Below are 57,671 nucleotides of genomic sequence, written 5' to 3'. Positions count from 1 at the left end.
GCGTCCGTCCCGACAGTTTCATAAACTCTCGTTCTTGGCGTTGCGGCGTGGCTCCTGGCAACATTCGATATTCTGCGGTAAGCCATCCCTGCCCCGTTCCTGCTAGGAATTTGGGCACTCCAGGTTGAACCGTGACCGTACACAGCACTTGAGTATCACCACAGTGCGTTAAAACCGAACCAGCCGCAAAGCGAGTAAACTGTCGCTCAAACCGAACCGGACGCAGTTGGTCAGGTTGCCGACCATCAGGACGCTGCCACATTGTGATTGCCTCATCTGTGCCTCTTCTCCTCAGAAGGATACAGCGTTTTGGGGATTGGGGTTGAGAGTTAGGCGAAGAGATAGGGTCGTGTAGGGGCATAGCATTCGGGCAATAATGCTTGCTCTATTCCAAAGATTGTCTGCCGAATGCTACGCCCTTAGGGAGTTTTGCTTCTCAAACACATTCTAATCACATTCAGCAAGTAGCTCTTGATCAGTTGACGACTGTACATCTGTAGTGTTTGATAGAGGGAAAAATCAGGGAGATGACGCTACATTTTGTTTTTTCTATCTGGATTTATTCAGGCAAAAGCCGTATGCTTCTGAGTAACGTATCCTTGTACTAATCCAGTACCAACCAACGCTTTACGACCCGTCAAAACCCGATTCGCTAGAGTGATTTCCTATGGTTTCCCAACTCGAAACCCAAGCTACTGGTTCTAATCGCCATTCCTACACCATTGGGGGATTGATTCAAGTTTTTACATCTCCCTACCGCAGTTTCTTCACAAACGTGATGGCGCAAGCATTAGGCATTGCCGGTCAGGGAAGAACTGTCTTGGTAGTGCAGTTTCTCAAAGGCGGCATTGGACAGGGGCATGAGCATCCGGTAAAGCTGGGGCAAAACCTAGACTGGCTGCGCTGTGATTTGCCTCGCTGCATTGACACCGCTGAGATTGAAGACACTGAAATGCTAGCTTTGCTTGACCTTTGGCGCCACACCCAGAGTGTTGTTGCAGAGGGCAAATACTCGCTGGTGGTGCTGGATGAATTAAGTTTGGCGATCAATTTTGGGCTGATCCCAGAAACGGAAGTTTTAGCGTTTTTGGAAAATCGTCCGTGTCATGTAGACGTAATTTTGACCGGACCAGAAGTGTCTGAATCCATCCGAAATGTAGCTGACCAGATTACCGAGTTAAGGCGAAGCGATCGCCCCTAAGCACAATTCAAAGTTGCCCTTATTATTCTCTATTCCTAAAAAATCATGATTAAGAATGACACCTGGATTGCTCAGATGGCAGCTCAGGGCATGATTGCCCCATTTGAGCCAAGTCTAATTCGAGGCATCAGTTCAGAATCAACGGCAATGCGTCCGGTGATTAGTTATGGGCTTTCTTCTTACGGTTATGACATCCGCTTGTCCCCGACAGAGTTTCGCATTTTCCGCCACATTCCCGGTACGGTTGTCGATCCCAAGCATTTCAATCCCGATAATTTAGAACCCGCTCGACTGCACACTGATTCCAGTGGCGAATTTTTTATTCTACCTGCCCATTCTTACGGGTTAGGAGTGGCGCTAGAACGGCTGCAAATTCCTGACAACATTACGGTCGTTTGCATTGGCAAGAGTACCTATGCGCGCTGTGGCATCATTGCGAACCTAACTCCCGCAGAGGCGGCATGGCGCGGACATTTGACGCTGGAGTTTTCTAATTCCTCTAGTGCGGACTGTCGGATTTATGCGAATGAGGGAATTGTGCAACTCCTGTTTTTGGAGGGAGAACCCTGTGAGGTCAGCTACGAGACGCGTCGGGGTAAGTATCAGGATCAGTCGGAAATGGTGACGCTGGCAAGAGTTTAACGGCGGAAGTTGAACCAGCTTTCTAATAGGTTCTGTTGGAAGGGGTGGTGATCGCCCCACTTCCTTTCCCATTCCATTGCAGTCTGCTGCACGATCTCTGACCAGGTTGGAGAAATTGTCGGCAGGGTTGCTAGCGCTTTAATGTGCAGGTTTTGGCGAATGGCGAGGGCGATCGCCCCGACAATTTCACTTACGTTTGCGCCAATCAGATGTGCGCCTAAAATTCTGCCATTGCGATGCACAATCAGTTTGCAGAAGCCTGTTGTTGCACCACAAATCTGAGCCTTTGCTAACGTTTTGAAAGTCTGTCGCAGCACGATCACATTCTTATCAAACTGGTCCCCAAACTGTTGAATCACTTGCACTTCGGTTAGTCCCACTCGTGCCAGTTCGGGGTCAGTGAAGATTGCCCAGGGAATGGTTCGGTAGTCTGTTTTGGTGGAAGGAAAGAAGAGTGCATTTTTGAGGGCGATCGCCGCTTCATACTGTCCTAAATGCGGAAACGGGTAACCACCCAACGCTTCACCACAGGCGTAAATGCGGGAATTCGATGTTTGCAGTCTGTTGTTAACTGGAATCCCCTTTGCCGTAAACTTCACCCCAGCAGCTTCTAAGTTAAGTGAATCAAGTTGAGGCTGTTGTCGCGTCGCAACTATGACTTCGTCAGCTTCCAGGACGCGATCGCCTGCCTGCACCCATTTCTTATGGTCCAGTTGCTTTACCTGAGTCACCTGAGTTTGACTGAGAATCTGCACGCCTTCTGACTCCAAGTGGGCTTGCATCAAGTGAGCAACCTCAGTGTCTTCGTGGGGCAATAAAGTTTTGACGATCAGCGTCACCTGATAGCCAAACCGCACCAGGGTTTGAGCCAACTCCAGTCCGCTTGGTGCGCCACCCAGAATCACAATATGTGCGGGCAATGGCGGAGGGGTGACCCAAAAAGTCTCTGGAGTGCAGGGTTGGGCGGTAGCTAGTCCATCAATTTTGGGGATTACAGGGCAAGAGGCTGTTGCAATCAGATAGGAGCGCGATCGCAGCGATCGCCCATTTACCCCAAACGCTAAGTGTGGACGACGGATAAACTCACCCGTACCTACAATCACGTCTACGCCAGAAGCCGCCAGAATGGGAAGCGATCGCTCTCCTTCGTCCTGCACCTCTGTCACCCACTGCGCCCACTGAAGTGAGGCTGACCACTGCACGGGTGCATCAAAATTTCCTCCAGACAGCCCCCACTGTTCAGCTTGTCGCATTTGCCGAGCAACTCGCCCAACATGGACTAGGGTTTGATGGCGCAGGGTTTGATTCCCTAAGAATTCAGGTTCTACTAGGGCGACACGAGCTTTGAGGCGACTTGCAGTTAGGGCAGCATAACGCGCAGCCGCAGTTCCGCCGATGATAACCAGGTTGTAATCAGGAGGCATAGACAAGAGGGAACTGGGGCTAGGGGCTAGGGTTTCACAGGTAAGTTGGGTTGAGGGTACGAAGCCCAAAGATATAAGTCAACAATAGAAGGTTGTGTTAGATTCCGCTTTGCTTCACCCAACCTACTTCAGCGCTTCTAACAGTCGTTGGTTTTCGGGTAGTGTGCGGACAGCCACACGGAAGTAGCGATCGCCCAATTCGGGGAAACTCATACAGTCTCGAATCAGGATGCGGCTTTGCTTTAACAGTTGTTGCTGAAGCTGCATGACGGAATGGTCGGATTGCACCAGTAAATAGTTTGCTGCACCTGCAAGCGGAGACAAACCAGGCAGGTCTGAAAGCCCTTGAAAGAGCTGCGATCGCGCTTCTGCCAACCAGTCCCAGGTTTGCTGCTGAAAGGTAGTATCTTGCAAAACGGCAACTGCGGCGGCCGCCGCTAGGGTGTTAACCGACCAGGGATCGCGCCACTGTTGCCAGCGCTGGAGGCGATCGGGGTGAGCGATCGCATAACCAATTCGCAGTCCTGGCAAGCTGTAAAACTTGGTGAGCGATCGCAAAATGACCAGATTAGGATAATCTGACACCCATTCGATCAGGCTTTGCTGCTGGTCAGGTGGCAGAAAATCCATGAATGCTTCGTCCACAACCACTAGCGCAAACTGTTCTAAATAAGGCAAAATCTCTTTGCTTGAAAATAGCCAACCTGTTGGATTGTGTGGATTGTTTAACAGCAGACCTATTTGGGCTGGCTGAGAGGGCAAATTTGACAAAATTTGAGGTAAAACTTGAGGCTGAAATGACGAAACGACCTTTGCAGAAGCTTCTACGGAAACTTCTACAAAGGTCGTTGCTGATGAGGTATCCAGGTTTAGTGGACAGCGAACAATTTTCGTATTAAAGGCTTTAAGCGATCGGAGGTAATCTCCAAACGCTGGAGTGAGGAGGTAGGTTGCATCCAGTTCTGCTAGCTCGCGGCTTGCCCAGGTGAGCAACTCCGCAGAGCCATTTCCCGGCAAAATCCAATCAGGCGACAGGCGATGAAACTGACTCAACGCCTGTCGCAACTCTTGATAATTGGGGTCGGGATAGTTTCGCAGATCGCCTAAATGATTATGTATGGCGGCGATCGCTGAGTGAGGAGGTCCCAGCGGATTAATACTTGCAGAAAAATCGAGAATCATAGAGGGGGAACAACCTGCCAGCGATGCTGCCCAAGTTAAATTTCCCCCATGTCGAGGTCGCACTGAAGATACCTGCACGGATATTTTTGCACGGACATGGTTGCGAGAAGCCCTCGCAGGAACGGTTCTATTTTGGGGGAGCGACCTTCTCTTTAAACAGCTTGCCAGCAGAAAAAGCAGGCACTTTCGTCGCTGGAATTTCCATCGCCTCGCCTGTTTTGGGATTGCGACCCTCACGGGCTTTGCGTTCACGTGGTTCAAATGAACCAAAACCAACCAGCGTTACCTTTTCACCCTTAGAAACCGCTTCCATGATGGAATCGATGGCAGCAGTCAAAACGGCATCGGCTTGTTTTTTGGTTACATTGGCTTTTTCAGCCACGGAATCAACTAATTCGCCCTTGTTCATGGGAATCTCCTTGGAGCTATGAGCTGAGTAGATAAGGTATTCCAGAACTCAAATTGAGATCTAGAGTAGAAAATCGAGTGGAAAGTTGAGGCAAAACCGCTGAAACTCCCGCAGACTCGAATTTTCAATGCTTTATTCTAAGGTCAAGTTGAGCGATATGGAACGGTAAAACCTTTAATTTATATAGATTTGAGCACTTTTTAAGCAATTTCATCCAAAAAATTAGAAACTTAAGGGTAATTAATGAGCTTAAATGAGTCAATTTACTCATTGCAGAGGTGATTAGTTATTCATTTCGGATTAGCAATTCTCCATAGATGACAAATAGTAAACCTGCACAATAAGCACCCTCAACTCGTAAATTTCACACCCTAGACGGTAGTTTAATTTGACGATCTGCACTAACAGTTAAAGGGTTACTTGATATTTAACCCAATGACAGATTTCGGCAAACTGCTCAGCCCAAAAATTGATGGCATTGTAGAGGACTGGATCAAAGCGGTCTATCAGGATGAGCAGATTGAAACAACCCGTGAGCTAACTCATAAGGCAGTGCGAGATAGTCTTCCTAGAGTGCTAGAAGCAATGGCAACGATGCTATCTCAGTCTGAGGTGAGTGATGTACAAACACTGGTTGACGCGAGTCTAGAACACGGGGTAGTGAGGGCAGAGCAAGGATTTGAGCCGTCAGAAATTGCGCGAGAATATCGGCTTTTGCGATCGATTCTATTCTCAGCGCTAGAAACAGATTTGTTGCAAGGTTCACCTAGAGAGATGCTGCGGGCTGTGCGGCTGATTGATATGGTGATTGATGAGGCGATCGCCCGCTGCTTTGATAGCTACACGCAAGGACGACTGCAAGAATTAGAGCAGTTGCAAAATGAGCTTCGGTTAACCAATCAGGAACTGACGCGACTGGTTCGAGCTAGCAAAACGAACTTGTCTCATCTTGCCCACGAGCTAAAAACTCCTCTGACTTCAATCATCGGCTACTCTGATTTGTTTCTGCGTCAACATCGCCAGAACCCTGGATTGCGAGATGCGGTTCCTAATCTAGAAAGTATTGAGCGTGTCCTTACGGGAGGACGGCAGCTTTTGCGTCTGATTAATGATGCGTTAGAAATTTCGCGCTACGAAGCTGGACAAATGCAGCTTCAGGTGACTGAGATTGAAGTTCGGCCTTTAATTCGGTCGGTGGTGGAAATGGTTGAAACCCTGGCTAACGCCAAAAACTTACAGCTACAAGTGGACTGCGATCGCGCTCCCACCCAAGTAGTAACCGATCCACTAAGGCTTCAGCAAATTACCACTAATTTATTGAGTAACGCCATTCGCTACACCGACGCGAAGGGATCGGTGCAGTTAACTTGTGAGATGGTTTCAGACCAGATGTGGGCGATCGCCATTACAGACAGCGGCATTGGGATTAGCCCCGAAGACCAAAAGCGAATTTTCGAGCCCTATTTTCAGGGCAGCTTGGGCGATCGGGAAAAGGTTCCAGATAGTACTGGGTTAGGACTGGCGATCGTTTCCCGATTGGTCAAACTGTTGTCCGGTCAACTTGAAGTTGTCTCTCAGCCAGATGTTGGCTCTACCTTTACCGTTAAATTTCCTTTAGAGTTGCCTCTTAAGAATTGAGGCGATCGCCTATATAAAAAGGGCGATCGCCTCAAAAACGGGATGGACGAAGGGCAATTATCTTTGCCCGTTACAGGAGTTTAGTGAGATTAGATGGGTAAAGCAAAGGGGTGCTTACCCTACTGCTAGCGCACCTTTCTCTTAGATTTGGGTGCTTTGGGGTGAACCACTACCCATTGGCAATACAACACTCTTCGCAAAGGTAATCTTGTCCTCCAGGCTGAGCGGCTTCAGTTGCTCTAGGAAGCCTTGCGCCTGTTCGGGTAGATTGTAGTCAGAAGGCACTTGAATAACAGAACCTTCATCCATGCTTTGTGCCAGCGCATACCAGAAAAACAGCTTGGTGCTGGAATCTAGAGCACCATATTGGTGGCTGTATTCAGTATCTTTGCGAGAAGCAATGTCTCGCTGAATTTGAAGCTGTTCTTCCTTAGGAGCTTGCTTAATCTGATTGACCCAGCTTCCGGCAATCGGAGAACCGGTCGAGTTGTCGTTTGGCTCTGGCGAAATCTGGTTGCCAATATCCTTGTAAAGATACCAGAGAAGGGCAAGCTGCTCGTCTATATTAAACTGCTGGAATGCTTGCACAGCTTCCTTTTGGTTGTTCTTGATGTTGGTAAATGTCATAAAAGGGTTACTCAAATTCGTCATAGGTGTCTTCACCTGAACAACAACGTAACGAGATTTTAAGGATGGTTAACTCTCCTATGGGCATAGATGGTGAAGTGACCAAAGTTTGAGATTAGTTTAGCTTTGTAGCAGTTTTGTAAGCCTTGACGCAAAGAAGATGGAATTTAAATCTGCTGCTATATAGTGATGTACACTACCGAACTTAAGAGCAAAACGAGTTTCGGCTCAGTTTCACTTCTCATTTAATTCTCATTCTTAAGAAAGACGCTTTGACTATAGTCTTGGCATTGAATAGGGAAACTATTTTGCTGGCATTGCTCTAACTAGATAGCCGTTTGCCCTGTAACTGCCAGTAATCAGCGATCGCCCCTGGACTAAAGTCAGATTCCAAATTCTTCAGCCTTGCCGCTATAATCCTGAGAATACAAGCTGAGAAGCGTTCACATAAATTAATAAACTTTGTTACATTTCTTTTATACAAAAGGACGATTAACAAGCGATGAACTCATCACATCAGACTCGGCTCATCAATTTTCTGCGTGAAGACCTGGCAGTTCCTGCTGATGCAATCGCTGTAGGCTTGCGTCACCACGACCAGGGCGTGAGTTTCTTGCCGATGGTGTTGTGGCAGTACGGGCTGATCACCCTGGAACAGCTGGATAAGATCTTTGACTGGATGGAGACGGCTTAATTCTTGAGCGGCGCACTCTAAGGAAATCGTCAATCAACTCACCTCACATATTGCTTCTGAGGGCAACCCTTTGGTCACAGTCCTGTAAGAATGCGTTGGAACTCGTCCTAGAAGTATCCTTCGTAGCAATCGCAGCAAAGCTTACATACGCAGAATTGAAGAGTGGAACTTGCGAAGGTGGGTTTCGTTCGGGTAGTGGTTTTTATCGCCACTCACCTAATCGTGCGTGCGGTGCATTCTGACAAAATGTATCTTCCGGCTTAGAACCTGGATAGCCGGAAATCCGCCCATACGCGTCTAGCCTGCTGCCTAGGCATTCATCTTAGAATGATTGAGTTATGTGAAGTTAGGTGTGATGCAAGTGTTAGAAAACTTGCGATCGCCTTCTTTCCATCCAAGCTCTTTAAGAAAAGAGCATAAAAAGGAGCAACTAGATTTATATGCCCATTAAAAAAGACCAATCTCAGCCTCCTCGTTCTCGCCAAATTGGCAACATTCTCCTGCTGCTGTCAGGGGTATTTTTGCTGGTCAACATCTTTTTCCCTAGCTTGTTTGGCCCGCGCGTTCCCCAAGTACCCTACAGCCTATTCATTCATCAGGTGCAGGATCAGGAAGTTGCTCGCGCTTCGGTGGGGCAAAATGAGATTCGCTATCAGCTGAAAACAGATGCTGATCAGCCCGGACAGGTGTTGTCTACCACACCCATTTTTGACCTAGAGTTGCCTAAGCTGTTAGAGGCAAAAGGCGTTGAATTTGCCGCTACGCCACCCCCTCGAAACAGTTGGTTTACCAACATTTTAGGTTGGGTAATTCCGCCGCTGATTTTTGTAGGAATCTGGCAATTCTTTCTCAACCGAGGCGGCGGTGGCCCGCAGGGTGCACTCTCGATTGGTAAGAGTAAAGCAAAAGTATATGTAGAAGGTGAGTCTGACAAGATCACGTTTGCGGATGTGGCAGGCGTTGAGGAAGCAAAAACCGAACTGGTTGAAATCGTTGACTTCCTTAAAACACCCAAGCGCTACACCCAAATCGGAGCCCGCATTCCCAAAGGCGTGCTACTCGTTGGACCTCCTGGTACAGGTAAGACGCTGTTAGCCAAAGCGGTTGCTGGAGAGGCAGGCGTTCCTTTCTTCAGTATCTCTGGTTCTGAGTTCGTGGAACTGTTTGTTGGGGTAGGTTCTTCACGGGTGCGTGACCTGTTTGAGCAGGCGAAAAAGCAAGCTCCTTGCATCGTGTTTATTGATGAGTTGGATGCGATTGGTAAGTCTCGTAACTCAGGTGGTTTTTATGGCGGCAATGATGAGCGAGAGCAAACGCTCAACCAGTTGTTGACCGAGATGGATGGCTTTGCGGCAGGCGATGCAACGGTGATCGTGCTAGCAGCTACCAACCGCCCCGAAACGCTTGACCCAGCGCTGCTCCGTCCCGGACGGTTTGACCGCCAAGTATTAGTTGATCGCCCCGACCTATCAGGACGGCAAGAAATTCTCAACATCCATTCTCAAAAAGTGAAATTGGGACCGGATATTGATTTGAAAGCGATCGCCACTCGTACTCCCGGTTTTGCTGGAGCCGACCTAGCCAACCTGGTAAACGAAGCGGCTCTATTAGCAGCCCGTCGCGGCAGTGAAACCGTTGCTCAAGAAGACTTTGCTGAAGCGATCGAGCGAGTTGTTGCGGGTCTAGAGAAGAAGAGCCGCGTGCTCAACGAAAAAGAGAAGAAGATCGTGGCTTATCACGAAGTGGGTCACGCCCTCGTCGGCGCACTCATGCCCGGAAGCGGTCGGGTTGAAAAGATCTCGATTGTGCCACGCGGCATGGCTGCTCTGGGTTATACCCTGCAACTGCCGACCGAAGACCGCTTCTTAATGGATGAGGCAGAGTTGCGTGGACAAATTGCCACCATGCTGGGCGGACGCTCGGCGGAAGAAACTATCTTTGGCAGCATCACCACAGGTGCATCGAATGACCTGCAACGCGCTACCGACCTGGCAGAGCGAATGGTGATGACCTACGGCATGAGTAAGGTGTTAGGGCCACTTGCCTATGAGCGTCAGCAGGGAATGTTTTTGGATAACGGTGCGCCGAATCCTCGTCGCGCAATGAGTGAGCAAACCGCCGAAGCGATTGACCGTGAGGTGAAGGAAATTGTAGAAAACGCTCACCAGCACGCACTCGATGTCCTAAACCAGAATCGGGAACTGTTGGAGGCGATCACCGCCAAGCTGCTCGACACGGAAGTGATTGAGGGTACGGAGCTACATGAATTGCTAGCTCAGGTTAAATCGCCGACTCCAATTCAAGAAGCGATTCACGTGTAGGGCTAAAGTACACAAAACATAAGGTAGAAGGGGGCACACGTGCCCCCTTTTTTTATTGATGTATGAGAGGGTGTGTTGCAAAAACAGGTCAATGGTAAGGTGAGAAAGCCTAAACCCCTGCCCTTACCTTTTCTATCAACGTGTAAGCCATGATCGACCGTGAGCAAATATGGCAAAAACTCGTTGATGCTGGACTTGCCCGTGTTGCTGTTGATATCGCCCGACTTGCTCGTCCCTGCATCAGGTTTCGTACTACGCCGAGTAACGATGATGAAATCCCTGTTGGCGCATCGAAGTTTGGTGGGCTTCCCGACGTGCCGAAAGACTTTTTGTGGCCCGAATGGGACAATCAACCGCTCTCATTTCTGGGACAAATCAACCTTGCTGCGATCGCAAAGAATTCCATTGTGTCCCCGCTTCCCTCAAGCGGTCTGCTATCTTTCTTTTACGATTGTGAGCAAAGGACGTGGGGTTTTAACTTGAAGGATAAAGGCAGTTGGCGCGTTTATCTCTTCCCGAATCAATTGCTACATCGAGCTTCTTACCCAGCATCGATTCCTGATTATGCTCGATACAAGCCGTGCAAGATCTCTACTGACAACGGACTAACATTCCCTGGATGGGAAACGTTATACATTAAACCTTTAAATCTCACTGATGAGGAGCACGAATTATATTGGGCTTTTGGCTCCACTGAGGGCGTGCAGGACTACGGGCATCAACTTCTCGGTCATCCACAGGAAGTTCAAGGCGAAATGCAACTCGAATGCCAGTTGGCTTCTAATGGAGTTGATCTGGGTAATCCAGAGTGGCATCAAAACCCCTGCGTTCCTGAACTAGAATCTAAAGCATCGCAATGGACACTGCTATTTCAATTTGATAGTGATGATGATCCTGGTTGGATGTGGGGATCTGTAGGGTGTTTGTACTTCTGGATTACAGAATCGGATTTAGCGTCCCAGTGGTTCGAGAACGTTTGGATGGTTCTTCAGTGTACCTGAGATTTAAGTAGATGAGCGATGCGTTAGCGGTAGCGTAACGCATCCTACGGAGCCTGTATAAGATAAGGCTTTTTTATTGCTCTATGAGATAAGGCAAAAACAAAGCTCGTTCTTCTGGCTGAAGCCTTCTGGGTCGCATGGTTTGGCGATCGACAAATAATCCTTTTTGCTGTCCTTCAGCCGCTAATGTTTGGTGTTGATTAAAGAAATGAATCTGCATCACCGCAGAAGCATTTCGCAGTTCAGAAAGCCACAGCTCAACGTGGACGCGATCGCCTAATAGCAATGGTGACTTATAGGTAATATTTGTCTGCACCAACACTGGTGCAAATCCTTGCTGAAAGATGGTGTGAAGGGGCATTCCGATCGCTTCTAGCAGCTTTGTTCGCCCAATTTCCATCCACTGGGTATAAACCGTGTTGTTCACATGACCTAAAAAATCAATGTGAAAGGAATACACGTCTAGCTCAAAGGTAATTTTCTGCATTGAACGAAGCGCTGTATTGGGTAGTACTGAATGAATTTGGGCAGACTGAAGTTCGTAAACCTAGCCAGGGGAATCTATCTATGGCAACAAACCAGATTAGCGCAACGTTGACTCAAGCCGACCGGGATGCCGCATTAGCAGCGATTACCACTTTAAAGGAGAAGCTGCCGTTTTTGGTTGATTTGACAGCGGAGGAGCGTAAAGCTCTCCCCAAGATGGGCGATAAGAGCCGAGCGTTTGTCAGCAAGGCATTGGAGGTCGCAACCCAGAATCCAGACTTTTTGCCCAGGTCATTTAACCTGGAGGAAATGCGAAAAGATGTGCAACTGTTTGAGGCGATGTATGCGATTGTGATGGCAGTAACACAGCTCCAGGAATTGCTGGATGATACGTATACAACGGTGGGCAGTGAAGCCTATTCAGCCGCATTGCAGGTGTATAACTACGCCAAAGCCAGTGGACAGGGGGCAGGGCTAGAGACAGTAGTGGATGAAATGGGACAACGCTTTGCCCGCAAAGCAAAGAAGACCAAGCCGCAATCTACAAGCGTGTGATCAAAAGTTTGAGTGTCGCGTAGGCGCGGGTTTACGGATATCTTTGTAAAGTTGGCGATCGCCCCTCTAAACCTGCCCCTACAGTCTGAAAGTTATCCAATTCAACTCTGACCAGGAACGTTCCTATTTGCGGTAGGAACGTTTTTGTTTTAAGAGCCATTCATCTCGTTTGAAGTGAGACGATTCTCGTTTGAAACAAGAACATTCTCATTTGAAACAGCAATCATCCTGTTTCAAATGAGAATGGTCTAGCTTAAAGTTGGAATGTTCCTGTTTGAAGTGAGAATGTCTCTGTTTGAAGTGAGGATGATTGCGGTTAAAACAGAACTGATGCGGTTTGAAGGGGGAGCGATCGCAATCCGTCTTGGTTGAGAGTGCTGTAAAACCAACTTCAACAGCACCGTAGGTTGGGTGAAGCAGAGCGCAACCCAACGCTTGATTAGGGCTTGTTGAGTTACGCGTTCGCTTCACCCAACATACTAACCCGCAAAGGTAAGTGCTGGAGTCTTTCGCACAAATACCAAAGATTAGCGGAAAAAGTCACTTTGCCAGAGTAGAAAAGAGATAGCAACCCGCCCATTTGCATATTTTTTGCCAAAAATCCAAGTTTTTGCAGAAGCAGCTTGATGCTAGAGGTCAACAAAATCCTGCCTCACCCCAGACCTTAATCCCTCTATGCCTGCCCCATGAAGGATTTCTTTGTTAGCTATAACCGTCACGATCGCGCCTGGGCAGAATGGATTGCCTGGACGTTAGAAGAAGCAGGATACACGACGGTGATTCAGGCATGGGATTTTCGTGCAGGCGGAAACTTTGTGCTGGATATGCAAAAGGCAGCATCAGAAGCGCAACGCACGATCGCCGTCCTATCAGAAACCTATCTAAAGTCTGCATTTACGGCACCGGAATGGGCAGCGGCGTTTGCCCAAGACCCGACCGGGAAGAATCGAACACTGATTCCAGTGCGGGTGAAGGAATGTCAGTTGTCGGGGTTGTTAGCTCCCATTGTTTATATCGATCTAGTAGGTGTCGCAGAGGCAGAGGCGCAGGAGGTGTTGCTGCGATCGCTCCTTCAAGACCGCGCCAAGCCTAACCAAAAGCCGCATTTTCCGGGGAGTGCAACAGCGCAGAACGATCGTCCGAAACCCGTGTTTCCGCCTAACATTCCGTCCAATTTGCCGATCGCAAGCACCATCTTTGTTGGTCGAGACGACGAGCTAGAGCGGCTACACACCCAAATGCAATCGCAAGCAACCGTCGCTATTTCAGCAGTCTCCGGCATGGGTGGAATTGGCAAGACCGAACTTGCCGCCCAATATGCTCTGCAACAGCGAGACATTGGCACCTATCCGGGTGGAATTTGCTGGCTGAGGGCACGGGAAGACCTGAGTACCCAGATTGTCCTGTTTGCGCAATCGCAGCTAGGGCTAACGATTTTAGAAGATCTGGAATTAGCGGAACAGGTGTCTCTGTGCTGGCGCAACTGGCAGCCCGGAGAGACGCTAGTTGTGTTTGATGATGTGCAGCAGTATCAGGATATTGCCTCCGTGTTGCCGCCTCAGCGATCGCAGTTTCGAGTTTTGCTGACGACGCGGTTAACGCTGGGAACGCCTGTGCAAAACTTTGAGATCAAGGTGCTGTCAGAGGAGAAGGCGATCGAATTGTTGCGGGCATTTGCTACCCAGGGCAGAGCGGGCAACGATCCTCGTTTCCCTGAAGCGATCGCAGACCTGGAGAAGCAGCTTTGTCAGTGGTTAGGCTATTTGCCGCTGGGACTGGAGCTAGTCGGGCGCTATCTGGCGCGAAAACCCGATACATCCCTGGAAACCTTGTGGCGACGCTTGCAGGATAAACGCCTAGAGGCGAAAGCCCTGAAAGATGCTGCCCCAGAAATGACCGCACCCCTAGGTGTAGCCGCTGCCTTTGAGTTGAGTTGGGAGGTTTTAGACGAGTCAGCCCGACAATTAGCCGCATTTCTCAGTCTGTTTGCCTTGGCAGAAATTCCCTGGACATTGGTGGAAGCGTGTTGCCTAGAGGAATATACAGAGGATGTGGAAGATTGGCGGGATGCGTCGCTGCTCAACCTGCATCTACTGGAGCGAACCGGAGAGGGCACCTACCAACTGCACCAACTGCTGCGCGAGTTTTTTGCGGCAAAGCGAGAGCAAGGGGCAGAGGCAGACGAAATGAAGCAAACCCTCTGTCAAGTTATGTCGGCAGCCGCAGAGCGAATGCCAATAGCCCCAACCCTGGCCCAAATTGAGCAATTTACACCCGTCATTCCCCATCTCAAAGAAGTAACCACGACCCTACAGCCCTGGCTCGCCGATGCCGACATATTCAAGCCCTCGACCCGCATCGCTCAATTTTATGAAGGACAGGTAGACTACCGTGAAGCACTGTTCTGGTACCAGCACTGCCGAGAAATATCCGAAAATCGGTTAGGAGCCAACCATCCCGATGTCGCCACCAGTCTCAACAATCTGGCAGGACTCTACTATTCGCAAGGACGCTATGGGGAGGCAGAATCGCTGCGTTTAAGATGCCTAGCAATTGAGAAACAAACCTTGGGAGAAAATCATCCTCAATTTGCTGATAGCCTTAACAATCTGGCAGAACTCTACCGCTCGCAAGGACGCTACCCAGAGGCAGAATCACTCTTGCTGAGGGCACTGAAAATTTCTGAAGCCCAGTTGGGAGCAAACCATCCTGATATCGCAACCAAGCTCAACAACCTGGCAAACCTCTACTATTCGCAAGGACGCTATGGGAAGGCAGAATCGCTGCGTTTAAGATGCCTAGCAATTGAGAAACAAACCTTGGGAGAAAATCATCCTCAATTTGCTGATAGCCTCAACAATCTGGCAGGCCTCTACGAATCGCAAGGACGCTACGCCGAGGCAGAACCGCTCTATCTGAGGGCACTGCCAATTTTGTTCAATGCTTTAGGAACCGACCATCCCAACAGTCAACAGGTCTGGCAAAACTTCCTGACCTTCCTGTTGCAGGTCATTCAGGCAGAGCAAACCGCCCAACTCTCTGACCATCCGCTGACACAAGACCTACTGCGGCAGATGCAGATGGGGAAGGCTAAAGCCTGAAATGAGCCGCTTCTTCGGCATCCTCATTGCCATGTACTACAATGACCATCTACCGCCCCATTTTCACGTGCGGTATGGTCAACAAAAAGCCAGAATTGAGATTCAATTACTCTCAATTCTGGAGGGGAAACTTTCCCCAAGGGTATTGAGATTCGTCATCGAGTGGGCCCAGATCTAACGTTGCCGCAACCTTCCTGAACGCAAGATATTGACCGCCAACCAAAGCCCCAGAAAACTCGCAGCGCCAAACAGAACATTACTGATCCAGGACAAGCTACTGCCCTCAGCAGAAATAGTTGCAGCCCCCATGATCAGTGAGCCAACCAGAATGCTGAACGATAAGCGGTTAGCAGAGTCATCCATTGTTAATCGCAGACCATCCAGATCTTTTAGCGTTAGATTCCACTTCAACGTTTCGGATGTCACTCGATCGAGCAACTGTTCTACCTGACGGGGCGATTGAAGTGAGAGACTTTTCAGGTCGAGTGCAGTTCTCAATAAGGTTTGCAGCGGTTCGTCGCCAATTAGCTGTCTGCGGAACAGGTCGGTCATCAGTGGCTTAATCTGGTCAAGCAGGTTGATTTCGGGGTCAAATGTTCGTGCCACGCCTTCCAGATTTGCCAGTGCTTTTGCATATAGCCCCAGGTTGCTAGGCAACTTGATTTTGTTGACGCGAGCAACCTGGAGGACTTCGTAAAAGACCTGGCTAAAGTTGAGTTCTGCAATGTTGCGGTTGTAGTACTTTCGCAGCAGGCGATCGTAGTCATTTTCTAGCCGAGCCAGGTTTACGCCCCGGCTTGATTCTGCCAGTTGTAGCGTCAGTTGAACGCATCGCTGAGAATCCAGGTCAACGATCGCCAACAGCATTTCAGTCAAAATTCGCTGCGTGTTGGGGTCGAGTCGTCCAATCATGCCGCAGTCGAGCAGGGCAACCCGACCATCATCGAGATAAAACAGATTGCCCGGATGCGGATCGGCGTGAAAGAAGCCGTCGATGTAAATTTGCTGGAAAAAGGCGCGAAATAAGATCGTTGTGGTGGTACGACGATTGGAGACGGTGTTTCCGTTTTGAGGCTCATCTGGCACTTTAGCAGTGAGCAGCGGAACGCCATCTAGCCATTTCATCACCAGCAGATTTTCGGTGGTCAAATCCCAGTAAATCTCAGGGATAACCAGTTGTGTGGGGTCAAACCAACTGCTGTTAGCCATGTTGCGGCGCAACTGATCGGTGTAGCTTGCTTCTTTGAAGAAATCTAGCTCGTCACGGAGGGCAGTCGTAAATTCTTCTGCCAGAGCTTTGATGTCATAATCTTGTCCCAGTGAAGAACGGGAAGCCAGATCTGCCAAACTTCTGATCAAAGCAATGTCTTGATCAATGATCAGGTCAATGCCAGGACGCTGAACTTTGATGGCAGCTTCACGTCCGTCTGCCAACGTCACCCGATGCACCTGAGCAATAGAGCCTGCGGCGACCGCCTGCTGGTCAATCTTCGTAAAGGTGACTTCTAAAGGCTCTCGTAGCTCTCGCCGCAGCACGACCTCAATTTCAGACCAGGGAACAGGTGGAACGTCACTTTGCAGCGTGGATAGAGCGTTGATGTAGTCGGCAGGTAAGACATCAGGACGAGTACTCAACAACTGCCCCAGCTTGACAAAAACTGGTCCTAAGTCAATCAAAATGTTGCGGAGAACAGCGGGGGTCGGTAAATTTGGCGCATCGGCTTTACTACCGGTGAGCAGCCGTCGCGCATAGTCCCAACCGTTGCGGAAGACAACTTCAAGAATTTCTCGTTGTCGAGAGCTTGTTTGAGTCAAGCCTGAAAACATTCTGCCTCCTGCCCTGCGATTGGCTGGCTGATAATGAGATGCCTACATTCGCATGATAGTAAATGCAACTGGCAATCAGGGGTTGTTAAAACTAACACCCCTTGATTTTGTAGCGGTTTGAGGCGATCGCTGCCAACACTCTAGAGGGAGAGATTAGAGGGTTATGGGTTGTCGGTCAATGGTTGATAGTTATCAGGTATGAGTTTTTAAGCGTGAAGGGTAGCACGGCTCAGCCACACTACCCTTCACGCATGAGGTCTAGTGACTAATCAAAATCAAAGCAAATCGCTCAGTTTTGGATTGTCCTTCAGCGCTTTGAGGACTTGTTTAATCTCCTGTGTGCGATGCTTGTCCACAATCAGGGTTGCTTTGCCATCGCGGACGATTACCACATCCTTAAGTCCAATGGTGACAACCACTTCATCGGCGTCAGCAGCGTAAACCAATGAGTCTTCTGTATCGAGTCCAATGTGTTGGGCTAGCTCGACATTGAGTTTGTCTCCCTTAAACAGGCGTTCGATCGCATTCCAGTCGCCCAGGTCATCCCAGCCAAAGGTTACGGGCAGGACACACGCCTTACGGGTTTTTTCCATCATGGCGTAGTCAATGCTTTTCTTGGGTAAGTCGGGGTAGATGGAGGGTCCGTGTTTTTCTAGCGGTTCAATGATTTCAGGGGCGTGGGTGTGCAGTTCTGCCAAGGCTACACCTGCCCGGAAGATAAACATGCCGCTGTTCCAGCTAAAGCGTCCGCTCGTGATAAACGACTCCGCCGTAGCGCGATCGGGTTTTTCGGTAAAGCGATCGACTTTATAAGCAGGAAAACCACCAAAAGAGCCAATGGTTTCTCCCTGTTCGATATAGCCATAGCCCGTAGAAGGGTAGGTAGGGGTGATGCCCAGGGTGGCGATCGCCTCCTGACTGCTAGCCAACTCGGTTGCAGCTCGGAGGGTTTGCTGAAACGCTGCTACATCTGCAATCCAGGGGTCAGCAGGGAAGAAGCCAACAACCGTTTCTTCACCATAGCGACGAGCGACTTCTAAGGTTGCCCAGGTTACTGCCGGAGCCGTATCGCGTCCCTCAACCTCGACTAGCAGATTTTCTGCTGGCAAATCAGGAAGCTGTTGTTGAACACCTTCAGCTAGATGACCCGAGGTAATCACCCAAAGGTGGTCCCAACCCTCTGCCAAATTGAGCAGGCGGGCTGCGGTTGCCTGAAGCAAACTCTGACCGCTGCCATCTAAACTCAAAAACTGCTTGGGACGGTGCCGCCGGCTCAGGGGCCAAAAGCGCTCTCCCTTACCACCAGCCAAAATCACAGGTATCATAGCCTTCTCGCTTTGTTTTAGTTTGCCTTGAGGTTTCTTAGATAGTCTGCACGGATCTACATTGTTAGTCCGTAAAATCTACCCAGAAAATCTACTGAAATAGTTTTTTACGCCGTAAATGCTATGTGCAAAACATTAATCAGTTGATGGCATCGCTTACACTGAAATGTCAAGATTCCTAGATTTTGCCCGACTTTTCTTAAGATTGTTTTGGTTTATGATTTCGCAAAACTAGGTTCGCAAATGCTCGTTGGGCTTGCCATTAGGCAAATTGACCGCGTAGAATTCGCCAAGTGCCTCATGGGTGCGGGTTAGGAATTACATCTGCAGGTAGGGGGGTGGCGATCGCGCTCCAACCTACCATAAAGACGGATACATTACGAATTCCTTAAGGTCGGTAGTATACGCATAGCTACAGTACAAATGAGGTCAAGGTGAGAGACGGAGTGGACGGTTTACAAAATCAGTCTGATCAGTATAAAACGCAACAATCCAGTCCTGTTCAAGTGTCTGAAGAGCCTAGCGACTCTAGCCACATACCTAGCGCTTCAACAGCCACAGCTACAGCTTCCGTTGCTGCTATCACACCTGCTCAGTTGTCCGATCAAGCTCGCCTGGTTAGAGTGCCGGAGCGATCGCCATCTAAGCCTAACCCATTGCGCTGGTTAGGTTGGGGTGCTGCTCTAGTAACGACTGGAGTAGTCTCTGGAGTACTAGGTGTCGCTCTGTCCTGGCTTACTCCCTTGCCTCCTACGCTCGCTTCTGATACAGACCCACAGCTTTCGCTCAGCGATCTGTGGAGCAAAGGGTTTCGCTACAACATTACTCGCCCGGTCAACATTCTGGTCATGGGCATCGACCGAGTACCTGATGTTCCTCCTGATTCACCTGAGGTGCTCAACGGTCGCAGCGATACGATGCTGCTGGTGCAAGTTGATCCCGAAGACAACTCGATTAACGTTCTTTCCATTCCCAGAGATACTCAGGTTGAAATTCCGGGCGTTGGGTTAACCAAAATCAACCACGCCAACATGTTGGGCGGCGATAGCCTGGCAGCCCGTGTCGTCAGCCGTAACCTGAATGGGGTGCCGATTGATCGCTATGTCCGGGTTAGCACCGAAGCCTTTCGAGAATTAGTAGACCTGCTGGGCGGCGTAGAGGTGTTTGTGCCTCAACGGATGTCCTACACAGACGAAACCCAGAAGCTTTACATTGACCTGGAGCAAGGCTGGCAAAACTTGAATGGCGATCAAGCAGAGCAATTTGCTCGCTTTCGGGCAGACGGCAACGGAGATATTGGTCGGGTACAGCGGCAACAGCAGTTAATTCGGGCACTGCGCGATCGCATTACTAGTCCAGCCGTGATTCCTAAGCTGCCAGAAGCGATTCAGCTTGTCCAAAAGTATGTCGACACCAACCTTTCGTTAGAAGAAATGCTGGCTTTGGCAAACTTTGGCGTCAGCCTGGAGCAAGACAGTTTCAGAATGGTCATGTTGCCGGGCCGTTTCAGCACCCCTGATGAATTTGTTGCTAGCTATTGGATTACCGATTCTGATGCGGTCGATCAGGTCATGCAGGAATATTTTCAGGTTCCTTCAGTCACCAGTTCTGAAGAGCGCCGCGCCCTCAACCACCTGTATATTGCCGTCCAAAATGCCTCAGGAGAGCCTCAATTAGGTAATCAGGTTGCAAGCTACCTGCAAGAGCAGGGTTTTGACAATGTCTACGTGATTCAAGATTGGCCCGATCGCCAGGTGCAAACAGACATTATTGTGCAGCGAGGCGATATGCAGGGTGCAGCCTTGCTAGAAAATGTACTAGGACTAGGTCGGGTCGTCTCTGCCTCAACAGGAGACTTACAATCAGATCTAACCATTCGTGTAGGAGAGGATTGGGCTGATCGAATTGATGGGTAAGGAGGTTAGAAAGATGAAGGCGATCTTGACTCGCTGTGTTGGTTTAATTCTAGTTCTGGGTCTGGCTTGTCTGTGGATTTTGCTTAGCGCAACACCAGCGCTAGCGGCGACCGACACAGTCAACTACAACAACGCTAACTTGCAGAATCAGGATTTCTCAGGCACAGACCTGGTTGGCAAAGCCTTCGTCGCCGCCGAAATGCGGGGCATCAACTTTGAGAATGCAGACTTAACCAACGCAATTCTCACCAAAGCCGTGATGCTGAATGCGAACCTGCGAGGCGCAAACCTAACTGGAGCTTTAGTTGATCGGGTGTTTTTAGTCGGTTCAGACCTGACGAATGCCATTTTGCAAGAAGCAACGCTCTCTCGCACCAGCTTTGAGAACGTAACCGTTACCGGAGTTGACTTCACCGACGCAATTCTCGATCGCTATGAAATCAGTCAACTGTGCGATCGCGCCTCCGGTACCAATCCCACAACCGGTGTTTCAACCAGAGATAGCTTAGGCTGTCGATAAAGATTGCTGATGTACCTGATAGATCAACAGATCAACCTAAACGTACCTCAATTCATCTACCGCATGCTCCCAGACTCCAAGGAGTTACCACCGATGCGAAGCGTGCCTTGCAGCCCATCTCCAATCCCTTCGGGGGGGTTTGGGGGAAGCGGGCGTCCCCCAATGGGGGTTTGGGGGAAACCCCCAAGGCTCGGCTCCCAACATCAAAAACCACAAAACCAATCCCTGACTTCAGAGATCCTTGATAGACTATAAAAGTTCTAACGTAACTCCGTCTTATGCAAAAGCGTTCTGCCTTTGACACCACTCACCTGATGCGCCGTGCCGAAGACCTAATTGGCGCTGCGTCAAACCGCTATCGGATCACCGTTCAGGTTGCCAGTCGGGCACAGCGCCGCCGCTTTGAAGAATTCGATAGCCTGGACGACCCCAAAATGAAGCCCGTGATTCGCGCCATCATCGAAATGTCGGACGAGTTAACTCAGCCCGAAATCATCGGCGAATAGGTCACTTTGAAGTCAGAGCTAGATTAGGCGATCGCCACTGTACTAGCCAAACTGCAAAAAACCGTATCTTCCGGTACTGCTATTCCTGAATCAGAGTGGAGATATCCAGTCATGGAATAGCAGATCAATGAAACACATTCAGGGAATTCGTTCTGTTGCGCTAAAAGACAGTTCGGATGTGGGATTAATTTATGGTTTTTTGGGAGTGCTGGGATTTAGCCTGACACTCCCTGCCACTCGCGTTGCAGTGCTGGATTTAGACCCCATTTGGGTTGGCTTAGGGCGAGGTTTTGTCGCTGCAATTTTAGCAGCGATCGCCCTCCACCTGACCCGTCAAAAATTTCCCACTCCTCACCAGTGGCGCAGCTTGGTTATCGTTGCTCTGGGAGTCGTTTTAGGGTTTCCGCTATTGTCTGCCTGGGCAATGCAACGCTTACCCGCAGCTCACGGTGCAGTCGTATTGGGGCTGTTGCCCCTGGTAACAGCGATCGCCGGAGTGATTCGAGCGGGCGATCGCCCCAGCCGCCAATTCTGGATCGCTAGCAGCCTTGGCAGCCTCACCGTGATTGGATTTGGCATCTTCTCAGGAGCAGGGCACCTCCAGCCCGCAGACTTAGCTTTGTTCCTTGCAGTTATCGCTGCTGCCTTTGGCTACGCAGAAGGAGGAAAATTAGCCAAAACACTGGGTGGTTGGCAGGTGATCAGTTGGGCACTCGTGCTAGCAGCTCCGGTGGAAATCTTACCGATGATCGTGAGTACTTCACAACATGGGCTGACCGCTTCCCCTGTGGCATGGTTAGGCTTTGCCTATGTCAGCATCGTGAGTCAATTTGTTGCCTTCTTTGCCTGGTATCACGGCTTAGCCAAAGGTGGAGTCGCCAGAGTCGGACAGATCCAACTGCTCCAGCCCTTTTTGACCCTGGTAGCATCCTTCTTCTTATTAGGTGAAACCATTACACCCTTTACGATTGGTGCTGCCTGTTTAGTAGTCGCTAGCGTTGCGATTGGGAGGCGTTCGCCCATCAAACGGGTCACTTGTGAACAAATTACGTCACAATAAGTGGAACCTTGCCCGAATGTAGCCTCAATCATGACTTCTCCTGACCTGCGACAGTATGCCCCTGCGACTCAACGCAACCGAGAGCCAATTCTAAATGTGTTGCAGCAAGTCTTACCCCCCCAGGGCACAGTCTTAGAAATCTCTAGCGGTACGGGAGAACACGCTATCTTCTTCGCCCCTCATCTGCATCCTCGTAAGTGGTTGCCCTCTGACCCTAATCCTTCAGCACGAGCCAGCATTGCTGCATGGCGGCAACATTGCCCCACCGATAATGTGTATCCACCGATCGCCCTTGATGCGCGTGATCCGGTTTGGAGTGTGGAGCAAAATGAGTTGCCAGAAACTTTACAGGGGTTTGAGAAGGGTGAGATTGGGGCGATCGCCAACATCAATATGATTCACATCGCTCCTTGGTCAGCCTGCTTGGGCTTAATGGCAGGAGCAGGGCGAATCCTGCCTCCAGATGGTGTTCTGTATCTCTACGGCCCTTACAAACAAAACGGTAAACATACAGCTTCCAGTAATGAAGCATTTGATCAGAGCCTTCGTGCCCAAAACCCAGAATGGGGCGTGCGAGATCTGGACGAAGTGATAACCGTTGCCCAAACCCAAAACCTCTCATTGCTCAAAGTCGTCCCCATGCCTGCCAACAACTTATCCGTTATTTTTAAACGGAATGAGTAGTGTTCAATCAACTTTAAACTTGGGCACTCACGATGAAAGCACAAGCCAATCCGATGAGTTTTGAAGCGTTTCTAGAGTGGTATCCAGAAGACGGTAAGTGGTATGAGCTAATTGAGGGAGTAGTCGTAGAAGTGTTACCAACAGGTAATCACGAACTTATTGCAGGATTTCTTGCTGAGGAACTCACGTTAGAAATCCGTCGACAAAACTTGCCTTACACCATTCCTAGAAGTTGCCTACTAAAGCCTGATCGCCCCGACTCTGGATATCAACCTGACGTTGTGATTTTGGATAAAACAGCCCTGGTTAATGAACCACTCTGGCAAAAATCATCTACTATCCAATTTGGAAAAACAGTTCCATTAGTTATTGAAGTTGTGAGGCCAAACTGGTGGGACGACTATGGACACAAACTGGTGGAATATGAAGCGATGGGCATTGCTGAATACTGGATTGTAGACTTTTGCGCTCTAGGAGCCATTCGCCACATTGGTAAGCCTAAACAACCGACTGTCACCGTATGTCAACTGATTGAAGACGAATACCAGATGCAACGGTTTATTGCAGGACAACGATTGAAGTCGGGTATTTTTCCTAACCTAGAGTTGTCAACTGATGCAATCTTTCAAGCAGCGGAATTGTAGCTGTGTAGCTTAAGATTAGCGATCGCTTGAGAAAGCGGTAGGTTGTTGTACGTCGGGCAAGAACCTATTGATGTTTAAATCATGCTGTACGAAAAGGTGTCCTTGGCTTGGGTATCTTAAAATCCATAACACCCGCAGGATTTCACCTTCTTCTAGATAAAAATGTCACAGCTTACCTCCATCAGACAACAGAACGGAATTTTTGAAGATCGGGCATTTACTCGACCGGCGGAGGGGGAGGTGCTGTCTTGCTCGATTTTAGTGGTGGGTGGCTCGACAGCAGCATATTCGGCAGCACTGGTTGCAGCTCGTGCTGATTTGCAGGTGTATTTGGTGCAACCGACGAAAATAGTCGGCGGACAATTTACCACTCAGGCATTGCCTGCGTCGGATGATGGTGACTTGTTGCGGCATCGGGCAACGGCGACCAGTGTAGACGGCGAACGGTTTGCAATTTCTAAGCTGCAGCGGCAGTTTCGGGTAAAACAGCGATCGCTTCAACCGGTCAAAGGCAAGAGCGTTGCTAATCCGGGAGGGGGTTGGGTGAGTCCGCTGTGTACGACTCCGGTGGTAGCGGCGACGGCAATGAATCAGGCGATCGCCCCCTACATTGCTCAGGGTAATCTGAAGCTAATTCCCCTCGCTGAACCGATAGAAGTTTTATTTGAGCAAACGCCAGGGCAGCGACGACGCGTGACGGGTGTAGTGTTTGAAGATCTGCGGGATGGCCGCACCTTCACCGTTAAAGGGCAAGTCGTGATTGAAGCGACCGACTTAGGCGACCTGCTAGAACTGGGTAACATCGAATCGCGGATTGGGCAGGAAGCCCGCAGCGAAACAGGCGAACAGCGTCTTCCAGAACATCCGCTGCCACGCTGTCAGCAGTCGTTTACCTTTGGCGTTGTGGTTGAGCGAACGGCTCCAGGCAAAGGTGTACCGATTGGTGCCCCTACAGGTTACGGAGCGCAACGCTGGCTCAATGCTCAGGAGTTTCGCCACAAGTTTTGGGCAAAAATCGGTGGCAATTGGGAACTTGAACCGCGTGATTTTTTTCATAGCTTCGGCATTTTTCGCTATCGTCGCCTGCTGCGAGTAGCAGAGGATGAAAAAATAGTCAGCCCTGGTGATGTCACCGTCCTTAACTGGGGACAACACAAGGATGGGCACAGTGGACCCATGTGCTGTGGCAATGATTATCGAGTTGGGTTGTTGGTTGGGGTGAATCGTGCCGAGCGCAGACTGCACCTCCAGCAAGCTCGCGATCGCGCCCGCGCCTACGTTCATTTCCTTCAGACCAATGGTGTAAAGGATTTGAAGCCGCGAGGTGATTTAACCTGGACGCCAGATGGCATTGCCCTAGAGCCTTACATTCGAGAGGCACGACGGGGTGTTGCACTTACCACCATTCGCCACGAAGATGTCGGTGAACCCTTCTTCCCAGGGGAAGCCCGCGCCAAATGTTTTAGTGATAGTGTTGGCATCGGTCAATATCATTACCTTGACCTGCACGGCAATGAGGAAATTGGTCATGTCAGCCTTCCGGGCAAAAATGTCTATGCGCTGCCCTTTTCCGTAGCCGCTGGGGCATTAGTGCCGATTAATGTAGATGGGCTAATTCTCTCTGCCAAAAGCATTGGCACAACTCACATCACGAATGCTGCTTATCGAATGCATCCTGTGGAGTGGGCGATCGGAGAAGCCAGTGGGCACCTGGCGGCATTGTCGATTTGGACGAATGCCCAGCCTCGCGATATTGTCACAAATGAAGCGCCCACGCGCAAGCTTCAGGGACTATTAACTCGTAATGGCATTCCAATTTTCTGGTTTGATGATGTGGCGCACGACGACCCCGATTTTGAGGCAATTCAACTGCTTGCAGTGGCAGGAATTGTGCGAAGTGAGAACAAAGATAACTTACATTTTTGCCCCGAAAGACCGGTGAGTCGAGCGGTCGTTGCAGCCGCACTGGTAAAGCTACTGGGGTTTGAGAAAGTATCTCCTGCTGCAGCCAGTTTTATCGACTTGCCAACTGACCATTGGTCCTATAGCAGTGTCGAAACCTTAGTGTCTAAGCAGATTGTCTCTGGTGTGGGCAACAGGCGGTTTGCTCCAGATCAGGCGATTACGCGACAGCAACTCTTTTTCTTGGTGAGTAAGGCAATGCCAGCAGTGGGCGATCGCGCCTTTTCCGAAACGCCAAAAGATCGTCAACTTTTGCGTCGACGCGAACTATCTAGAGTATTGTATGGAGTACTCCGCGCAAAGCTAGGAATCTAGCTGCGCCATACCTGAGACTGAATGGCTATGCAGCAACCGCGATCGCCCCGCTGGGTCGTCCCGACCACTGCCCAAAAAATTTGGCATCAGTTCTGGCGAGATTGCCACAAGTTACCGACTGTTGTGTGGCGACGCTGGTTTGGCACGCTTGCTTTGGGGTTTGGGTTAACCGCTCTGCTAACCGCGATAATTACCCTGGTCGCAAAATCGCAGCAGGCGAAGGGAATGCAAGCCTGGGATGAGCAAATGCTGCTGGCGATCGCCAAGCAAGCCCCGCTTTCCTTTGCTCAAGGAATTACCTGGGAATCACCTGGCAGTTTAATTGGAATGCTGCCCGTAGTGGTGACCTTTGTGGCGATCGCTGCCTCTCGATCTCGCCCTCTGACTGCCGCTACCATGACGGTTGCCTATGTCCTTCAGTTTGCCCTTGCTTGGTTGGGTTGGGGACTGTGGAATCGCGAACGCCCCGACCTGATTGCAGGTGGAATTGCTGCCCCTAGCTTACACTCCTTTCCCTCGGGACATGCTCTAGTCGTCTGCACAGTTTACGGGCTGATCGCTTTTCTTTGGATACGAGCCTCTCGCAGTTTGTTTGAACGAATTGTGGCGATCGCCATTTTCCTGCTTGGTGTTGGGCTAATCACGGTTTCCCGTTTAGTTTTAGGAGCGCATTGGCCCACCGATATTTTTGCTGGATTGGCGATTGGGTTAGTTTGGGCCATGTTCTTGGCGATCGCTCTCAGCCGTGCCGAAGCCGCATCTCGGTAAATATTAACTGCAGCTATACAGAGAAAAAGGGAGGAAGGACAAAGCCTTTCCTCCCTTTTTCTAACTGAAGCAACTCAGTATCAAACCAAAGTACCCGCGTGGGTACTGCCACTAGCTAATTAGTTGTCCAGAATGATGAAGACGGTGTGAGAGTCCTCAAGACGAGCTTTTTCGAGAGTGACAGCAACAAAGCCAGTCTTGATTGACCCACCGTTTGATGCTTGATCATTGAGGCAGCCATGCCATGCCAAGAGCTATCTGAAAACCAAGCCAAACATTCTAGCTTCAGCGTTTTCACTCAGGGGTAATCCCTCAATGATCGGTTTGTTTTAAGCGAAAGTTCGACAGACATTGCCTTTTAGGGAGAGAGGAAACCATGCGAAAGATTCCTTTTCAGTTTAGCCATGGCAGTTACATTCGAGAAAAGCTTGTAGAAAGAACCGTTGAGGGAACTGGTGCAACGGCGATCGACGTAGAAACAGATTTTAATTACCTTTTCCCAGATCTGGCTAAAGATCCCAATAGCCTGCTTCCGGCAGATAATCCGGCAGATACCATTGCTAAGCTGAAAGACCTGGGCAATGCCATGATTGATGCCCAAGAGCCCATCGATCCAGCAGAAGCAAACTCAGATATTCCCCCGGTTTACACTTACTGGGGGCAGTTCATCGACCACGATGTCACTGCCAATACCGATCGCGCTTCCCAAGATTTGCAAACCGACATTATCAAAGATGACTTTCAGCCCCTAGCGCCCGACTTTGTTGCTGAGAAGCTCAAGAATCTGCGCCGTCCTGTGTTTGACCTGGATAGCGTCTATGGGGATGGCCCAACTTTGAATCCCACAAACCCAACCGAAGCGAAAGACTTTTACCAGGAAGATGATCCGGTGAAGTTCAAGATCGGTCAAAACGCGCTCAAGAACTCTGCAGGTGATGACGTTCCCGGAGAAAGAATTCCGCCAACAGATGACCTGATGCGCGACCTGCCTCGCAAAGACAGAAACGCCATCATCGGTGATAGCCGCAACGACGAAAACCTGATTGTTGCTCAGCTTCACACTGCTTTCCTGCGATTCCATAACGCAGTGGTCGATTGGATTCGGACAAACGAACCCAAGAGCTTTAAGGATGAACAGGGTCTGTTTGAGCGGGCGCAAAATCTGGTTCGCTGGCACCACCAGTGGCTTGTAGTGAACGATTTCCTCAAAACTTTAACTGTAGATGGAACAGTAGACAACATTCTCAAGGGCGGGCTGAAATTCTACGACCTGCAATATCGCGACATCTTCATGCCCCTAGAATTTTCTGTTGCGGCATACCGTTTCGGGCACAGCATGGTGCGGGCTGGCTACGACTACAATCGCAACTTTGGACTTGAAGCTGTCCTGATTCCCAGCGCCAGCTTTGAGTTGCTGTTTTCCTTTACGGGCAGAGGTAACATTGGTGAGCGCAACGGTCCCGGTGCGAACGATACCTTGCCATTCAACTGGATCATTGAGTGGGATCGATTTGTGGACAAAACGGCTGCTGCTGAGCGGCAAAGACGTTCTGCCCGCAAAATTGACACTCACTTGACTCCACCTCTGTCCACCATGATCAACGAAGGGGAAGATGAACCCTCAACCATGATCAAAGAACTGTTGAAGCACCTAGCTAAGCGCAACTTGCTGCGCGGTTATCTGCTCAGCATTCCCACCGGACAAAGCCTTGCGGCAAAACTGGGTGTGCCCAAGCTAACCCCAGAGGAGCTAAAGCAAGACAACTCTGATGCCATGAATCAAGCGCTGGAACCCTTCCTGGAGAAGACGCCTGCTTGGTTCTACATTCTCAAAGAGGCTGAAGTTCGGGCAAAGGGAGATACGTTGGGTGAAGTGGGTAGCCGTCTGGCTGCTGAGACATTCATCGGTCTAATGATGAATGACCCTGCTTCTTACTTGAATCAGCGCGATTACAACAATCAACAGTGGGAGCCTGGTAAGGGTGTGAGATTGCCAGATGGCGGTGAGATCCACACAATTGGTGACTTCCTCAAGTTTGCAGGTGTGATGCTGTAAGGCTTAGTGCTAATTACTTCACAACTGTGGATTAATTAACCTATATCATCTCTCTGTTAAGGGGTTTAGCAATGCTAAGCCCCTATTTCAATGTCTGGTTTCTGGGAGAGACGGGAAATGGGCAAGAGGCAGAGCCTCGGGTATGGCATTACAAGGCTCCGCCTTGTAACGAAGAACCTCAACTTCCTCACACTAAAATCGACATTGCCCCATCAGAAAGCTTTGCTGCTTCTACCTTGAGGTAGTCCAAGAAAGTGCTGGCGACAACTGAAAGCTGTTTGCCTGAGAGGGAGACGGCGTACCAGTTGCGGTGAATCGGGAAGCCCTGCACATCTAAAACAGTGAGTTCACTATTGGGGATTTCGGGGGTGAGGGTGTGGCGAGAGAGGACGGATAAGCCTAAGCCCCCGGCGATCGCCTGTTTAATCGCCTCATTACTGCCCAACTCTAGCCGTACCCTGACGGATATTCCCTCCTGATCAAACAGCTTTTGCACCGAGCGGCGAGTGCCTGAACCTGGCTCTCGCATAATGAAAGGCTCTCCAACCAACTCCGATATAGGAATATTCTTCTTGCCTGCAAGTGGATGAGTGCTGGGAGCAACTACGACTAGTGGGTTATCCATAAATGGATAAGCTTCAATATCCATGTGTTCAGGCAATTGGCTCATGATGTAGAGGTCATCCTGGTTATCTGATAACCGCTCGATCACCTGCTCATGATTGGTCACAATTAGCGAAACGTCAATGCCAGGGTAGATTTGACAGAATGGGCCAAGCAATCGAGGGACAAAGTACTTGGCGGTGGTGATCACTGCTAACCGTAGCTGTCCCTGTTTCATGCCTTTCATATCTGCGACTCGCATTTCAAGTTGGTCGAGCCGACTAAAAATATCCTGGCAGGTAGAAAACAGTTCGCGTCCCGCATCTGTCAGGTAAAGCTTCTTGCCCACTTGCTCAAATAGGGGTAACCCTACGGCTTTGGTCAACTGTTTTACCTGCATAGAAACCGTTGGCTGAGTCAGAAATAACTCTTCCGCAGCTCGGGTAAAGCTGCCGTGACGAGCCGTTGCTTCAAACACTTTGAGTTGATGTAGGGTGGCGTGGATCACCTGAAAACTCCTGCGTCAATTTCTGCCTGGGCAGGTTTATGGATAAAAGTCTATCACAAGCGCTCGAACTAGTGATTTTTATCTATGGATTTTTCGCACAATATTTCTTTGCCCGCAATGTGGCTGGGTGGCTAGAAGCTATACAGCATAAGAGTTTCTCTCTTCCTGCAAGTTATTATCATAGATAAAAATCTATGCAAAAGATAAGGACTAGTGATTTTTATCTATGGATTTTAAGAGTACTATTGGGATTAACAGCAAATATACAAGTTCCCTTCCATAGCGCTGTACGGTTACGGTAAGTTACTAGCTCAGAAAGCACCTGGTTCCCACTCCCGCAGGCAGTTGGTTTTTCTGAAGTTTTGCTAGTACTTTCGCCGCAATTGTGCAGCGCTTTTCTTTTGTTTATTAAAAGTCCTACATTGAATGAAGTCCCCATTCACGCTTCAAAACCAGGGTTAATTTCTAGTGCCAAAACATCCTTACCGCTATCCCCCTTTCCCTCTCTAGGAAGTGGTTTCTCATCAATGAGATCGTTATGGTTTGAAGGTGAGATTCCAAAGCGGAATCCGCAGTTGAACGAGGAAAGAGGTATGCGGACTCAAACAGAGCGGCGATCGCTAGGTCCAAAGCTGCACGATATTGGAGTAACTTTTCGGTGGACAGGATGGGCTACGTTTTGGCTGCAAATTGGATTAGCCATTGTTTCATCGCTCATTCTAGTTTTTGCTGTTACTGGACAAAACTTTAGCGACGAAAATACTCCAGGCATTGGGGTTGGTATCTTCTGGGCGGTTTGTGGCGTTTTAGTGCTGCTATTCGCCATCTTTCTCTCATTTCGATACACCCGCACAGGTAAACTGTTGCTTGATTCCGATCAAGCAAATCCCCATAGAGCAGACGTAATTAAAGTGCTGCGGCTGTCTCTGCTAGTAAGCTTGATTGGAATGCTGCTGACGATTTTAGGAGGTGGTGCGACTCTGGGCGTGCTGTTGGGTAAGGTATTGGCTCAACCTCAAGGAATCGCGGTTTATGACCCACAAAAGATCATTCGTGCTTTGGATATTCTAGTGGCAATGGCGAATATGACAGGCATTACGGCCCATTTTGCGGGAGCGATCGCCTCCCTCTGGCTGCTAGAGCGGGTCAAACAATAACCTCCACCAGTTTGGGGTTACAAAAAAGGGTAGGACTAAGTCCTACCCTTTTTTGTAACTAATTTAAAACCAGATATTGGAACTTGTCCCGCGTACGCGGGACAAGTTCCAATATCTGGTTTTTTGTACAAGTGGTATGAGATAAACAGCACTATAGCTCAGGGTTTTGGGATAATTGAGCCAATGTTGACCAGCGAACAGAGAACGGATTTCGGAGATATTTTTGAGCCAATGCTTGTCGCTCAGTTTCCTCTAAGTCCTCTAGAGTTCGAGCATCTTCTGGAATTTGAATTGCAATGGTTTCTAACATTTGGAGTTCTCCTAAAACAAAATATATTGTGCGAAAACTTGATATAGAAACGATGGCTTAGAGTCTGAAGTATAGTTCTGCAAAGCCGTCACCTCTGACTGACCGCTCTAAGTTACGATTTAGTCTAACGAAGATAGGCGGTGAAGTTCCCTAAGCTAGCTCATAAGCAACACCGCTAAATCAGGTTTGTGAGGAGTAAACTTGAACTGTTTCTCACAACTATCAGTATCTTAAAAGGAATATAGGAGCTTATAGCTCGGCAGATAGGATGAAACAAATACCGAATGTAATAGACCTTAATGCTTATTTTCAACGCATTGGATATAGTGGCGATCGCTCTCCTACCCTGACAACGCTCCAGGCAATTCACCTCTGTCATGCAAAGGCGATCGCGTTTGAAAACCTCAATCCATTGCTCAAGCAACCTGTTCTTCTAGACTTAGAATCTTTGCAGCGCAAGCTAATTTATGAAAGACGGGGAGGCTACTGTTTTGAGCAAAACCTGTTGCTACGGTCGGTGTTGCTCACCCTTGGCTTTCAAGTGAAAAACTTGGCGGCTCGTGTACTTTGGGGTCTTCCCAAAGGAAGCATTATGCCTCGTACCCACATGTTGCTACGAATTGATCTGGATGGAGAAACCTATGTTGCAGATGTTGGATTTGGTGGCTTAACCCTTACAACGCCCCTGTCTCTAAAGCTAGATTTTCAACAAAGTACTCCCCATGAGCTATTCCGCTTGATTGGAGAGGACAGTACCTACATCATGCAGGCATTTACCGGGCAGGAGTGGAAATCTCTTTATCTTTTTGATCTGCACGAACAACAGCTACCCGATTATGAGGTAAGCAATTGGTATATTTCCACTCATCCTAATTCACCCTTTGTGAATTCACTTATTGCTGCCAGACCCAATTCAGATCGGCGTTATGCTCTACGCAATAACCAGCTTGCAATCCATCATTTGGGCAATCCTACCGAGCGAAAGACGTTGAGTACCGCAACCGAGCTGCGTTCTGCACTTGAGGACTTATTTCAATTAGAGTTGGGGGCGATCGCCAACCTAGACACGGTCTTGCAACGGCTAATTGATAATCCCCTGAATGCCTGATGTGATTTCACGTTTAAGGTAAGAATGATGAGTCGAATCCTTTACATGCTAATTGCTCCAAAAGGAGCAGGAAAGCCATACATTGGAACTCTCATCAGTCAACATACAGAAATTTGCTTCAACAATAATCTGGCAACTGATGCCGAAATCTCAATGGCAATTCAAGCACTTCTGTAGCCGCTAATTTCGCCTTGCTTTATTTGCTAGAGCGAGTCAACGCTTGCTCTTCGCAGGTGAGGTCTAACAATTAGGCTGACTCCAACCGCCCATCCAATCGAAACTAGCCACCCAGCCAAAATATCGCTGGGGTAGTGAACTCCTAAATAGATTCTTGTCCAACCGATCGCCACAACAAACAGTCCGCCAACCGTTAACACCCACCCCTGCCAGCGACTGCCCCAGGTTAAGACAACCAGCGCCGCAACGAGTGACATGCTCGACATGGCATGTCCACTAGGAAAGGCAAACCCTGACGCTGCTGGATAAAGTGATTCCCATAGATGAGGACGAATCCGCTGCATCATGCCTTTTGCGGCAAGATTGATGGCCGAACTACCTAAAAGCGTAGTGAGCAGATAAGCAAGCGATCGCCACTGTCTTTGCCTCAGCAAAATCACGCCAAGCACAACGGCAAACGGAAATACACCCCAATACACCCCAAGCTTGGTGAACGTTGACGCAAATAGATCGAGATGGGGGTTTGCTGTCTTGTGAAGGTACAAGAGGATGGCAACATCCCAGGGAAAGCCACTTTCATAGTTTCCAATCTTCAGCGCTAAGGTCTCAAATCCTAACAGTGGCAGGTAAACACCTAGCAGCAACATCAGTAGAGAAGGCCAACGAGAACCTAATAGCCCTTTAAAGAACCCCAGAAAAGCCTGGGCAGGCTTCCGAAAGCCAAATCTAAAAGAATCAGGTTCAAGCATAGACAAAAATCCTTGATAGTAATCTTCGCTTCCAAGAGTATTTACTTGAGTCTTGCACCATTCTCAATCACATTCCCTCCTACCAAGAAGGGAATTACCCTGACTTTTTTTCCCCATAGGAAAATTTGGAAGAATAAGCCGAAATACTGCCAAAATGCTAAAGAAATTACGGTAAGTCACAGAAGATACTGTACTTTTGGTACACGAAGCTCCATAATAACAAACATAAAATACGGCATTCCGACCGAATAACTGTATTTATCTCGATTACCGTTTGGAGGCTTCCGCGTGGGCATTACGGTTGAAAACGTATCTAAGCAGTTTGGCAATTTTTTTGCTTTAGACCAAGTAAGCGTTGAGATTAAGACGGGTGGACTCGTTGCGTTATTAGGTCCATCGGGTTCTGGAAAGTCTACCTTGCTGCGAGTGATTGCTGGGCTAGAAGAACCAGACAGTGGCAGAGTCTATCTGACAGGCAAGGATGCTACACATCAGAGCGTGCAAGACCGAAATATTGGGTTTGTGTTTCAGCACTATGCGCTGTTTAAGCATCTCACCGTTCGCAAAAACATTGCGTTTGGGCTGGAAATCGCTAAGTGGCCAAAGCCGCGCATCCAAAACCGTGTAGAAGAACTGTTGGATTTGATTCAGCTCCAGAGTTTGGGCGATCGCTATCCCTCCCAACTCTCTGGCGGACAACGCCAACGAGTTGCACTGGCGCGATCGCTTGCCGTAGAACCCAAAGTCTTGCTGTTAGACGAGCCCTTTGGCGCACTCGATGCCAGAGTGCGTAAAGATCTGCGAACCTGGCTTCGCAACCTGCACGACAAAGTTCATGTCACGACCGTATTCGTCACCCACGACCAGGAAGAAGCGATGGAAGTGTCTGACGAAATTGTCGTGATGAATCAGGGAAGAATCGAGCAAATTGGTAGCCCAGCCGAAATTTATGACAATCCTGCTAGTCCGTTTGTCATGAGTTTCATCGGCCCAGTGAATGTCCTTCCTGGGGATGCCCGGATTTTTCAGCAAAGCGGCATTTCGACCAGTCAGCCCCAGCTTTTCTTGCGTCCTCATGATGTCGTAGTGCAGCTTTCACCCGACGACTCTACTGCACCCGCCAGAGTGCAGCGCGTGGTTCACTTAGGTTGGGAGATTCAAAGTGAGTTGGCGCTTGAGGATGGTCAAGCGGTTACGGTTTATCTGACCCGTGAAAAGTTTGATCAGCTTAATCTGAAGCCCAAACAGCAAGTTTTTGTGAAGCCCAAAGATACAAGATCTTTTGCATTACAGCGCTAGGAAGGATGCTTCGTAAAAACGCAAGAATTGTGAAAGGGAATTCTTTAGGGGATTCCCTTTCTTAATGCTACATATTCGTGACAAACCGTCAGTGATAAATCGTCCAGTTTTCAGACGAAATCGGACTTGTATCCTTTGAAATAGTTCACGCTATTTTACTTTTGTTAGTTACAACTCTTGTATAAGTCATTACTTTTTGTTAAAGCTGATACTGAAATATGGAGCTCAAAATGCTGAAACTCCTCATTTCAGGATAAACCACAAAATATCCTAAGTGTCAACCCCCCTTTGAGATAATCTGTTAGATGGATGTAGTGGAAGAAGGTTAAGGATGAGGATGAAAAATAGAGAGTTAAATTGAATATGAATCTGCAATCTTTTGTTTCGTTTTCTTCAGGAGATGGGTTTGTTTGCCCGCACTTTAATTAGGTAAATTAGTTTGACTTAGCTAGCCGTTGCAATAACTTTAATCAGGCAAATCATGCTGGTGCGGGTGTTTCACCTGTTGCACAAAGCGATTTATTACCTGTTTTAGTTTGCTATTGTTAAAACAATGTCAGAAGCATTATTGCTAACGCATCTTTTGACTAGGCAAGGCTAAAAGAGTTGATAAAAATTTACCTCAAGTGAGACAGCAAATATTTCTGAAAGTTGAGAAGTTAGATATCTTTACTTTGGTTCGAACAAATTTCTGATATCCAGATTTGCCTCACTTTCTAACTTTGATTTAGAGACAAATGCGTTAGCAGATTTAGTTTTTCATCTAGCTCTCTTCTGGCGATTTCTGGGTGACGAATGTGAAGAGAGTAGCGATCGCAATCAGTTTAGCGGGATTAGTTGGCAGCGCTTTAGTTGCCTGCACCGACCAGCCTCCTGGTAGTCAAAGCAATCAAAGCAATGGCACTCAAGACGGGGAAAGTGCAGAACTCACGTCAGTTGGTGTTACGGTGGGTGACCTAGGCAATCCCTTCTTTGTTCAGGTTGGAGAAGGGGCAGAAGCTGGAGCCAAGCAGTTTGGCGGTGAGAACGTACAGACAACGGTTGTTTCAAGCGGCTATGACTTGAATCAACAACTCAACCAGATCGAAAACTTTGTTTCTTCTGGAGTTGATTTGATCCTGCTGAACGCAGCAGACAGTGAGGGAATTGCTCCCGCAGTAATTCAGGCAAAGCAGGCAGGTGCAACAGTAATAGCCGTTGACGTGGCGGCTGAAGGAGGCGTAGACGCAACCGTCACGTCTAACAACGTTCAGGCAGGCGAATTAGCTTGTCAGTACATTGCCGATCGCATTGAAGGTCAAGGCAATATCGTCATTATTAATGGTCCGCCTGTGTCTGCGGTAATCGACCGGGTAAATGGCTGCACCGATGTTCTGGCAAAATATCCTGACATCAACATCCTTTCCCAAGATCAGAACGCGGAGGGCAGTCGTGAAGGTGGACTGAGGGTGATGAGTGATTTGCTCACCTCCTTCTCTGATATTGATGCTGTATTTGCCATCAATGACCCCACCGGAATTGGGGCAGAGCTAGCCGCAAAACAAGCCCAGCGAGATGAGTTTTTCATCGTGGGGGTAGATGGTGCGCCCGAAGCCGTTGATGCCCTCAAGAATGAGGATAGTTTGTTTGTGGCAACGGCAGCTCAAGATCCTTTCCAAATGGCAGTTACAGCGGTTGAGGTAGGCAATGACATTGTGCAGGGCAACCCACCTCCAGAATCAACAGTTCTCGTTCCGGTAGAACTGATTACCAGAGACAACATAGACCAGTACAAAGGCTGGACAAGCGAATAGTTTCGCCATTTGTCCTAGCAACCGATGACCTTTAACCAAGAGTGCTTGGATCTCCGACTTCTTCAAGAAGTTGGAGATCTCAACCTCTACATCAGTGCCAATGACCAATGACCCAGAACACTTATGACTACTAGTAATGTCGTTTCTGCCCCCACTCAGCCTGTACTGCAAATGCGGGGCATTAGTAAAAGTTTTCATGGTGTGTATGCGTTGCGGGACGTAAGCCTAACCGTTTTCCCTGGAGAAATTCATGCACTCATGGGTGAAAACGGAGCAGGCAAAAGCACACTAATGAAAATATTGGCAGGGGCTTACACTGCCGATACGGGTGAGGTTCAAATTAACGGTGAGATGGTTCGTATTGCCGACCCCAATGATGCCCGAAAGGCAGGCATTACGCTGATTTATCAGGAGTTGAACGTTGCGCCAAATCTCACCGTTACGGAAAACATTTTCATGGGGCACGAGCGCACTAAGGCAGCAACGTTTTTGCAGCGTGATCAGATGCGGCAAGAGGCAGCAGCCCTGTTGAAAAGCTTGGGTGCCGGTTTTGGTGAAGATGCGCTGGTGTCTACACTATCCATTGCTGAACAGCAGCAGATAGAAATTGCCAGAGCGCTGAAGGACAAAAGCCGAATTTTGGTGATGGACGAGCCAACTGCCGCCCTGTCTGATCGGGAAACGGAACAGCTCTTTCGGCTAATTGGTCAGTTGCGAGATGACGGAATTGCAATCATCTACATCAGCCACCGGATGGCGGAGGTGTATCGGCTCGCCGATCGCGTTAGCGTTTTGCGGGATGGTGAGTACGTTGGCACGTTAGAAAAGTCTGAAATTTCTTCAGAGCGTTTGGTGCAAATGATGGTGGGTCGTGCTTTGGGTGATTTCTATGAACACAAGTCGCACTCATCATCCCGCACATCAGCAGATTCATTAGTGGATTCATCCGGAGAGGCGATCGCCCCTTCTCCTTCTGCACCCGTTTTGGAAGTTAAAGGGCTAGCCGATGGACGCAAGGTCCAGCCCGCCAGTTTTGAACTATACGCGGGAGAAATTGTTGGGCTGGCAGGATTGGTCGGAGCTGGACGAACGGAACTGGCTCGGCTGATCTTTGGGGCTGATCCGGCAACAGCAGGAGAGGTTTTCCTGAATGAGAAGAAGTTACACATTTCTAGCCCCAAAGATGCGATCGCCAATGGCATCGCCTACGTACCCGAAGACCGCAAAGATCAGGGACTCTTCCTGGAAATGACTTCTCGCCAAAACATCACCATGAATGTTTTAGGCAAACGATCCACGGCAGGGGTGATGAACTTTGGTGTCCTCAAGCAGATTGCCGCTGATGCAATCAATAACTTGGGAATTCGGGTTGCCAGTCCTGCGACCAGAGCGATAGACCTGTCAGGCGGCAACCAGCAAAAGCTGTTAGTGGCTCGCTGGCTAGCCATCAATCCCAAAGTGCTGCTGTTAGATGAGCCGACTCGGGGTGTGGATATCGGTGCCAAAAGTGAGATCTATCGCATCATCAGTGACCTAGCAGCGCAAGGGGTAGCGATTCTGATGATCTCCAGTGAGTTACCGGAAATTGTTGGAATGAGCGATCGCGTCTTAGTCATGCGCGAAGGGCACTTGGTCGGCGAAGTCGGCGGCACCACCGGAACCAAAATCACCCAGGAAAACATTATGGCCTACGCTACGGGAGCTAAGGAGGTTAGCCAGTCATGAGTCAAACCCAGCTAAGAGGTAGTGAAGAAGCAAGAAGGAGCGATCGCCGCACCCGCAAGCGTCAGTCCCTTCGCACCCTATTTCAGCTTGCAGGTATCTTGCCGATTTTGCTGATTATCTGCATCTTGTTCTCCGTCCTCACGCCCAACTTTCTCTCGACAGGCAACTTAATCAACGTGGTGCGTCAGGCTTCGATTAACATCGTCCTGGCGGCTGGGATGACGTTTGTAATTCTGACAGGGGGAATTGACCTCTCCGTTGGCTCAATTTTGGGCGTCACGGCGGTCGTCTCTGTACTGGTTTCCCTCATCCCAGGACTGGGCGCGCTGGCTGTTCCGGCAGCTCTGCTGGCAGGCTTGGGGCTGGGGTTAGTCAACGGGGCGCTGATAGCCTACCTAGATTTGCCGCCTTTTATCGTCACGTTGGGTTCCTACACGGGCTTACGCGGACTTGCCTACCTGATCGCCAACGGTACAACGGTAATCAACCGGGAAATAAATTTCGCCTGGATTGGTAACTACTATTTAGGTCCAATTCCCTGGCTGGTAATTATTGCTCTAGCAACGATAATCGCAAGCTGGTTTATCCTGCGGCGTACTGTGTTAGGCACTCACATTTATGCCGTGGGTGGCAACTCACGAGCAGCACGCCTGACCGGAATTAAAGTGAGTTGGGTCCTGCTATTTGTTTATGGCGTAAGTGGCTTGCTTTCTGGTTTAGGTGGCGTGATGAGTGCTAGCCGCCTCTACAGCGCTACTGGAATGCTCGGTCAGGGCTATGAGTTAGATGCGATCGCCGCTGTCATCTTGGGTGGCACCAGCTTCACAGGTGGCATAGGCACTATCTGGGGGACCCTCCTCGGTGCCCTGATCATCGCCTTGCTCAACAACGGTTTAACTTTACTCAACGTCTCCTTCTTCTGGCAGTTAGTCGTCAAAGGATTAGTGATTATCATTGCGGTGACAATTGATCGACTCAGGACACGGTATCAGACGTGAGGTGAAGGGGTTAGGGGCTGGAGGCTAGGGCTAGGGTGTGTTTCAGCCTTTTTCCTCTAATCCTCCTTAATTCCTCAATAAAGAGAGAACTGAATCGCTCAAAGTCTCCCTTCCTAAGGGGGTTAGGGGGATCTCCGAAAACATTAAACTCCCCTAAACTCCATAAAACACACCCTAGCCCCAAACCATAACCCCCAAACCCTAAATGCAACACATTGCTTATCTCGGTCTAGGAATTATGGGTAGCGGCATGGCCCAAAACTTGCTGAAGTCAGGCTATAAATTGACGGTTTGGAATCGTCATGGCGATCGCTGTAAACCACTGGTTGAGCAAGGTGCAACTCAAGCAGAAACCCCAGCCCAGGCTGTTGCAGAAGCAGATGTGGTGATGTACTGTTTGGGTGACGATGCAGCCGTTGAAAGTTTGGTGTTTGGGCAAGATGGCGTATTGTTAGGTGTTCGTGCAGGTCAAGTTGCGATCGACCTGAGTACCGTTCACCCCAAAACCAGTCACCGCGAAGCTGCTGCCTACGCCGAGAAGCAGGTTGAATTCCTGGATGCGCCTGTATTTGGCAGCAGAAATGAGTCCGCAGCAGGTGGACTTTGGATCGTGGTTGGCGGCAAACGTAAAGTTTTCGAGCAAGTTAAACCTATCCTGGAGCCACTGAGCGAATCCCTTCACTACATGGGTGAAACGGGCAAAGGTGCAGCAATGAAGCTGACGGGCAACTTGATTGTGGCAGCTCAAATTGAAGCATTAGCAGAATCTCTCATTTTGGCAACGAAGGCAGGTCTTAATCCACAAGATGTGCTAGACGTGTTGCGAGTGGTAGACTTCCGATCGCCCCTATTCGACGGCGTTGGAGCGGCACTGATGAAGCGCGACTTTAGCACCAGTTTTGCCCTCAAATGGATGCTCAAAGATGCCAATCTAATCGCCCAATTTGCTCAAGACCTGAACTCACCGATTCCGGCAGCAGCAGCCATTCGAGAAAACTTAAAAGCGGCAGTCAATCAAGGCTGGGGCGAAGAAAATGCGTCTGCCTTGGTCAAAGCACTAGAAGCTCAAGCAGGCGTAACAGTTGGCAAGACTTAAGCCATAGCGTAGGGCGGTTCGCGAACCGCCCCGCAAGAATTTTTGGTTTATAGAGGCATTGCTCACCATGAACTGGTATCCACTCAAACTCACCGCTCACATTCGGCACTATGTTTTTGGCGAAAGGTTAATTCCTGAACATCTCGGCAAGCGTGATTTGCCAGAGGGAATCATTGCCGAAACCTGGGAAATCAGCGACTACCGCGATACCACGGGAACGGTGACAAATGGTTCATTGAAGGGCAAAACTCTACATGAATTAACGCTTGCTCATCCTGACGAGTTAGTTGGAAAAGATTGGCGCGGTCCTCACTTTCCGCTACTGGAAAAATTCATTGATGCCTCTCACATGTTGCCTGTTCATCTCCACGCTGATGATGAAACAGCCGCTCGAATTCATGGTGAGCCAAATGGCAAAACCGAAGCGTGGCACATTCTCTGGGCTGCACCGGGGGCAACCATTCTGGCAGGACTCAAAGGTGAGTTTAGCCGCAGTCAGCTATTTGATGCATTCGTGGCGCAGGATTACGATTCGGTGATGTGTCGCTATCCGATTCAGGCAGGAGACACCATTTATGTGCCAGGAGGAATCATCCACTCCTTTGGACCGGATGCACTGGTGTTTGAGGTGCAGCAAACCTCTGACTTGGGGCAAATGGTGATGCCAACTGACCTCTATGGAAGGAAACATAGTGAGGAGGAATGGCACGCTAACATCAATGCGGCTCTAGATGAGTTGCGAACTCACTATAATTCTCATCCCAACTCTGGACTTCGCTTATCCGAAGGCAAAAATCAGCGGGTTGTTTGCTGTGCCGGACCCTATTTTGCGCTAGAGCGCTGGACGCTGACTGAACCACACGTAGAACCATCTCATCCCCATCGCTGTATCACGCTCTCTAATGTGGGAGAGGCAGTGCAGCTTGAATTTGAGGGAGGCACAGAGCGACTAGAAAAAGGAGAATCATGCATTTTGCCAGCGGCGATCGCCCCTACTCACATTATTCCCACCACCTCTGAAGCTAGCCTGATCGCCTGCTACGTCCCCAACCTCCAGCAAGGTATCATTGAACCCTTACGTGCTGCTGGATACTCTGATCAACAAATTCAAGCTTTAGGCGAAGTGAGTCTTTTGTAAAACTTTACTCTATTGGAATTTAATACACCTTAACTCGTGTATCAGCTACCGTGTTCAGAGGCTGAAGTGACACTCCAGATGTCTCTCTGGTTTGCTCCACTTCACCATGAGCCTTGAGCAAAGCCGCGATCTTCTTGCGAATTACAATTCCTGGTTTATCCGTAAACATGTGCTGCTCTTTGTTGAGCGTGAGCGGCACGTCGTAATCCGTAGATTCCAAAATGAGTTTATCTTCTAGCGTAACGGCGCGATCAAATGCAACCACGTCACTACTTTTTGTCTCGGACTCGGTGTCGTTTCGGACGCAAAATTGCACCATTTGAGAAGTGCCATCATCAATGGGAGTCATGGTATTCACGATCATATGAACTAACCCGTTTGGATAAGCAATTCGTAACGACACAGTAAACGGCATAAACCAATCCATATCCAGTGTGCGGTAGGTTATGCTGTCACTCATTTTTAGGTTTTGCTGTTGCAACTCAGGATTCACCACACCCAACACACTGTGAGCATGGAGTCCATATTCCGTTTCCGTCACATCAATAAAGTCTGGAGTTGGATGCTCTTCACTGCCAAAGGTTGTGGTGTGAACAAAGGTAGGATGAGCTAGATCCATCTCATTTTCCATTACCCTCAGCCCTGCACATTTCCAAGGTTCGTAAAACTCATGGATTAGACGATAAGTTGGATCATCCGCTTCAGCGATCGCAGGAATATCAGCCAGGGGTTCCCCTAAACACACCCAAGCATAGCCATAACGTTCTGTACAGCGATAGGCATCTACTCTATAGCTAGAAGAAATTGCGCCGTCTTTAGATTGGGGCATGTGGACGCAAGCTCCCGATCCGTCAAACTCCCAGCCGTGATAAGGACAGCAGATATTGCCTTCAACCACTTTACCCAGAGAGAGCTTAGCAGTGCGATGACAGCAGCGATCGCGCACTACCGCAGGCTTTCCTGATGCATCTAGCCACAGCACAATCGGTTGCCCCAACAGCACAAACGGTTTAGGGCCATCTGCCAACTGCTGCATTGGGATAACCGGATACCAAAATCGCTGAAATACAGGCTGCTTGGTAACTAGCATAATTGTACTCATTGGATGTGAATCAAGATTGACCCAGTATAAGCAGCGTTTCCGGGGAATTTCGTGATTCTACATACAAAAGGTTTGCACTCACTGCGTTCTATTCAATGTTCTATTCAATTTTGTACTCAGAACCAGCAGCGCCCATGAGAAACTAGAGTTAAGTTCAGAGAGAAGGGCGTGGATAGAGCCACGATGAACGTGCAAGATATACAGAAAGAGGCAATCTTGAGCAACCAGGCTGAGGATTTTCGCTGGCGGTTTTGGTTTACCTTGCCGCTTTACCCCTACGGTAAGAGACAAACCATTCGTCAGGAAGTAGTGCCTGAAACGGTCTGGACGTTTGATCAGATTCAAGGCATCTTCTACGTCACGGTGCCCATTCGGATGACGGTCGTAAAGCTTGAGCAAGGCGGGCTATTGGTCTATGCTCCGGTCGCGCCGACTCCAGAATGCATTCGTCTGGTTAAGGAATTGGTTACCGTGCACAGCGATGTAAAGTACATCATCCTGCCAACTATTTCAGGGCTAGAGCATAAAGTCTTTGTTGGTCCGTTTGCCAGACAATTTCCCACAGCGCAGGTTTTCATTGCCCCAAATCAGTGGAGTTTTCCGTTCAATCTACCGTTGAGTTGGCTGGGGTTTCCGGCAAAACGGACGCAGGAATTGCCCCAAGACAGCAGCAAAGCACCTTTCGCTGAGGAATTTGACTATGCCACTTTAGGTCCGATTGAGCTTGGCCCAGGCAAATTTGAAGAGGTGGCATTGTTTCATCGGCGATCGCACACCCTACTCGTCACCGATTCCGTCCTCTCTGTGCCCGAAGACCCGCCCGCCGTTGTCCAACTCGACCCCTATCCGCTGCTGTTTCACGCTAAAGACAGCCCGTTCGAGCCGATCCAGGACACTGAAGCCAACCGTCATAAGGGATGGCAGCGAATAGCCCTGTTTGCGTTCTACTTTCAGCCCAATGCCTTAGAAGTCACAGAGACGTGGCGATCGCTTCGAGAAGCCTTAAAAGCTCCCGATCGCTCCAGAAAAGCCCTCTTCGGCTGGTTCCCGTTTCAGTGGAAGCCAGACTGGAAGCGATCATTTGATGCCCTCCGGGGAAATGGACGACTCTTCGTCGCGCCGATTCTGCAAACGCTAATTCTCAACCGCGCCCCCCAGGAAACGCTGGACTGGGCTAACCAAATAGCTCGCTGGAATTTTCAGCGAATTATTCCCTGCCACCTCGACGCACCCATTCAAGCCACTCCCGAACAGTTTCGGCAAGCATTTGCTTTTCTGGAAAAACAGCCTGTCACTGAAGATTTACCCTTCAATCACAGCGCTGCATTGCCACAAGAAGACCTTGAATTTCTCAGGACAATCGACAAGACTTTAAGCAAAACCGGCATTACTCCACCCGCTAAAGAGAAAGTTTGAGAGACGGGAACACTCGTCTTATACCTACTTCACCCTGCTCAATAGCTCTCCTATGTGAATGGCGATTCCACTGCGCTACCATTCACACTTCAAAAAATGCTTTATGCAGAGAGCCTAATTTTGTTATAAAGGAAAATTTTGCGAATTTATGCCAAAAATCGTCATTAAGAGCGATTCTGCCGAAGCTTCAAGCTTTGACATCCATATTTAAGGAATTAGACTAGAGCAGGGCGCTTTGGAAAAACAATGTTTTATTAGCATTTAACGCTCCGACCCCTTCCCTACAGGGTTTGCACTGCCTTTAACTAGCTCAATTGCTTTAACGCAAGCAGAAATAGGTCTACACCGTTTACAGACAGCTAGCTGTCTAACTGTGTGGCGCAATTTGCACAGTCGTGCAGTATTTTGCTGCGAATAATTTCATGCGAATTGTTCATGTGAATTGTGTGATTCATGTGGATTGTGTGAACTGCGTTAATTGCCCGGTTTCTGGACTGCACTAAGCGAATTTTGACTTTGACCGCAAATCACGTTAGGAGAATTCTCGATCATGGGTTTACGTAAGCGAGTCGCGCTAGGTGGCGCAATGTTGACGGCGATCGCCGCTGGTCTAAGCCTTTCAGAGAAGGCGATCGCCCTTCCCCTCGCTGATCAGACCGATGGACAGCTCATCAGTCAAGTACAAGTCAATCCAGCCAATGGGTTAAACCAAGTACGGGCTGAGGTCGTCAGCGTCTCTAACGATGGAGACGTGCGAGTCCGACTAGCCAACGGGTCCTACCGCACGCTGCCTAATGTCAATCCGCAGGTTCTCAGCAGCCTCCGACCTGGGGATGAAGTCCTCGTGACAACGACACCGGGCAACGACATTGTGAATGTGGCGCTCGCTCCCGATACGGTGCAGCAAGCCCGTGTTGACGAACCAGACGAAACTACTCAGGCAGAAACGGTAGACGAAACTGAGCAAGAAACCGTCCGCGAGAGTAGTGAAACTGAAACAATCGTAGAACGAGAAACCGTCCGCCAAGAAACGACCCCACTACCCGTGTCAGAGCCAGAAAGAATTACTCCTGTGCCTGTCACCTCTACGCCAGCCACGCCACCCCCTGCCCCTCGCGCCCTCTGGTAACGGGAGCAGTCCACCTAAATTTATAACGTCACTAACGTCACTATTGAGCGCGAAATCACGGGTTTCGCGCTCAAGTTTTATTCCAGTACCCCGTAGGGGCACAGCGTTCGGCAAATAAATTCTGTCACAGACAAGGTTTCTGCTCGAATGCTATGCCCTTACAGCCGTTTCCACCTGGATAAATCACAAATCCCTGTAGGGGGCGTTCGCGAACGACCCCCACGCTATGGCTTACCCATCGGAAAATGGCTGTAAGTCAGGTGTGCTACCCAACCAGCAATCGACGATAAGCATTAACTTCAAACGTGAACTCGATGAGACGACAGGCTATCGAGAACTAGCAACTTACTCAAACGATGCGCCGTGCAAAAGCAGCAAAGTCGATTAGGCGAGCTGCAAAGTAGTTTGACTTTGTTCATGATTAAAAGAAGATAACAAAGGAATTGCTTCGTTAAACGGACTAAAAATTTTGAAACTGTTGAAGACTCTTAGCCCGAAGCTACAGCATGATCTGCTAGTGCTGTTTGCAGCGGGGCTTTTATTTTGGTCAGGTTTAGCGGCACTTTTGCCAACTTTACCGCTTTACATTCAGGATGCAGGAGGTACCAGCCAAGACATTGGCATTGTCATGGGTGCATTTGCAGTCGGGCTGTTAGCGTCTCGTCCTAGTCTGGCGACACTAGCCGATCGCCGGGGACGCAAAATAGTTCTGCTAATTGGCATTGCAGCGGTGGCGATCGCCCCCCTCGGCTATTTGCTTACCGACTCAATTCCGCTATTGATAGCAATTCGAGCCTTTCACGGCATCAGTATTTCTGCTTTTGCGCTAGCCTACACTGCCTTAGTCGTAGACCTATCGCCCGTCGAGCATCGGGGCGAACTGATTGGCTACATGAGCTTAGTCAATCCGCTAGGGCTGGCGTTAGGTCCAGCAATGGGGGGATTTCTACAGGAATGGGTTGGCTATGAGCCAATGTTTTTAGCAGCAGCGGCGTTAGGCGGATTGGGCTGGATCTGTACCGCCCGGATTCAGGAACCTGAGTCAGTTCACCCACTTGATCCATCGTCAGCTCAACCGTCTGGTCAGTTTTGGCAGATGCTCGGTAGTCCGCGCATTCGGATTCCAGCTACCGTGCTGCTGTTGATCGGGCTAGCATTCGGTACACTCAGTACTTTTGTGCCGCTATTTATCAAAGAAGTTGGAGTAAACCTGAACGTTGGATTGTTCTATACTGCAGCGGCGATCGCCAGTTTCGGCATTCGCATCGTTGCGGGTCGGGCTTCTGACCGCTACGGGCGAGGTCCATTCATCACACTCAGCTTGGTGTTTTACACCACAGCAATGATGTTGCTGTGGCAGGCAAACAGTGCCGCTTCGTTTTTGCTAGCTGGAGCCATACAGGGTGCAGGCTCAGGAACGCTAATCCCGATGATTTCAGCGCTGATGGCAGACCGATCGCACGCTAATGAGCGAGGCAAAGTCTTTGGTTTGTGTATGGTTGGCTTTGATGTGGGAATTGCGATCGCCGGACCCATTGCAGGAGCGATCGCCACTCAGACGGGCTACAAAAATGTCTTCGGTTTGACCGCAGGGCTAGCATTCCTCAGTCTGATCGTTTTCCTTACCCTATCGAGCAAAAGCTTAGGACATTCCTTCCGATTTGCTACCGGACGCGGCGAGGACGTTTATGCGATCAAGTAGCGGTTTAGCAATACCAAACCCTGCACAGCAAAAAAATAGGGGATTGGTGTTACCAATCCCCTAAATCAAACATATTGGACGGGCTAGGAGGGATTCGAACCCCCGACACCGTGGTCCGTAGCCACGTGCTCTAGTCCACTGAGCTACAAGCCCTTGCTTCGAGTTACTATCCTATCATAACTGAACGCCATGACAAGAAATTCTTTCCCCTCCGATTTTTCCCAGCCATCCCTGACCCATCTCGATCAGCAGGGGCAGGCTCAAATGGTAGACGTGTCAACAAAAACGGCAACTGTGCGACGGGCGATCGCCGCTGGCCGAGTGCGAATGCTGCCAACCACGTTTGCTGCTATCCAGTCGGGAAATGCCCCGAAAGGAGACGTTTTGGGCACGGCAAGGCTAGCAGGAATCATGGCAGCCAAGCAAACCGCTCAACTGATTCCACTCTGTCACCCACTTCCCCTACAAAAGGTGGAAGTGCAGATTTCACCAGACGCGGATTTGCCTGGATACCAGATTCAAGCAGAAGTGAAAACAAAATCAGAAACGGGCGTAGAAATGGAGGCTTTAACAGCCGTTTCAGTTGCCGCACTGACGCTCTATGACATGGCCAAAGCGTTGGAAAAATCAATTCAAATTGAGGCAATCCACCTGCTCAGTAAGACTGGCGGCAAATCGGGAGATTACATCAGCGAAACAGCAAGTGATACTCAGGCTTCGTCGTAGGCTTCCAAATCAAGCAGATAAAGGTAGGGTTCTACCATCTCCGGACGGTGGAAAGCGATCGCCCGCAGTAAGTGCCAGTCGTTCAGCCCTTCAAAAGCGTCTGTGTATTCGTCTTGCTCTAGCCGTTTGGCTAGTTCAGCCACTTCTGTTTCAGTGAACTTTGCAAGGTTAGGTGCAGAAAAGTGCAGTGTCTTCATGGCGGTCCCCCTTAGAAACATCCGTGCCCAGTAACCCCGGTAGGATCACAGATGCAATTCTCTCTAATATCCTATGTCGTTCTACGCTTTCTCGCCCAGCTTTATAACCTTCTCGCGGATGAAGTTTTGCATAAGCTCTAGGACTACTGGTCGAATTTCGTGCCCCATATCTAGTTCGTGATACTGCACAGTTGCCCCTAGTCCTAGTAGGCTATCTCGCGCTTGCTGTGCGGCCCGCAGCGGCACCACCTGATCTTGCCTGCCATGCACCATGAGGATAGGCGGGAATTGTGAAGTTTGTGTTGCAAGGGGAGCATGGAGATAGCCACTCAAAATCATCAGGGCTGCTAATGGTAACTGTGTACCCACGTCCAACGTCATCGCACCTCCCTGAGAAAACCCCGCCAAGATGGTATGGGAAAGAGGAATTCCAGTAATTTCAGGCAAGGATTTCAGCCATTCTGTGAGCTGCTGTCTACTTTTGGCTAAGTCAGGCTGATTGCCAAAGACGTTGCTCTGAAACGTGTAGCTTTGCGGAAAGCTGTACCACATCTTGCCCTGAGGCGCATAGGGGTGGGGAAATGGTGCATCGGGGAAAAGCATCTGGTAGCCAGGCAAACGCAGCATTGGAGCCAGCGACGCCACGTCTTGAGCACTTGCGCCCCAACCGTGCAGCGCAACAAACAAGCCTTGAGGCGGGTTAATGGCAGAGGGAAGAGCGATCGCTTGTAAAGACATCCGCGTTAAGTAATTTTGCTCTTGTAATCATATTTCACAGAAGCGGCAATTCCACCTATCCTGGGAAATGCACAAAAAACTGACTACCCAGAGGTAGGGCTATCATGGCGCGTCTGGCATTGCTGAGTACATCGGATAAGACCGGGTTAGTTGAACTAGCCCGCGTTCTAGTAGAAGAATTTGAGTTTGATCTGCTCAGCAGCGGCGGAACGGCTCAGGTGTTGAAACAGGCTGGCATTCCAGTTACCAAAGTTTCTGACTACACCGGATCGCCTGAAATTTTGGGCGGACGGGTAAAAACGCTGCATCCTCGCATTCATGGCGGCATCTTAGCAAGGCGAGATCTGCCCCAAGATCTGGCAGACCTGGAAGCAAACCAAATTCGCCCGATTGATCTAGTCGTGGTGAACCTCTACCCGTTTGAGCAGACGATCGCCAAACCAGAAGTAACGCTGCCGGAGGCGATCGAAGAAATCGACATCGGTGGACCAGCTATGCTGCGAGCTTCTGCCAAAAATTTTGCTCATCTGGCAGTCTTGTGCAATCCGTCGCAATATGACAGTTACCTGCAAGAATTGCGCCAACAGGGCGGGGAAACTTCTTTAGAATTTCGGCAAGCCTGCGCTCAACAAGCTTTTTGGCACACGGCGAATTATGACCAGGCGATCGCCCAATTCCTCAGCAGCCAGACAACCGAAAGCAAATCAGATGGGGAGCAAGAAACTTTGCCCCAACGTTTCACCCTGTCAGGACAGCAGGTGCAAACTTTGCGCTATGGCGAAAACCCACATCAACCCGCAGCCTGGTATCAAACCGGAACAGTTCCTTCTGGTTGGGCAGCGGCTCAAAAACTCCAGGGCAAGGAACTGAGTTACAACAACCTGGTTGATCTAGAAGCAGCTCGACGGATTATTTCGGAATTTTCTGAGACGGCAGCAGCGGCAATTCTAAAGCACACCAACCCTTGCGGTGTAGCAGTCGGGAATAGTCTGTCAGAAGCCTACGAGAAAGCATTAAATGCCGATCCAACCTCAGCATTTGGTGGAATTGTTGCGCTCAGTCGCTCCATTGATGCAGCTACCGCCACCGCCCTGACCCAAACTTTTCTAGAATGTATTGTCGCTCCAGGCTGCGACCCCGAAGCTGAAGAAATCTTGACGAAAAAGTCAAAGCTGCGAGTGCTGATTTTACCTGACCTAAATCGAGGCGCAGCTGAAACGGTAAAGGCGATCGCAGGTGGTTTCCTCGTTCAATCAAGCGACGATTACCTCACCGACCCAACAACCTGGCGCGTCGTCACAGAACGCCAACCCACCACAGAGCAGCTAGAAGAACTCATGTTTGCCTGGAAAGTGGCAAAACACGTTAAATCCAACGCTATCGTCGTCACGAGCGATCGCACCACACGCGGCGTCGGAGCCGGGCAGATGAATCGCATCGGTTCTGTCAAAATCGCTCTGGAGCAAGCAGGCGATCGCACCCAAGGAGCCACTCTAGCCAGCGATGGCTTTTTCCCGTTTGATGACTCTGTGCGGCTAGCAGCCTCAGCGGGGATAGAGGCGATCGCCCAACCTGGAGGCAGCTTGCGCGACCAAGATTCTATTCAGGCGGCAAACGAACTGGGACTGGTTATGATCTTCACCGGAGTACGCCATTTCTTACACTAAGCAAGCAGTTATAGCACTGAGTGTTTAAGTTAGAACAAGGAAAAGGCTGAGGGTTAACCCTCAGCCTTTTCCTTGTTCTAATCTTTATGAAAACAGGCATAAATCAATATGTTAATTATACAAATCGACACTTTAGATAGGCTATGCTACCGCTAGCATTTTACTTTGAAAAATCCTAAATTCCCTGGGAGATCTATGCTTCGGCAGAGTGCACCTCTCCCAATTTGTTCATCTCATAAAAAGTTTGAGACTGCCATACATTTCATTCAATCATCTTTTTACACTTCCCAACCTAACTATCCTTCCTAGGCTCCAAATCGGAGCTGCTAAGAACGAGCACAACTGCTCAAATGACCCTATTTGATCTATGTCTTTGCTCAACTAGGGAATGTGACACTAATTCTTCCTGAAACTAAACAGCACAGAGCCTTAAGCCCTATTTGCAAAGGGAAGACTCTGTGCAAGCTCCAAGTCAAGTTGGTATAAGCTTTCATCGAATAAAAGCAACAGCAGGATTCGTTTTCAATTTCTTTTAACTCTGTCAGACCCTACCTACGAGGGATCAAAGACAATGCAAATACAGCAAAACCTTCCAAAAATTCTCAATGAAAGAGTTTTATGGATTACGGCATTATTAACTGCGCTATGTCTTGCAGCGGGACTTGTATCTTACTTCTTTTTGCCAGTAGAATTTGGCTCCACTACGATTGCCAATAACTTTGGGCAGCAATTTAGACTGGCTTTCTCACGCACTGGTTTTGTGTTTTTGTTTATTTACCTGCTGCTGCTTGCCACTCATAACCGTGAGTGGAGTCAACAAATTTTCAGCAACTTCTTTAATGCTGTAACCTATCCTCTCAACCTGGCAGTATTTCGCATCTTTTTCTTTGCAGCACTGTGCCAATGGATTGATTTGGGCACGACCCTTAGACTAAGCCGTTTACCCGCTGAGTTGAGAGTTGCACCCTTTGGTCTAGAGTGGCTAACTCCCATTATTCCTATTAATGAACCATTAGCAAGATTTGCGTGTTACCTACTTTTCCTTGCTAGTTTTGCAGCCTTAATTGGTCTATTTACTAGCATTTCTGCATGGGTAACCGTAATCGTTGGAGTTTATGCCCTAGGAATTCCTCAGCTTTACGGCAATGTGGGCCATTATCACCATCTCATATGGATTGCGGCAATTTTGGCAGCTAGTCGCTGCGGTGATTATTTCTCTTGCGATGCAGTCTTTGCTGCCTGGAAGCGAGCTGACCGGGGAGTTGTAGCTCCACCTGCTGCTTCTCAAGCCTACGCTCTACCGCTGCGGTTTGTCTGGTTGGTTATTGGCAGCGTTTACTTCTTTCCGGGTGTGCGAAAGTTCTGGATCTCTGGGTTGGATTGGGTATTTACCGATAACTTTAGATATCATCTTTATCGCAAATGGCTAGAAAACCATTGGGTACCAGGTTTCAGAGTTGATAACTATCCTGCTTTGTTTATGCCAATGGCTCTCAGTGCCATCCTATTTGAGGCTGCATTCATTTTCCTGGTCTTTCTACCCCGCTTTCGTCCTTGGATTGCGCTCATCGGCTTCTCGTTTCACTCGGCTGTCGAGTTTATTATGCGGATTAGCTTCTGGACGCTGCAAGTGTGCTATGTCAGCTTTGTAAATTGGTATGGGCTTCTAAAGTGGGTTGGTCTACGTTTTTATCCAAGGGATATGTACGTGGTGTACAACGGCAACGACAAGCTCTTTCGTCGCGCGATCGCCACTATAAGAGTATTTGACTTGTTCGATCGCATTACTTACGTCAATGCTTTGGATAAGCCAGCACTAGCAGCTCACAATCTGACCTGGCTTGACCCTGGCGGTATTCTTGCAGATGTACATACTGTCGTTAGTCAAAGCACCTGGAAAGGGTTTGCAGCTTATCGGGCGCTGTCGTTCCGAGTGCCAATTTTCTGGCCAATTTTGCCACTGCTGTATATTCCTCCCGTTCTTGCAGTTTGTGATCGCATTTATTGCACCATGACTGGCTCTAGAACCTGTGATCTGCGCCAGACTACCTCTAATCTTGACGACTTTAGAGCTAATCAAGTGTGGCGATCGCGCACACTGGTTGTGCTCAGCACATTTCTAATTTTCGTCAATGTCCCCTTTGGCATCGCTGGAATCAAGTCAGCCTGGCCCTTCGCCTGCTATCCCACATTTGAAGTTATCCTCGGAGCTCAGCGACAAACGCTTGAAATTGTTCCTCTAGGAGCATCAGGCGAAATAATCAACCTCAACCAAACTTTGAAACAAGAAATTCCGTTCAACAGCTACCGGGGTATGGTCAGGCACATTCTGACAGGCAGCGAAGAATCACTAGTAATAGATAGAGACATGGGGCAAGAAGACCGCTTAAAAGCACTTTGGCAGGTGGCAACTCGTAACAGCGACCAATCAAATGAAATCGTGACCGTTCAATTTTACAGAGTAACGCTATGGAGTCCTCCCGAAAAGTGGGAAGAAAACCCTGCCTCCCGCGAATTGCTGTTTGAGCTTCAGGTTTGACGAAGCACACGCATCATCTTTAAAAGATCCAAAAGAAAATTGACGTTCTCAATCCAGGTATGAATTTTAGTAAGGGTGCCGCGCTTTACGCGGCACCCTTACTAAAATTCATACTTCAACTTTTTATGGTGACAACTACAAGAAGGCGATCGAATTAAATGTAGAGTGGAGCGGTACAGCAAAACCCTTGTGAGTCTTGGCTTTCACCTTTTATTCTACCCTGCACTCGTCTTGTTACACCTGCATAAAAGTCATCACAACGTATCTCTGAATACAGAGTTGTTATAACAAGCTCGGTTTACTACCAACAGACTCTCTAGCGTCTCTGGAGGCATAAACCGTGACTGGAACCTTAACCAAAACCGATACTCTGACCCAGCTAGAAGCTTACGTTGCCAAAAAAGGGCGGGCTGAACTGGTGAAGCAGGTACGTGCCAAGATTGACGAACTGGGGATCAAATACATCTACTACCAGTTCATTTCAGTTACGGGGCGAATTGTGGGTAAGGGCGTGCCCACTGACCACTGGGAGGCGATCGCCGATCGCGGCATTCAGCTTGTTTACGGTGCGACCGCCAACCTATACCTCGATCGCCATCGCAACTACATCGGTTACGGACCAGAAGCTTCAGAACTAGTCGCTATTCCTGATCCCGATACTTTCTGCCAATTGCCCTGGGATCATCGCGTTGCTAGAGTCTTCTGCACCTGCTTCCGCAACCGGGAAGAGCCAGTGGACGCGGGAGCTTATCTCACTTCTGATTGTCGCGGCAATCTCCGTCGAATTCACGAACAGTTTCAGCAAGACCACAACGGACTGCACCTACGGCACGGCTGCGAGCCCGAAATGATGTGGCTGAAAAAAGGCGCAGATGGTTTACCCGATGGCGGTGCAACCAAACCCAACTGCTATCACATCGACCAGTTTGAAGAATTGCGCCCCGTGTTTTTGCGCGTGATTGAATACAGTCAGGCAATGGGACTGGACATGATCCAGGGCGACCACGAAGACGCACCAGGACAGCTAGAGCTTAATTTCACTTTTGATGATGCGTTAAAAACGTGCGATCGCCTCGCCACCTATCGCCAAATCTGCGCTCAGGTTGGACGCGAATTTAACCTGATTGCCTGCTTCATGTCCAAACCCTTCATGGGCGTGTCCGCAAACGGCTGTCACCATAACCTGTCGCTCTGGTATGGCGGTGAGGCACAGGTAAAAGATTTTGGCTATGAATCGCTGCCAGGAATGGCAAGCACGTTCAGCTATCTCAAAGACGGTGAGAATACTTTCTTACCTGACCCTGAACGCTCTAAAACTAAACCAGGGCCAATTGGGCTGAATGCGATTGGTGGAGTGATAGAGCATTTGGGAGCGTTGACAGCAATCGGTTGTTCAACTGTCAATTCCTATCGTCGCCTTTGGGATACCGGACTGTGGGCACCCGTCTACGCCGATTGGGGTTTCCAGAATCGCACCTGTGGCTTGCGCGTTTCCGCTCCCGGTCGGTTTGAATATCGAGCCGTTGATTCAATGGTGAATCCTTACCTGATGGCAGCAGCAATTCTCAAAGCCTTTGACGATGGCATCAAACGCAACCTCGACCCCGGTGAACCAGAACATCGCAATCTCTACGAAGCAATGGAAGCTGGAAAACAAGTGAAAAAACTACCCATGTCACTGGGTGAAGCGCTCGATCGCTTAGCTGCCGATGAGGTGATCAAATCTGCCCTTCCTGGAGAAATGTACGACGTTTACACCTGGTACAAGCGCGATGAATGGGAACGCTTCCTCGCTACCACCAGCAACTGGGACATGGAAAATTACATTGATTGTTTGCCCTAATTGCTCGTTCAAGTTAGATATCATCAGGGGTATGCCACACTCCCCTACCTCTCAAAGAAAGCAGCGCGATCGCGCCAAACTCTGGCAAGATCCCGACCTTGCAGGGATTGATATCCTTCACGCCCACTATTTCACTCACTCATTTAGCCGTCATACTCATGACGGCTTTGCCATCAGCATCATTGAGGGTGGAGTCGGGGCTTTTTGGTATCAGGGAAGTGTTCATGCCTCTCCGGCTGGCTATCTCGGACTGCTCAATCCAGGTGAACCCCATACCGGACAAGTTTTGAGCGAAGCAGGCTGGAAGTATCGAGCCCTCTACGTTGCGCCAACTGTTCTACAGCATGTTGCGACAGAAATAGCAGATCGCTCCTGGAGCAACTGTTGGTTTCCAGAACCAATCGTGTATGACCCGCAGCTTGCTCAAACGATGCGAACTTTGCATCAACTGTTGAGCGAGACAAGCTCAAGGCTTGAGCGGGAAACCGTTTTGCTCTCTGTGTTAGCTCAGGTATTGACTCGTCAAGCCCAAAATGCTCCTCATGTGAAACATTTAGAACAAGAACATTGGGCTGTAAAGCAGGTTCGAGAATACATCGAAGCCCATTACGCAAGTAACATATCGCTTCAGCAGCTTGCTCAACTGGTTGACCTAAACCCTTTTCATCTAGCACAGGTGTTTTGTACCACGGTTGGGTTACCACCTCATACTTACCTCAATCAAGTACGGGTCCATCAGGCAAAAAGGTTGATTTTAGCAGGAGAGGCGATCGCCCAAGCTGCCTACCTAACCGGATTTTTCGATCAAAGTCATCTAACGCGCCGCTTCAAACAAATTCTTGGCTGCACACCCGGACAACTACTCAACCATTAGAAGTTACCCGTCCCCAAGATCGTACAAGACCACCTGCTAAAGATTGCTCGATAGTAAGGGAATCGAGAACAGGAGGTGCTTCATGGGCAAATCAACCGACAACTCTACACCCCCCACGCTGATTTTTATCAAGCTAGCAGCAATGACCGTGATTTGGGGCGCAACCTTTATCGTGGGGCGTGTTTTAATGCAGTCAGTTGCCCCCTTTACTGCTGCGTTTTGGCGATATGCGATCGCCACTCTCTGTCTCCTGCTATTAACAATCAAACAAGAAGGGCGACTGCCGCCCCTGCGATCGCAGCAAGTATTGCCCCTGGTCATTCTTGGGCTCAGTGGCATCTTTGCCTACAATGCCTTCTTTTTCCTAGGACTACAGACCACCGATGCAAGCCGAGCTGCTCTCATCGTCACAACCAATCCCACTGTCATTGCTCTCAGTGCAGCCCTACTTCTAAAAGATAAACTCACTCCGTTTAAGCTGATCGGCATCTTTCTAGCACTCACAGGTGCCGCGATCGCGATTTCTCAAGGAAATCCACTGGCGATTTTAGCGCAAAGAATTGGTTCTGGAGACTGGTTTTTGCTAGGCTGCGTTATCACCTGGACGATCTACACCCTGATGAGCAAACAGGTAATGAAAACACTCTCCCCATTTGCTGCTACCACCTACGCTTGCCTGATTGGAACTCCCATCTTTTTCATACCTGCTTTACGGGAAGGGTTACTCCAAAGCTGGCAAACCTTTTCTGTTTCTGTCTGGCTCGGAATTCTATACCTGGCATTGTTAGGAACCGTTGCTGCCTTTTGCTGGTATTACGAGGGTGTAAAACTCATTGGTGCCGCCAAAGCAGCCGTCTTTATCAATTTGGTGCCTGTCATCTCAGTCATCCTGGCAGCACTTTTGCTCAACGAACCCCTTACACCAACACTCATCCTCGGCGGTTTATGTGTCGTTCTCGGTGTTTCCCTAACTAACCGTTAGCAGGTTCCATGTATCTCCTTCTTTCCCAGCGTGAAGAGGGGATGTAGCACGTACTGGGAGGTATAGCCGATCGCATTAAACGCATAGCCTTAGGAGAAGATCGGTCAGCATAATCTCAGGATGTTTTAATAAAGTAGGAAAGAGGGTTTACTTAACTTTCCAAGGATAACTGAGCAAAGATAACTGGCGATCGCTAGTTAGCAGGAAATAGGGATTAATCCAAAGCTTGAACAGCCTCAAAATGAGTAGTGTAAACACAACTGCCAGCGCAGTCATTCAAAAAAAGCAGACAAAATACTGCTGTCAGACACTAGTACAACCAAAAGCCCAAAGGGATTTGAGTCAACCGAATTAGAACATACTAACGTCAGTTAGAAAAAGCCGGAATAGATGAGGTGGTAATTCTTAATCTTGTGTAGAACGTAGGCACAAAGTATTTCCTCCATGACATATCAAGTGAAATAAAATTTCAAGAACTTGTTGAGACAAAGAACTAGAATTATATCAAAAAATTCCTCGAAAAATACTTAGAGAAGTAGAACTCAAACCATTAGCTTCATAAAGCTAATTGCCTACCGCATTTCAACCTAGTTCTTTCAGCTTGGTCTTGAGATTCTGATTTTTTGAGATGCAATTCTTCAGACTTCAACTCAGCCACGTGGCTGATATTGCGAGTTTCCTATTGTAATTAGATGAATTTTTAGAAATAAACCAGTCAAGCAACTAGTTCTTGATCTACCAGCGCTACTGTTGAAGGTTAGTGTGATTAATACTAACCCTTACCCAGGAAACAAAACGGTTTCAAAATGTTTTCAACTCTTATTGAATTTCTCATTCAATTAACTTTTATAGTCAAGTTCTTCTTTGCCGAGAAGTCACTGCGAAAAATAACGAGCTTAGCGTAACTTTTTCTCTCTTGAATCAGCAAATTCACGTAAGCAACTATGCTAAATGCCTCCTTTCATCAGTCATTTCACTTGATGACAAACTGGCTTGCTAGGGAACAATAATCGTAAATAACCAAAAATTAAGTAAAAGGCTTAAGCCTATGGCGTCAAAAGATTTTCCGGCGTTGCTGCAAGGGTAATGCTTGGTTTGGCATGATAGAAGAATGAAATGTCCTCAATGTAATTCAACTCAAGTCGCTAAGAACGGGCATCGTCGAGGGAGACAATGCTACAAGTGTAAGCAGTGCAGGCGACAATTTCTCGAATCCTACTATCCTTGGCGC

50 protein-coding genes, 1 tRNA gene and 1 pseudogene (1 of these 52 running past the window's edge) are annotated in these 57,671 nt (G+C 49.0%); 37 read left to right on the top strand and 15 right to left on the bottom strand.

Going from position 1 to position 57,671, the window contains the following annotated elements:
- On the bottom strand, positions 1-262 hold the 5' end (the start) of the coding sequence (rph, locus tag H6F88_RS30990; RefSeq protein WP_190646674.1) for a ribonuclease PH. Its footprint begins 452 nt before the window's first position; the window shows 262 of its 714 coding nt (coding positions 1-262); the start codon lies at positions 260-262; the stop codon falls past the left edge of the window.
- Between the two features lie 405 nt (positions 263-667).
- On the opposite strand from rph, the gene H6F88_RS30985 reads away from it, so the two are divergent.
- Positions 668-1,201, top strand: a complete 534-nt coding sequence (locus tag H6F88_RS30985; RefSeq protein WP_190646673.1) for a P-loop NTPase family protein — start codon at positions 668-670, stop codon at positions 1,199-1,201.
- Positions 1,202-1,246: 45 nt separating this feature from the next.
- Positions 1,247-1,843: a dCTP deaminase gene (gene dcd, locus H6F88_RS30980; protein ID WP_190646672.1), complete on the top strand. Its 597-nt coding sequence runs from the start codon at positions 1,247-1,249 to the stop codon at positions 1,841-1,843.
- On the opposite strand, the gene H6F88_RS30975 is transcribed toward dcd, so the two are convergent.
- From H6F88_RS30975 to H6F88_RS30965, 3 genes are all read right to left on the bottom strand, one after another.
- The gene (locus H6F88_RS30975) at positions 1,840-3,267 is read right to left on the bottom strand and encodes an NAD(P)/FAD-dependent oxidoreductase (protein ID WP_190646671.1); all 1,428 of its coding nucleotides are present in this window, start codon (positions 3,265-3,267) and stop codon (positions 1,840-1,842) included. The genes dcd and H6F88_RS30975 overlap by 4 nt on opposite strands.
- Before the next feature lie 123 nt (positions 3,268-3,390).
- Positions 3,391-4,512 (bottom strand): threonine-phosphate decarboxylase CobD, encoded by a 1,122-nt coding sequence (gene cobD, locus H6F88_RS30970; protein ID WP_190646670.1) that lies wholly within the window; start codon positions 4,510-4,512, stop codon positions 3,391-3,393.
- Between the two features lie 64 nt (positions 4,513-4,576).
- Positions 4,577-4,858, bottom strand: coding sequence for an HU family DNA-binding protein (locus H6F88_RS30965; RefSeq protein ID WP_190646669.1), 282 nt, complete (start codon positions 4,856-4,858; stop codon positions 4,577-4,579).
- 435 nt (positions 4,859-5,293) lie between these two features.
- On the opposite strand from H6F88_RS30965, the gene H6F88_RS30960 reads away from it, so the two are divergent.
- Positions 5,294-6,496, top strand: coding sequence for a HAMP domain-containing sensor histidine kinase (locus H6F88_RS30960; protein ID WP_190646668.1), 1,203 nt, complete (start codon positions 5,294-5,296; stop codon positions 6,494-6,496).
- A 141-nt stretch (positions 6,497-6,637) separates the two neighbouring features.
- On the opposite strand, the gene H6F88_RS30955 is transcribed toward H6F88_RS30960, so the two are convergent.
- Positions 6,638-7,123: an orange carotenoid protein N-terminal domain-containing protein gene (locus tag H6F88_RS30955; RefSeq protein ID WP_190646667.1), complete on the bottom strand. Its 486-nt coding sequence runs from the start codon at positions 7,121-7,123 to the stop codon at positions 6,638-6,640.
- A gap of 502 nt (positions 7,124-7,625) precedes the next feature.
- Between H6F88_RS30955 and H6F88_RS30950 the strand changes: the two genes are divergently transcribed.
- The 3 genes from H6F88_RS30950 to H6F88_RS30940 all read left to right on the top strand — a co-directional run bounded on the left by H6F88_RS30950 (position 7,626) and on the right by H6F88_RS30940 (position 11,139).
- Positions 7,626-7,817, top strand: a complete 192-nt coding sequence (locus tag H6F88_RS30950; protein WP_190646666.1) for a DUF2949 domain-containing protein — start codon at positions 7,626-7,628, stop codon at positions 7,815-7,817.
- Positions 7,818-8,257: 440 nt separating this feature from the next.
- Complete coding sequence (ftsH4, locus tag H6F88_RS30945; RefSeq protein ID WP_190646665.1) at positions 8,258-10,138, top strand: ATP-dependent zinc metalloprotease FtsH4; 1,881 nt, start codon at positions 8,258-8,260, stop codon at positions 10,136-10,138.
- 149 nt (positions 10,139-10,287) lie between these two features.
- Complete coding sequence (locus tag H6F88_RS30940; RefSeq protein ID WP_190646664.1) at positions 10,288-11,139, top strand: YwqG family protein; 852 nt, start codon at positions 10,288-10,290, stop codon at positions 11,137-11,139.
- A gap of 73 nt (positions 11,140-11,212) precedes the next feature.
- On the opposite strand, the gene H6F88_RS30935 is transcribed toward H6F88_RS30940, so the two are convergent.
- On the bottom strand, positions 11,213-11,626 hold the full coding sequence (locus H6F88_RS30935) for a thioesterase family protein (RefSeq protein ID WP_190646663.1): 414 nt from the start codon (positions 11,624-11,626) through the stop codon (positions 11,213-11,215).
- 80 nt (positions 11,627-11,706) lie between these two features.
- Here H6F88_RS30935 and H6F88_RS30930 point away from each other — a divergent pair, with 80 nt between their 5' ends.
- The 3 genes and pseudogenes from H6F88_RS30930 to H6F88_RS30920 form a co-directional block, all read left to right on the top strand.
- Positions 11,707-12,180, top strand: a complete 474-nt coding sequence (locus tag H6F88_RS30930) for a hypothetical protein (protein ID WP_190646662.1) — start codon at positions 11,707-11,709, stop codon at positions 12,178-12,180.
- A gap of 686 nt (positions 12,181-12,866) precedes the next feature.
- Positions 12,867-15,281: a toll/interleukin-1 receptor domain-containing protein gene (locus H6F88_RS30925; protein WP_190646661.1), complete on the top strand. Its 2,415-nt coding sequence runs from the start codon at positions 12,867-12,869 to the stop codon at positions 15,279-15,281.
- A gap of 1 nt (position 15,282) precedes the next feature.
- Positions 15,283-15,456, top strand: a pseudogene (locus H6F88_RS30920) (DUF4160 domain-containing protein); the annotation flags it as partial.
- Here H6F88_RS30920 and H6F88_RS30915 read toward each other — a convergent pair.
- Positions 15,456-17,108: an AarF/ABC1/UbiB kinase family protein gene (locus H6F88_RS30915; protein WP_190646659.1), complete on the bottom strand. Its 1,653-nt coding sequence runs from the start codon at positions 17,106-17,108 to the stop codon at positions 15,456-15,458. The pseudogene H6F88_RS30920 and the gene H6F88_RS30915 sit on opposite strands and share 1 nt — an antisense overlap.
- 275 nt (positions 17,109-17,383) lie before the next feature.
- The gene (locus H6F88_RS30910) at positions 17,384-18,433 is read right to left on the bottom strand and encodes a mannose-1-phosphate guanylyltransferase (protein ID WP_190646658.1); all 1,050 of its coding nucleotides are present in this window, start codon (positions 18,431-18,433) and stop codon (positions 17,384-17,386) included.
- 434 nt (positions 18,434-18,867) lie between these two features.
- On the opposite strand from H6F88_RS30910, the gene H6F88_RS30905 reads away from it, so the two are divergent.
- From H6F88_RS30905 to H6F88_RS30865, 9 genes are all read left to right on the top strand, one after another.
- Positions 18,868-20,349, top strand: coding sequence for an LCP family protein (locus H6F88_RS30905; RefSeq protein ID WP_347277767.1), 1,482 nt, complete (start codon positions 18,868-18,870; stop codon positions 20,347-20,349).
- A 13-nt stretch (positions 20,350-20,362) separates the two neighbouring features.
- Positions 20,363-20,869: a pentapeptide repeat-containing protein gene (locus H6F88_RS30900; RefSeq protein ID WP_190646657.1), complete on the top strand. Its 507-nt coding sequence runs from the start codon at positions 20,363-20,365 to the stop codon at positions 20,867-20,869.
- A 278-nt stretch (positions 20,870-21,147) separates the two neighbouring features.
- Entirely contained in the window at positions 21,148-21,375 is a 228-nt protein-coding gene (locus tag H6F88_RS30895) for a DNA-directed RNA polymerase subunit omega (RefSeq protein WP_190646656.1), read from the top strand.
- A 127-nt stretch (positions 21,376-21,502) separates the two neighbouring features.
- On the top strand, positions 21,503-22,435 hold the full coding sequence (locus tag H6F88_RS30890) for a DMT family transporter (protein WP_190646655.1): 933 nt from the start codon (positions 21,503-21,505) through the stop codon (positions 22,433-22,435).
- Between the two features lie 30 nt (positions 22,436-22,465).
- A complete protein-coding gene (locus H6F88_RS30885) occupies positions 22,466-23,119 on the top strand; it encodes a DUF938 domain-containing protein (protein WP_190646654.1) in 654 nt (217 codons plus the stop codon).
- A 32-nt stretch (positions 23,120-23,151) separates the two neighbouring features.
- Positions 23,152-23,763, top strand: coding sequence for a Uma2 family endonuclease (locus H6F88_RS30880; RefSeq protein ID WP_190646653.1), 612 nt, complete (start codon positions 23,152-23,154; stop codon positions 23,761-23,763).
- A gap of 162 nt (positions 23,764-23,925) precedes the next feature.
- Positions 23,926-26,040, top strand: a complete 2,115-nt coding sequence (locus H6F88_RS30875) for an FAD-dependent oxidoreductase (RefSeq protein ID WP_190646652.1) — start codon at positions 23,926-23,928, stop codon at positions 26,038-26,040.
- A gap of 21 nt (positions 26,041-26,061) precedes the next feature.
- The gene (locus H6F88_RS30870; protein ID WP_242050781.1) at positions 26,062-26,808 is read left to right on the top strand and encodes a phosphatase PAP2 family protein; all 747 of its coding nucleotides are present in this window, start codon (positions 26,062-26,064) and stop codon (positions 26,806-26,808) included.
- Positions 26,809-27,184: 376 nt separating this feature from the next.
- Entirely contained in the window at positions 27,185-28,864 is a 1,680-nt protein-coding gene (locus H6F88_RS30865; protein ID WP_190646651.1) for a heme peroxidase family protein, read from the top strand.
- Positions 28,865-29,051: 187 nt separating this feature from the next.
- Here H6F88_RS30865 and H6F88_RS30860 read toward each other — a convergent pair whose 3' ends face one another.
- Positions 29,052-29,975, bottom strand: coding sequence for a LysR substrate-binding domain-containing protein (locus H6F88_RS30860; RefSeq protein WP_190646650.1), 924 nt, complete (start codon positions 29,973-29,975; stop codon positions 29,052-29,054).
- 593 nt (positions 29,976-30,568) lie between these two features.
- On the opposite strand from H6F88_RS30860, the gene H6F88_RS30855 reads away from it, so the two are divergent.
- Complete coding sequence (locus tag H6F88_RS30855) at positions 30,569-31,132, top strand: DUF3611 family protein (protein ID WP_190646649.1); 564 nt, start codon at positions 30,569-30,571, stop codon at positions 31,130-31,132.
- Positions 31,133-31,283: 151 nt separating this feature from the next.
- Here the strand turns inward: H6F88_RS30855 and H6F88_RS30850 are convergent, their stop codons facing one another.
- Positions 31,284-31,442 carry a hypothetical protein gene (locus H6F88_RS30850; RefSeq protein WP_190646648.1) on the bottom strand — a complete coding sequence of 53 codons (159 nt, stop codon included), beginning with the start codon at positions 31,440-31,442 and terminating at the stop codon, positions 31,284-31,286.
- A 268-nt stretch (positions 31,443-31,710) separates the two neighbouring features.
- Here H6F88_RS30850 and H6F88_RS30845 point away from each other — a divergent pair, with 268 nt between their 5' ends.
- Positions 31,711-32,550 (top strand): arylamine N-acetyltransferase, encoded by an 840-nt coding sequence (locus H6F88_RS30845; protein ID WP_190646647.1) that lies wholly within the window; start codon positions 31,711-31,713, stop codon positions 32,548-32,550.
- 27 nt (positions 32,551-32,577) lie between these two features.
- Positions 32,578-32,727: a hypothetical protein gene (locus H6F88_RS30840; RefSeq protein WP_190646646.1), complete on the top strand. Its 150-nt coding sequence runs from the start codon at positions 32,578-32,580 to the stop codon at positions 32,725-32,727.
- Between the two features lie 26 nt (positions 32,728-32,753).
- Here the strand turns inward: H6F88_RS30840 and H6F88_RS30835 are convergent, their stop codons facing one another.
- Entirely contained in the window at positions 32,754-33,476 is a 723-nt protein-coding gene (locus H6F88_RS30835; RefSeq protein WP_190646645.1) for a phosphatase PAP2 family protein, read from the bottom strand.
- Between the two features lie 288 nt (positions 33,477-33,764).
- Between H6F88_RS30835 and H6F88_RS30830 the strand changes: the two genes are divergently transcribed.
- The 6 genes from H6F88_RS30830 (at position 33,765) to H6F88_RS30805 (ending at position 41,525) form a co-directional block, all read left to right on the top strand.
- Complete coding sequence (locus tag H6F88_RS30830) at positions 33,765-34,775, top strand: TOBE-like domain-containing protein (RefSeq protein ID WP_190646644.1); 1,011 nt, start codon at positions 33,765-33,767, stop codon at positions 34,773-34,775.
- A 797-nt stretch (positions 34,776-35,572) separates the two neighbouring features.
- Positions 35,573-36,568, top strand: a complete 996-nt coding sequence (locus H6F88_RS30825) for a substrate-binding domain-containing protein (RefSeq protein ID WP_190646754.1) — start codon at positions 35,573-35,575, stop codon at positions 36,566-36,568.
- Positions 36,569-36,691: 123 nt separating this feature from the next.
- The gene (locus H6F88_RS30820; protein WP_190646643.1) at positions 36,692-38,293 is read left to right on the top strand and encodes a sugar ABC transporter ATP-binding protein; all 1,602 of its coding nucleotides are present in this window, start codon (positions 36,692-36,694) and stop codon (positions 38,291-38,293) included.
- Entirely contained in the window at positions 38,290-39,291 is a 1,002-nt protein-coding gene (locus tag H6F88_RS30815) for a ribose ABC transporter permease (RefSeq protein WP_190646642.1), read from the top strand. Before H6F88_RS30820 ends, H6F88_RS30815 begins: the two co-directional genes overlap by 4 nt.
- Positions 39,292-39,496: 205 nt before the next feature.
- Positions 39,497-40,387, top strand: coding sequence for an NAD(P)-dependent oxidoreductase (locus tag H6F88_RS30810; protein WP_190646641.1), 891 nt, complete (start codon positions 39,497-39,499; stop codon positions 40,385-40,387).
- Positions 40,388-40,454: 67 nt separating this feature from the next.
- The gene (locus H6F88_RS30805) at positions 40,455-41,525 is read left to right on the top strand and encodes a type I phosphomannose isomerase catalytic subunit (RefSeq protein WP_190646640.1); all 1,071 of its coding nucleotides are present in this window, start codon (positions 40,455-40,457) and stop codon (positions 41,523-41,525) included.
- A gap of 19 nt (positions 41,526-41,544) precedes the next feature.
- Here the strand turns inward: H6F88_RS30805 and H6F88_RS30800 are convergent, their stop codons facing one another.
- Positions 41,545-42,615, bottom strand: a complete 1,071-nt coding sequence (locus H6F88_RS30800) for an aromatic ring-hydroxylating dioxygenase subunit alpha (protein ID WP_190646639.1) — start codon at positions 42,613-42,615, stop codon at positions 41,545-41,547.
- A gap of 195 nt (positions 42,616-42,810) precedes the next feature.
- Between H6F88_RS30800 and H6F88_RS30795 the strand changes: the two genes are divergently transcribed.
- The 4 genes from H6F88_RS30795 to H6F88_RS30780 all read left to right on the top strand — a co-directional run bounded on the left by H6F88_RS30795 (position 42,811) and on the right by H6F88_RS30780 (position 46,874).
- A complete protein-coding gene (locus H6F88_RS30795; protein WP_190646753.1) occupies positions 42,811-44,043 on the top strand; it encodes a DUF4336 domain-containing protein in 1,233 nt (410 codons plus the stop codon).
- Between the two features lie 550 nt (positions 44,044-44,593).
- Positions 44,594-45,172 carry a hypothetical protein gene (locus H6F88_RS30790; protein WP_190646638.1) on the top strand — a complete coding sequence of 193 codons (579 nt, stop codon included), beginning with the start codon at positions 44,594-44,596 and terminating at the stop codon, positions 45,170-45,172.
- A gap of 226 nt (positions 45,173-45,398) precedes the next feature.
- Positions 45,399-45,560 (top strand): hypothetical protein, encoded by a 162-nt coding sequence (locus H6F88_RS30785; protein ID WP_190646637.1) that lies wholly within the window; start codon positions 45,399-45,401, stop codon positions 45,558-45,560.
- Positions 45,561-45,641: 81 nt separating this feature from the next.
- Entirely contained in the window at positions 45,642-46,874 is a 1,233-nt protein-coding gene (locus tag H6F88_RS30780) for an MFS transporter (protein ID WP_190646636.1), read from the top strand.
- 79 nt (positions 46,875-46,953) lie between these two features.
- On the opposite strand, the gene H6F88_RS30775 is transcribed toward H6F88_RS30780, so the two are convergent.
- Positions 46,954-47,027 (bottom strand) — tRNA-Arg (locus H6F88_RS30775).
- A gap of 36 nt (positions 47,028-47,063) precedes the next feature.
- On the opposite strand from H6F88_RS30775, the gene moaC reads away from it, so the two are divergent.
- A complete protein-coding gene (gene moaC / locus H6F88_RS30770) occupies positions 47,064-47,600 on the top strand; it encodes a cyclic pyranopterin monophosphate synthase MoaC (protein ID WP_190646635.1) in 537 nt (178 codons plus the stop codon).
- Here the strand turns inward: moaC and H6F88_RS30765 are convergent.
- On the bottom strand, positions 47,585-47,797 hold the full coding sequence (locus tag H6F88_RS30765) for a DUF2555 domain-containing protein (RefSeq protein ID WP_190646634.1): 213 nt from the start codon (positions 47,795-47,797) through the stop codon (positions 47,585-47,587). The two genes, moaC and H6F88_RS30765, sit on opposite strands and share 16 nt — an antisense overlap.
- A gap of 81 nt (positions 47,798-47,878) precedes the next feature.
- Positions 47,879-48,535, bottom strand: coding sequence for a dienelactone hydrolase family protein (locus H6F88_RS30760; protein ID WP_190646633.1), 657 nt, complete (start codon positions 48,533-48,535; stop codon positions 47,879-47,881).
- Positions 48,536-48,639: 104 nt separating this feature from the next.
- Between H6F88_RS30760 and purH the strand changes: the two genes are divergently transcribed.
- From purH to H6F88_RS30735, 5 genes are all read left to right on the top strand, one after another.
- Positions 48,640-50,202 (top strand): bifunctional phosphoribosylaminoimidazolecarboxamide formyltransferase/IMP cyclohydrolase, encoded by a 1,563-nt coding sequence (gene purH / locus H6F88_RS30755; RefSeq protein WP_190646632.1) that lies wholly within the window; start codon positions 48,640-48,642, stop codon positions 50,200-50,202.
- Between the two features lie 571 nt (positions 50,203-50,773).
- Positions 50,774-52,741, top strand: coding sequence for a hypothetical protein (locus H6F88_RS30750; RefSeq protein WP_190646631.1), 1,968 nt, complete (start codon positions 50,774-50,776; stop codon positions 52,739-52,741).
- A gap of 370 nt (positions 52,742-53,111) precedes the next feature.
- Entirely contained in the window at positions 53,112-54,584 is a 1,473-nt protein-coding gene (locus H6F88_RS30745; RefSeq protein WP_190646752.1) for a glutamine synthetase, read from the top strand.
- A 31-nt stretch (positions 54,585-54,615) separates the two neighbouring features.
- A complete protein-coding gene (locus tag H6F88_RS30740) occupies positions 54,616-55,458 on the top strand; it encodes an AraC family transcriptional regulator (protein WP_190646630.1) in 843 nt (280 codons plus the stop codon).
- Between the two features lie 82 nt (positions 55,459-55,540).
- On the top strand, positions 55,541-56,440 hold the full coding sequence (locus H6F88_RS30735) for a DMT family transporter (RefSeq protein ID WP_190646629.1): 900 nt from the start codon (positions 55,541-55,543) through the stop codon (positions 56,438-56,440).
- The last annotated feature ends 1,231 nt before the right edge of the window (positions 56,441-57,671 follow it).

This window comes from Oculatella sp. FACHB-28 (assembly GCF_014696015.1).
GTDB lineage: Bacteria > Cyanobacteriota > Cyanobacteriia > Elainellales > Elainellaceae > JAAUTN01.
This window is presented reverse-complemented; position numbering and strand designations above follow the sequence as displayed.

Coding starts and splice junctions, on each gene's coding strand:
- dcd (WP_190646672.1), top strand. CDS start 1,247: ATGATTAAGAATGACACCTGGATTGCTCAGATGGCAGCTCAGGGCATG.
- H6F88_RS30740 (WP_190646630.1), top strand. CDS start 54,616: ATGCCACACTCCCCTACCTCTCAAAGAAAGCAGCGCGATCGCGCCAAA.
- H6F88_RS30810 (WP_190646641.1), top strand. CDS start 39,497: ATGCAACACATTGCTTATCTCGGTCTAGGAATTATGGGTAGCGGCATG.
- H6F88_RS30760 (WP_190646633.1), bottom strand. CDS start 48,535: ATGTCTTTACAAGCGATCGCTCTTCCCTCTGCCATTAACCCGCCTCAA.
- H6F88_RS30815 (WP_190646642.1), top strand. CDS start 38,290: ATGAGTCAAACCCAGCTAAGAGGTAGTGAAGAAGCAAGAAGGAGCGAT.
- H6F88_RS30875 (WP_190646652.1), top strand. CDS start 23,926: ATGTCACAGCTTACCTCCATCAGACAACAGAACGGAATTTTTGAAGAT.
- moaC (WP_190646635.1), top strand. CDS start 47,064: ATGACAAGAAATTCTTTCCCCTCCGATTTTTCCCAGCCATCCCTGACC.
- H6F88_RS30765 (WP_190646634.1), bottom strand. CDS start 47,797: ATGAAGACACTGCACTTTTCTGCACCTAACCTTGCAAAGTTCACTGAA.
- H6F88_RS30890 (WP_190646655.1), top strand. CDS start 21,503: ATGAAACACATTCAGGGAATTCGTTCTGTTGCGCTAAAAGACAGTTCG.
- H6F88_RS30870 (WP_242050781.1), top strand. CDS start 26,062: ATGGCTATGCAGCAACCGCGATCGCCCCGCTGGGTCGTCCCGACCACT.
- H6F88_RS30895 (WP_190646656.1), top strand. CDS start 21,148: ATGCAAAAGCGTTCTGCCTTTGACACCACTCACCTGATGCGCCGTGCC.
- H6F88_RS30925 (WP_190646661.1), top strand. CDS start 12,867: ATGAAGGATTTCTTTGTTAGCTATAACCGTCACGATCGCGCCTGGGCA.
- H6F88_RS30795 (WP_190646753.1), top strand. CDS start 42,811: ATGAACGTGCAAGATATACAGAAAGAGGCAATCTTGAGCAACCAGGCT.
- H6F88_RS30930 (WP_190646662.1), top strand. CDS start 11,707: ATGGCAACAAACCAGATTAGCGCAACGTTGACTCAAGCCGACCGGGAT.
- H6F88_RS30935 (WP_190646663.1), bottom strand. CDS start 11,626: ATGCAGAAAATTACCTTTGAGCTAGACGTGTATTCCTTTCACATTGAT.
- H6F88_RS30865 (WP_190646651.1), top strand. CDS start 27,185: ATGCGAAAGATTCCTTTTCAGTTTAGCCATGGCAGTTACATTCGAGAA.
- H6F88_RS30840 (WP_190646646.1), top strand. CDS start 32,578: ATGAGTCGAATCCTTTACATGCTAATTGCTCCAAAAGGAGCAGGAAAG.
- H6F88_RS30950 (WP_190646666.1), top strand. CDS start 7,626: ATGAACTCATCACATCAGACTCGGCTCATCAATTTTCTGCGTGAAGAC.
- H6F88_RS30940 (WP_190646664.1), top strand. CDS start 10,288: ATGATCGACCGTGAGCAAATATGGCAAAAACTCGTTGATGCTGGACTT.
- H6F88_RS30915 (WP_190646659.1), bottom strand. CDS start 17,108: ATGTTTTCAGGCTTGACTCAAACAAGCTCTCGACAACGAGAAATTCTT.
- H6F88_RS30845 (WP_190646647.1), top strand. CDS start 31,711: ATGAAACAAATACCGAATGTAATAGACCTTAATGCTTATTTTCAACGC.
- H6F88_RS30965 (WP_190646669.1), bottom strand. CDS start 4,858: ATGAACAAGGGCGAATTAGTTGATTCCGTGGCTGAAAAAGCCAATGTA.
- H6F88_RS30785 (WP_190646637.1), top strand. CDS start 45,399: ATGGCTTACCCATCGGAAAATGGCTGTAAGTCAGGTGTGCTACCCAAC.
- purH (WP_190646632.1), top strand. CDS start 48,640: ATGGCGCGTCTGGCATTGCTGAGTACATCGGATAAGACCGGGTTAGTT.
- H6F88_RS30910 (WP_190646658.1), bottom strand. CDS start 18,433: ATGATACCTGTGATTTTGGCTGGTGGTAAGGGAGAGCGCTTTTGGCCC.
- H6F88_RS30800 (WP_190646639.1), bottom strand. CDS start 42,615: ATGCTAGTTACCAAGCAGCCTGTATTTCAGCGATTTTGGTATCCGGTT.
- ftsH4 (WP_190646665.1), top strand. CDS start 8,258: ATGCCCATTAAAAAAGACCAATCTCAGCCTCCTCGTTCTCGCCAAATT.
- H6F88_RS30985 (WP_190646673.1), top strand. CDS start 668: ATGGTTTCCCAACTCGAAACCCAAGCTACTGGTTCTAATCGCCATTCC.
- H6F88_RS30975 (WP_190646671.1), bottom strand. CDS start 3,267: ATGCCTCCTGATTACAACCTGGTTATCATCGGCGGAACTGCGGCTGCG.
- H6F88_RS30805 (WP_190646640.1), top strand. CDS start 40,455: ATGAACTGGTATCCACTCAAACTCACCGCTCACATTCGGCACTATGTT.
- H6F88_RS30790 (WP_190646638.1), top strand. CDS start 44,594: ATGGGTTTACGTAAGCGAGTCGCGCTAGGTGGCGCAATGTTGACGGCG.
- H6F88_RS30850 (WP_190646648.1), bottom strand. CDS start 31,442: ATGTTAGAAACCATTGCAATTCAAATTCCAGAAGATGCTCGAACTCTA.
- H6F88_RS30885 (WP_190646654.1), top strand. CDS start 22,466: ATGACTTCTCCTGACCTGCGACAGTATGCCCCTGCGACTCAACGCAAC.
- H6F88_RS30820 (WP_190646643.1), top strand. CDS start 36,692: ATGACTACTAGTAATGTCGTTTCTGCCCCCACTCAGCCTGTACTGCAA.
- H6F88_RS30855 (WP_190646649.1), top strand. CDS start 30,569: ATGCGGACTCAAACAGAGCGGCGATCGCTAGGTCCAAAGCTGCACGAT.
- H6F88_RS30960 (WP_190646668.1), top strand. CDS start 5,294: ATGACAGATTTCGGCAAACTGCTCAGCCCAAAAATTGATGGCATTGTA.
- H6F88_RS30955 (WP_190646667.1), bottom strand. CDS start 7,123: ATGACATTTACCAACATCAAGAACAACCAAAAGGAAGCTGTGCAAGCA.
- H6F88_RS30900 (WP_190646657.1), top strand. CDS start 20,363: ATGAAGGCGATCTTGACTCGCTGTGTTGGTTTAATTCTAGTTCTGGGT.
- H6F88_RS30835 (WP_190646645.1), bottom strand. CDS start 33,476: ATGCTTGAACCTGATTCTTTTAGATTTGGCTTTCGGAAGCCTGCCCAG.
- H6F88_RS30735 (WP_190646629.1), top strand. CDS start 55,541: ATGGGCAAATCAACCGACAACTCTACACCCCCCACGCTGATTTTTATC.
- H6F88_RS30880 (WP_190646653.1), top strand. CDS start 23,152: ATGAAAGCACAAGCCAATCCGATGAGTTTTGAAGCGTTTCTAGAGTGG.
- H6F88_RS30750 (WP_190646631.1), top strand. CDS start 50,774: ATGCAAATACAGCAAAACCTTCCAAAAATTCTCAATGAAAGAGTTTTA.